Origin of the sequence: Pseudomonas sp. (assembly GCF_050739775.1) — a bacterium.
Taxonomy (GTDB): Bacteria; Pseudomonadota; Gammaproteobacteria; order Pseudomonadales; family Pseudomonadaceae; genus Aquipseudomonas.
Genome location: NZ_JBOICA010000002.1, coordinates 1 through 57,671, shown reverse-complemented (window position 1 = coordinate 57,671; position 57,671 = coordinate 1). Strand labels below are relative to the sequence as shown.

The following is a 57,671-nucleotide window of genomic DNA, read 5'->3' as shown; positions in this document are numbered from 1 at the left end:
GCTTCATCGACAACGCGATGCAACTGGAGAAAAAGGGAATTCCCACGCTGAAGGTTCTGAAGTACTACAAGCTGGATGCACCTGGAATGACGGCAGTGCTGTATCAACCTCTGCCCGGGGAAACCCTGAGCCAACTGTCCCGCAAGGCAGGTTTCAGCTGGCAAGAGCGCCTGCCGGAGCTCGTGGCGCTGGTACGCAGGCTGCACAAGTCGGGGATTTACTTTCGCTCGTTACACCTGGGCAACATCGTCGTGACACCAGAACAGGAATTGGGCCTGATTGATGTGGCCGATATGCGCTTCATGCGGGCGCCGCTGTCCAACCGCATGGTAAGGCGAAACGTACAACATTTCGCTCGTTACATCGCCCGCGAACGCCTCGAAGACAAATTCCCTCTCGCCGAGCTGGAACGCGCCTTGCTGGGCTGAACGCCTCAGGGCTTGCCCAGCAAGTTACTGGAGAGCTGACTGAAGCGCTGCCAGGCCCGTTCAGGTGCCAGGGCCTGATACTGCGCCTTGGCTACTTGCTTGCCATCAAGCGTCACACAGTCGGCAATTTCCTGCCCCCAGGCCGCAACATTGCCAACGGCGACGTAGCGACCAGCATCACCCAGCTGTTCACGAAACACCAACAGGTCACTGCACAGCACCGGCACATCGGCCAACACCGCCTCCTGCAGAACCAACCCCAGGCCTTCAGACCGAGAAGGGACCAGCACCCAGTCGAATGCCCGGTAGAGCTTGGACAGCTCATTGCAGTGACCTTGAAGCGATACAACCGCCTCCAAACCCAGCGCCTTGATGCGAGATTCAAGCACCGACCGCTGGTTGCCTTCGCCCAGAATCACCAGGCGCATATCGGGCTGCCGCTGACGAGCCAGAGCAAATGCATCCAGCAGGTGATCGAATCCTTTGCTGTCGACTAGACGGCCCACCGCTCCCAGGACCGGCCCACCTTCCAACGGCAATCCGAGTGATTGTCGGGCTGTCTCTCGCTCCAGCAATGCCTGGCGAAAACCTTCTGGCTCAAGCGCCGAGCGCAATACCTGCACCGGCATGCCAAGGTCCTGTTGCAAGCTGGTGGCCAAGGTTTGCGAGACAGCAACAAGTTTTACCTGTGGTGTCTGAAAACTACGCAGCAAAGCGATATCACCATGATGCAGGCGTGTTTGGCCATGAAAGACTATCGTTGCCCGCACATCAGGTAGATGCCGCAACACCGGCAGGACCAATCGCGACACACCTAGACCGTCAAGCAATACCACCTGAGTATTGGCCTTCTTAAACGCTTCGCGAAAACGCCTGCGCATCCAGGGTTGCAGTAACTTCCAGATATGTCGTCCCTTGAGCACACGCTGAGGCAACTGCCACTCACGCGTCTGCTGGTCATTGCAGCAGGAACCCTGCCCTTGCAATAACCAGCTACTGACCGAAGCACCCGGCGCTGCATGGGAAAGAATCTGCTGATGCACCTTGTGCACCGAGACGTACGGCGCCCCACCTGCCCACATGATATTGACGATATTCACGGGGTATCACCCCTTGCTTCGGACCGGATGATGAGCAAGCAGACCAAGTCAATGTGCAAAGAAGCCAACCCCCGCCCCCAAGACCACCCCGACCACCAACATCACCAGCAATTTGACCCGATCACGTTTACGGCGCCGTGTTTTACGCTGGCGCTCCTCGGGCAGGCCTACGTGCGCGCCAAAGCCGGTGTGCAGTACCGCATCACCCTCAAGGCTAACCGCCGTGAGATTCAGCTCTGCGTAGCCTTTTGACAGCGCCTTTTCACCAGCATAGGCGGCAAATGGAGCACAGCGCTGATAATCGCTCAGTCGACGCAAACCCGGGTTCAACGAGAAGCTCTGCCACTCAGGTTTATCCGAAAGCAACGGGTAACACGCAACACCAGCAATGACCTGACGCTCGCCCAAATGGATATAGGGACTGTGTACTTTCAGGTCGTGGGCATAGCTGCGCAGCCAGACCTGGAGCAAATGCGGGCTGACCTCGAGAATGCTCCGAGAGTCCTCGACAAAACCTGGCCGATAGAACTCCCAGTCATCTTCGCAGTGAAAGATGTAGGCGGTTTTCACTTGGCTATAGGCAAGGTCGATCGATGCCAGCTGCCCCAGTTTGGGCCGATTGACGAATACTTTGCAGTGCGGTTTCCAGTGTTCCGGAACCGCCTGATGGACAGCGTCATCTCCCGAGTCCTCGGTAATGAACACTTCGCGAATCGGTGCAGTATTGAAACGATCGAAACTCTCGAGTGTAAGCTTGAGCAGGTCGAAGCGCCCGCAACTGGTAACCACCAGGGTTACATCACTGTCATCACTGAATCGCACCGGATTCCCTCCCCATCTTCTGTATTCGGTTGTTCGAGACTACGCCCCGTGCGAGACAGCCGGCTCATATTCCCAGTCTCAAACGCAAGCGCTGCCAACCGGTCAAGGCTGGACGGGAACGCAGAGGTGGCTGCATTTTTTCTACGATGCTACGGCCCACTTGAGCGAAGCCGAACTGCGAAACAGCAAGGTCACGACCGTTGCTGCCAATGCGTTCGACCAGAGCAGGGTCGGCACGCAACACTTTCAGTTTTTCTTGCAACTGGGCAATGCTGTTATACAGCACCACGTTGTGCAAATCTCGCAGGCCCAGGGCGCGATTCTCTGCCTCGCCCTGGTCAAAAGCCAGCAAAACGCAGCCACAAGCCATTGCCTCGAAATTCTTGATCATGTATTCGCCCATACCGACATCGGCACTGACGAAGAAACGAATGCGGTTAAGCGTGTCACAGTACTCTTCACCGGACTTGGTCCGGGTCACCAGCAGGTTCTCGACCTGAGCAAGCTCATCGAGCAGCGCCTTGCGCCCACTGTAGGCAACGCTGTTGGTACTGCCGACAAAGGCCAGCTCGATATCCCGTTCGCGCCCCTGGTCGGCCAGCAACTGCTGGTCGTAGCCCTTGGCCACGAACTCGGCGTCGAAGCCCTCCTGACGTAGGCGCTCGCTGACCATGAAGCCGGAGCTGATCACCCGCGCCCAAGGCAACTGACGGTAATGGGCACTGAATTTACCGGTGTACTTGCACGGAATGTAGTTCTGATAGGCATCGTGTTCGAGGATGACCAGATTGGGCACCGTACGAATGAAACCGACCTGACGAATCTCTTGCTTGAAACGCAGGAAGAATACGATCCGATCATACTTTTCGACGTCGACTTCACGACGGAAATAGCTGCGCAGGTTGCGCTGACCGGCACTGCTGAGCCAGCGCAGATCGCATTCGCAATGGGCAGCGACACCGTCGTAGAGACGATCCAGGATTGCCCGTTGTTCTTTCTGCACCAGAAATAGAACTTTCATTGTCTTCCTTGCGGCCTTTACTCAGCCGCTAACAGTCATGCGCCAGGATCAGAGATCACGACGCCAGAACAATTCATGCCGGCGCACGGCCTTGCGGAAAAACTCGTTCTCGCCATAGGGCGAGACCCGTCGACCCGCCAGCCAACGCTGAAGCAGGCGGCGAACTCGACGCTTGAACGGCACCGGCGGTTGCAGGTCATGCATCATGCCCAGCGCCATGGCCTTGTCGCGCTGGGTCGCCAGGTCCAGCGCCAGGCTGTAGGGCGCCCAAACCTGCCCGCCCTCCAGCTGTGGCGGCAAAGCAACTCCAGCACCGCTGTCGCCCATGGGCCAGCGGTCGTTGTCATGCAAGTGGTTGGCGTAACCCAGTAAGGTTTCCGGTTGCCACTCCAGGCCCTGCAAGGCTTCGAGCACGGCAGCCTGGGTACAGATATGGTCAGGGTGCGGATCGAGGGTCGGATGCGGCATCACCAGCACCTGGGGACGGGCCTGGAGCAACAACTCGCGCAAGTCGGCCAGCAGGTTGTTCCAGGTCGGCGCGCCATCCTGATCACCCGGCAAGGCCATCGCATTGAACTGCCTGAACAGACGGGTATCGGCGAGCTCCGCCTCTCGGGAGACGACTGCTTGATCCGGTGCCGCCTGCATGGCCGGCAACTGCAGACAAAAATAACCTAGCTGCACACAGTGCGACTCGGGAACACCTGCCCAGCGTGGAACGGCAATACTATCCCAGGCGCGCAGCCGGCCCTTCAAGCGGGCAGACTCAGCCTTGGAAATGCCCATTTGTTGATAGTGCTCAGCCTCGATTTCGCCGGCGGTCAGGGTCACTACCCAAGTTTCTTGAGCCTGGCTGTAGAGGCCGTAAGCGGCAAGTTCGGCATCGTCGGCATGGGGTGCGATGACCATGACCCGTTTCTGACACAAATCGTTGCCCGGGACAATCCACAGCTGTCCTTCGCCCGGCAAACGACAATAGCGCCCGCGCAATCGCAGCTGCCCTGCAGCGAGCGACTCGGCAAGACCGGTCAGGTTCAGGTAACGCAGGCCCGCAACGCCTCGCTCAAAGGCTTGGCAATCCTCATCATTGAGCGCTACTGCCGGATCGAGGAAACGTCCCAGCCAGCGGCTTTTCAGGCGCAGCTCGAGAATCAGGGTTTCGTCACCGGTAAGCCGCAGAGGCGAATGCAACTGCACAACACCATCGACCAGCTCGACCGGATGCGCCACGCACTCCGGTGGAAACTGGTACTGATAGTCCTCGGTAGGCGAATAGAACAGGTGGTCGGCAAACCAGGCCTCATGGGCGACCCAGAGCAGTGGCGCAAGCAACAGCGGCAACCACCATAGGACGAAAATGCCCAGGCCCAGCAGCACCATCAGGCCAACCAGCAACCCCAGTCGCTTGTTGCGCCGGTGCTGCTTGAGCAACTGCTGTTTGCGGCTCACACCTGAAACACCGGCACGGAGTTGCACCAGCGATCCTTGTAGTCGCGATCAGCGCGACCGAAGGAGAAACGCAGCGGCTTGTTGCGCGCCCGGGCATCCTCCCAGGCCGCCTGGGTATTGAGGAAGCTCAATACGCTCCCGGGGCTGAAGGCCTTGGTTTGCGGATCAACGCCACCATTGATGTACTCGACGCTGATCCACTCAGGCGCTTCCACCCGGTAGACCAGCTGGATGGCAATTGGCGCATCATCGAGAAACAGCACCGAACCGATCAGCAGCTCACGCAGCCGCTCGATCACCTCGGCCATACGCTCGGCACCGGTAGCCGGGAATTCCCAGCGGCGCTGAAACAGATCGCAGTAGATCGCTGCCAGTTCGCTACTGGTAAAAGCAGAGACCGGACGCACCTGGCCACCCGCTTCTTCCAGCAGGCGCAACTCGCGGCGCTGGTTGTAGCGAAATTTCTTCGACAGTTCTTCAGGCGTACGCGCCATCGCCAGCGATTCGGTCTGGGGCTTGAGGTTGGCAAAACGCTCTTGATTGAACTCCGACAGATAACGCCCGGCATGACGTAGCGGTGCCCGAGCATCAGCTGCCGCAGGCAGGATCAGTTCGGCATTACCCAGGTCATACAACCCTTTCTTGCCATGACGCTTGAGCACGTCCTTGGACAACGCCAGGTAACGCCCCCAGGTCGGTATCGCGGCCTTGAGCTCGCCATTACACTCCCAGCCGAGGTAGCGCACCGGAATCTGCGCCAGGTCCGCCAACTGCTCGACCACCAGTGGGTGTGTGGCGACACTACCGCCAAAGCGCTGCCAGGCCTGGACGTAGGCAGGCGCATCAATCACGCTCCAGCCGCGTTCGCGCCAGCTTTGAATACGATTGAGCATCAAGCCTCCGCTGTCAGCGTGCGCACAGGCAGCAGCTGCCAGAAGGTGTCGCGCACAGCGTTATCGGAAAAACGCTCACGCAGACGCGCAAGCATGCGCTCGGCACACTCCTGGCGTTGCCCTTCATCGAGCGCGGCCAGATGCTGCAGCCCTTGGGCCAGACGCCCGGCATCAGCCAGCGGGAACAAAATACCGACACCCTCGACCACTTCCACGGCGCCGCCGCACGCAGTGGCCAGCACCGGCAACCCGGCGACCATGGCCTCGAGCAAGACCATGCCGAACGGCTCGTGATCGGAACTCAGGGCAAAGGCATTGAACGCCTTGAAGTAGCGCCGTGCATCGGGCACTTGCCCGAGAAAATCCACCTGTCCGGCGATACCCAACTCGGCAGCCAAGGTCTTGAGCGACTGCTCCAGCCGCCCCTGACCAAGAATGGCCAGGCGTGCACCGCTCGGCAAGCCCGGAAAAGCCTGGGCGAACCCACGCAGCAGGGTTGCCTGGTCCTTGTCCGGATGCAGGCGGCCGACATTGCCGACAATCCAGGCTTGCGGGTCCAGCCCCAGCGCGTGACGCGCATCTTCGGCAGGCACCAGCGCGGCCTGCAGCGCCTCGATGTCTATACGGTTGTAGAGCGTCTGGATGCGCTCAGCCGGCCATTTGGGCAAGCATTTGCGCATGTCGTCGCGCACCGCGTCGGAGACACCGAGCAAACTCAGGCGCTGACGGAACAGGTTGGCAAACAGTTGGCGACTGCCGCGCAAATAGTCACCAAAGGCATGGTGTACACCGATCACTGGCAGTCGGCTGGCAAGCAAAGCGATGTAGATCGGTTTGAAACGGTGAGCGATACAGAAACTGAAATCGCGCGTGGCGACGATCCGCCGCAATGCGCGGATCGCCCCCAGCTTGAGGCCGCGGATGGCCTTGGAGCTGAACTCCAGGAAGATCACTTCATCGGAGGCGCAACCGCCTGCCACCTGAGGGTCGGCAGCGCCGGTCAGGAACACCGTAGTGACCTTGTAGCCACTGCCGCTGAACAGGCTGGCGTACTGCCGCGCGCAATCCAGGAACGGACCGTCATAGCCGTGGCAGAACTGCAGGACGCGTTTTTCAGCCCTGGACGTCATAACTGTTCGCGCCGTCCTTGACTACCAGGATGTCTTCCATGATCAGGTACTGCAAATCCGAGCCGAAGAACATGTTCAGGGCGTCGGTCGGCGAGCAGATCATCGGCTCGCCACGACGGTTGAGCGAGGTGTTGAGCGAAACGCCGTTACCGGTCAGGTCTTCCAGCGCCTTCATCATGTCGTAGTAGCGCGGGTTGTATTCGCGCTTGAGCACCTGGGCCCGCGAGGTGCCGTCTTCGTGGACGACTTCCGGCACGCGGGTCTTCCACTCTTCAGCCACTTCGAAGGTGAAGGTCATGAACGGTGCAGGGTGATCGATCTTGATCATCTGCGCAGCGACAGTGTCGAGCATCGACGGGCAGAAAGGCCTCCAGCGCTCGCGGAACTTGATCTGGTGGTTGATGCGGTCGGCGACGCCGGCAACGCTTGGGCAACCAATGATCGAACGACCGCCTAGCGCGCGCGGCCCGAACTCCATGCGACCCTGGAACCAGGCCACCGGGTTGCCATCGACCATGATCTTGGCGATCTGCTCTGGCATGTTCTCGAGCTTGCGCCATTTCGGCAGGCTCGGGTGACGGGCACAGGCGGCAATCACGTCTTCGTTGGAGTAAGCAGGGCCGAGGTAGACATGCTCCATCTTCTCGACCGGCACACCACGGGCGTGGGACACGTATGCTGCCGCACCGACCGCAGTACCAGCGTCGCCGGAGGCCGGCTGGACGAACAGCTCCTTGAGGTCAGGACGGGCAATGATCTTCTGGTTGAGCTTGACGTTCAGCGCGCAACCGCCAGCGAAGGCCAGCTTGCCGGTTTCCTTGAGGATGTCGCCCAGATAGTGGTCGATCATCTGCAGGGCCAGTTTCTCGAACAGCGCCTGCATGCTGGCGGCATAGTGGATGTAAGGCTCGTCAGCAATGTCGCCTTCGCGCTTGGGACCCAGCCACTCGATCAGTTTCGGCGAAAAGTAGAAACCCTTGCCCTTCTCTTTGTAGCGGCGCAGGCCGATAACGTTGGCGTAATCAGTGTTGATCACCAGCTCGCCGTTTTCAAACGAAGCCAGGCGCGAGAAATCATACTTGCTGGCATCACCATACGGCGCCATACCCATAACCTTGAACTCGCCATCGAGCATCTCGAAACCGAGGAATTCGGTGATAGCGCCATACAGGCCACCCAACGAATCCGGGTCGAAGAATTCCTTGATCTTGTGGATCTTGCCGTTTTCGCCATAGCCAAAGAAGGTCGTGGCGTACTCGCCCTTGCCGTCGATGCCAAGGATCGCGGTTTTTTCCTTGAAGCCTGAGCAGTGGTAGGCGCTGGAGGCGTGGGCCAAGTGGTGCTCGACCGGCTCGATCTTGACTTTCTTCGGATCGAAACCCAGTTGCTCCAGGCACCAGACGATCTTCTTGCGATAGCGCTTGTAGCGACGGTTACCCATCAGGATCGCGTCCAGCGCACGATCCGGGGCGTACCAGTAACGCTTGGCGTAGTGCCAGCGAGCCTCGCCGAACAGGCTGATCGGAGCGAACGGAATGGCCACCACGTCTACGTCGGACGGCTTGATGCCAGCCTGCTCCAGGCAGAACTTCGCCGATTCGTAGGGCATGCGGTTCTTTGCATGTTTGTCGCGCACGAAGCGCTCTTCTTCAGCGGCGGCAATCAGCTTACCGTCGATGTACAGGGCCGCGGAAGGATCATGGCTAAGGGCGCCGGACAGGCCAAGAATCGTCAATGCCAAGGGTCTAGCCTCTTCAATCTGTAAAAATGCGCCCTGGCCCCATGGGGCGAGCGGCAACGAAAGAGCGGGATTATAACGTAAAGCGCGTGCGCTTGTAGGAGCGTCCCACCTACTCGGCGATCAGCCAGTCCATCCGCCAGCTACCTTGGGTCTGCGCCAGCACCTGGGACAACCATGGCAGCAGTTCACGCAGTTCCTCCTCCAGCCCCCATGGCGGATTGGCAATGGCCAGGCCTGAGCCATTGAGGCCCTGCGGGCTGTCCTGGGGATGCACGTACAGCTCCACACGCAGCAATTTCGGCGCGCCAGTGCTGGTCAGGTCCTGATAGAAGCGCACCAGTTGGCGCTGATCCTTGATCGGGTACCAGATCGCCGCAACGGTCTGGCGCATGCGAGCAATGGTCTCTTTCATCGCCTGGGTGCAGCGCTTGAGCTCGTCGGCCTGTTCGAACGGCGGATCGATCAGCATTACTGCGCGTTTTTCCTGCACCGGCAGCAGCGCGCGCGGCACGTGCCAGCCCTCACCCAGGTGCACGGCGACGCGCGGGTCTTTCTTCATGTTGTCCTTGAGCAGGCGCCCGTCTTCGGGGTGCTTCTCGTTGAGCAACACGCGATCCTGCTGACGCGCCAGGCGCCGGGCAAGCTCGGGCGAGCCGGGGTAGTAGCGCAGCTCGCCATCGGGATTCATCTTGCGCAGGATACGCAGGTAGTCAGCGGTAACTTCTGGCAGATCCTCACGCCCCCAAAGCCGTCCGACACCTTCGACCCACTCGCCGGTACGCGTCGCCTGGTCGCCTTGCAGGTCATACAGACCGAGGCCAGCATGGGTATCGAGGTAAGCGAACGGCTGCTCCTTGCGCGACATCAGCGCAATAAGGCGGGTCAATACGAGGTGTTTGAAGACGTCGGCGTGGTTGCCGGCGTGGAAGGCGTGACGATAGTTCATGGCAACTCCTGCAAGACCGCGCAGTTTACCTTGTCGCGCGCACGGCGTCAGGCACAGGACGCCAAAACGACAACGGCCCGGACTCTTGCGAGGCCGGGCCGTTGTCAGGCGGGGTTCAGCAGTCGATCAATGACCGGCTTTGAACGCCTCATCTGCAGCTTCGAAGCGCGAAACCATCGCGGTCGATGGGCTGCCGGCCCTACTGACGAAGTAAATGGCCAGGGCGCCGAAGAGGAAGCCCGGGATAATTTCGTACAGACCCCAGATGGAGAAGTGCTTCCACACTACCACGGTGATCGCACCCACCAGGATGCCGGCCAGCGCGCCGTTACGGGTCATGCCTTTCCACAGCACCGAGATCAGTACAACCGGACCGAAGGCAGCACCGAAGCCAGCCCAGGCATAGCTGACCAGGCCCAGAACTCGGTTCTCGGGGTTGGAGGCAATCACGATGGCCACGACTGCGACCAGCAGCACCATGGCGCGACCGACCCAGACCAGCTCGAGCTGCGAAGCACCCTTGCGCAGGAAGGTCTTGTAGAAGTCCTCGGTAAGGGCACTGGAGCACACCAGCAGCTGGCAGCTCAGGGTACTCATGACGGCTGCCAGAATAGCGGACAGCAGCACTCCGGCGATCCATGGGTTGAACAGGATCTTGGCCAGCTCGATGAACACACGCTCGTGGTTCTCGGCCACAGGACCTGCAACCTCGGGATGCGCCGAGAAGTAGGCAATGCCGAAGAAACCAACAGCGCAAGTACCCACCAGGCACAGGATCATCCAGGTCATGGAGATGCGACGAGCATTAGCGATCGACTTGACCGAATCGGCAGCCATGAAACGCGCCAGGATGTGCGGCTGACCAAAGTAGCCCAGACCCCAGCCCATCAGCGAGATGATGCCGATGAAGGTGGTGCCCTTGAGCATATCGAAGTTCGCCGCATCCTTCAGCTCGATGGCGGCAAAGGTCGTATCAAAGCCGCCAGTGGCGATCAGCACGATCACCGGAGTCAGGATCAGGGCAAAGATCATCAGCGTGGCCTGGACGGTATCGGTCCAGCTCACGGCCAGGAAACCACCGACAAAGGTGTAGGCAATGGTCGCGGCTGCACCCGCCCACAGGGCAGTTTCATAGGACATGCCGAAGGTGCTTTCAAACAGACGAGCACCGGCGACGATGCCGGAAGCGCAATAAATGGTGAAAAACACCAGGATCACCACAGCGGAGATGATCCGCAGCAGCCCGCTCTTGTCTTCGAAGCGGCTGGAGAAGTAGTCCGGCAGGGTCAAGGCATCGCCGTTGTGCTCGGTCTGCACGCGCAGACGACCGGCAACGAACAGCCAGTTCAGGTAGGCACCGACGATCAGGCCGATAGCGATCCAGCTCTCCGACAGACCCGACATATAGATGGCGCCTGGCAGGCCCATCAACAGCCAGCCACTCATGTCCGAGGCACCGGCCGAGAGCGCGGTCACGACACTGCCGAGGCTGCGCCCGCCAAGAATGTAGTCGGATAGGTTGTTGGTGGAGCGATAGGCCATGAAGCCGATCAGCACCATTGCCGCGATGTAGATCACGAACGTGATCAAGGTTGGATTGCTTACACTCATTGTTGCGCCCTGGCGTTTGTTTTTATGTAGTGACAGCCTCAGAGGAGGTTGCACCCAGGCCGCGAATCCTATGCAACAACGCAAAGCAGGTGCAACCTGTTTTTGCATTCAAGTTGCACCTCGTCGGATTTTTTGCGTAACAGCGGTTTTTTGCTCCCTTTCGGAGCAAGAACCCTCGTTTACAGAAGAAAACGCACCATAAACAGCCATTTTTGCTGTGGGGTTTTACCCAACGGACGAGCTGCACTTTTTTCCTGCATATTTTGGGTTGCACTAGGTTGCACCCAAATTCACGCACGGCTAATCTTGGCGCCAGCTTAAGCCACAGCCCTGTGGCAATAATGAGGATAAGAAATGGCGACGACCACCCTTGGGGTCAAACTTGACGACCCGACCCGTGAGCGACTCAAAGCAGCAGCGCAGTCCATTGACCGCACGCCGCACTGGTTGATCAAGCAAGCGATCTTCAATTATCTGGAGAAGCTCGAGGGTGGCGCCACCCTGACCGAACTCAACGGTCAGTCCATCATCAATGGCGATGAAGCCGGTGAAGTCGCGGGCGACCACGCCCACCAGTGCTTCCTCGAATTTGCCGAAAGCATCCTGCCGCAGTCGGTCCTGCGTTCGGCGATTACCGCCGCCTACCGCCGCCCAGAGCCGGAAGTGGTGCCGATGCTGCTGGAGCAGGCACGTCTGCCTGCCGCCATGGCCGAGGCCACCAACAAACTGGCCGCCGGCATCGCCGAAAAACTGCGTAACCAGAAGAGCGCTGGCGGTCGTGCCGGTATCGTTCAGGGCCTGCTGCAGGAATTCTCCCTGTCGTCCCAGGAAGGCGTGGCGCTGATGTGCCTGGCCGAAGCCCTGCTGCGTATTCCGGACAAAGGCACCCGCGACGCCCTGATCCGCGACAAGATCAGCACCGGCAACTGGCAACCGCACCTGGGCAACAGCCCGTCGCTGTTCGTCAACGCCGCAACCTGGGGCTTGCTACTGACCGGCAAGCTGGTCTCGACCCACAATGAATCCGGCCTGACCTCCTCGCTCAGCCGCATCATCGGTAAGAGCGGCGAGCCGATGATCCGCAAGGGCGTCGACATGGCCATGCGCCTGATGGGCGAGCAGTTCGTCACCGGCGAAACCATCGCCGAAGCCCTGGCCAATGCCAGCAAGTTCGAAGCCAAGGGCTTCCGCTACTCCTACGACATGCTCGGCGAAGCTGCCCTGACCGAGCACGACGCGCAGAAATACCTGGCCTCCTACGAGCAGGCGATCCACTCGATCGGTAAAGCCTCCCACGGCCGTGGCATCTATGAAGGCCCGGGCATCTCGATCAAGCTCTCGGCCTTGCACCCGCGCTACAGCCGTGCCCAGTACGAGCGCGTGATGGAAGAACTGTACCCGCGCCTGCTGTCGCTGACTCTGCTGGCCAAGCAATACGACATCGGCCTGAACATCGACGCCGAGGAAGCTGACCGCCTGGAGCTGTCGCTGGATCTGCTCGAGCGCCTGTGCTTCGAACCGCAGCTGACCGGCTGGAACGGCATCGGCTTCGTGATCCAGGCCTACCAGAAGCGTTGCCCGTATGTGATCGACTACGTCATCGACCTGGCCCGCCGCAGCCGTCATCGCCTGATGATCCGCCTGGTCAAGGGCGCCTACTGGGACAGCGAGATCAAGCGCGCCCAGGTCGAAGGCCTGGAAGGCTACCCGGTGTACACCCGTAAGGTGTACACCGACGTGTCCTACATTGCCTGCGCCCGCAAGCTGCTATCGGTACCGGAAGTCATCTACCCACAGTTCGCCACGCACAACGCCCACACTTTGTCGGCCATCTACCATATCGCCGGTCAGAACTACTACCCGGGCCAGTACGAGTTCCAGTGCCTGCACGGCATGGGCGAGCCGCTGTATGAGCAGGTTGTCGGCAAGGTCGCCGATGGCAAGCTGAACCGTCCGTGCCGCGTGTACGCACCGGTTGGCACCCACGAAACCCTGCTGGCCTACCTGGTTCGCCGCCTCTTGGAAAACGGCGCCAACACCTCGTTCGTCAACCGCATTGCCGACCAGTCGATCTCGATCCAGGAACTAGTTGCCGACCCGGTTGCCACCATCGAGCAGATGGCCACCCAGGAAGGCAACTTCGGCCTGGCGCATCCACGCATTCCGTTGCCGCGTGACCTATACGGCGCCGAGCGGGCCAACTCCGCCGGTATCGACATGGCCAACGAACACCGTCTGGCGTCGCTGTCCTGCGCCCTGCTGGCCACTGCACACAACGATTGGAAAGCCGCACCGATGCTCGGCTGCGCCTCCAGCACTGAAGCCGCAGCGCCGGTCCTTAACCCGTCCGATCACCGTGACGTGGTCGGTCATGTGCAGGAAGCCACCGTTACCGACGTCGACAACGCCATCCAGTGCGCCCTTAAGGCCGCGCCGATCTGGCAGGCCACGCCGCCAGCCGAGCGTGCTGCGATCCTGGAGCGCGCCGCCGACCTGATGGAAGCCGAGATCCAGCCACTGATGGGGCTGCTCGCCCGTGAAGCCGGCAAGACCTTCGCCAACGCCATCGCCGAAGTCCGTGAAGCGGTCGACTTCCTGCGTTATTACGCGGTACAGGCCCGTAACGACTTCAGCAACGATGCCCACCGCCCACTGGGCCCGGTGGTCTGCATCAGCCCATGGAACTTCCCGCTGGCGATCTTCAGCGGCCAGGTCGCTGCCGCCTTGGCAGCCGGCAACCCGGTGCTGGCCAAGCCTGCCGAGCAAACCCCGCTGGTAGCCGCCCAGGCCGTGCGACTGCTGCTGGAAGCCGGTATCCCTGAAGGCGTGGTGCAGTTGCTGCCAGGCCGCGGCGAGACCGTCGGTGCCCGCCTTGTGGGTGACGATCGGGTCAAAGGCGTGATGTTCACCGGTTCCACTGAAGTCGCCCGCCTGCTGCAACGCAACATCTCCGGGCGTCTGGATGCCCAGGGCCGTCCGATTCCGCTGATCGCCGAAACCGGTGGCCAGAACGCGATGATCGTCGACTCCTCGGCACTCACCGAACAAGTGGTCATCGACGTGGTCTCCTCGGCTTTTGACAGTGCCGGTCAGCGCTGCTCGGCACTGCGCGTGCTGTGCCTGCAAGAAGACTCGGCCGACCGCGTGATCGAGATGCTCAAGGGTGCCATGGCCGAAAGCCGCCTGGGCAACCCGGAGCGCCTGGCCGTGGACATTGGCCCGGTGATCGACGCCGAAGCCAAGGCTGGTATCGAGAAACACATCCAGGGCATGCGCGACAAAGGCCGCTCGGTGTACCAGGTTGCTATCGCCAATGGCGAAGAGATCAAACGCGGCACCTTCGTCATGCCGACGCTGATCGAGCTGGAAAGCTTCGACGAGCTGCAACGCGAGATCTTCGGCCCGGTCCTGCACGTGGTGCGCTACAACCGCAAGAACCTCGACCAGCTGATCGAGCAGGTCAATGCCTCCGGTTACGGTCTGACCCTGGGTGTTCACACCCGGATCGACGAAACCATCGCCAAGGTCATCGACAACGTCAACGCCGGTAACGTCTACGTCAACCGTAACATCGTCGGTGCCGTGGTCGGCGTCCAGCCGTTCGGTGGCGAAGGCCTGTCCGGCACCGGCCCGAAGGCTGGTGGTCCACTGTACCTGTACCGCCTGCTGTCGACCCGTCCAACCGATGCAATCGAGAAATCGTTCCAGCGTACCGACGGCGGCAACACCCCGGACACCCGTCTGCGCGACGAGTTGAGCAAGCCACTGCAAGCGCTCAAAGCCTGGGCCGCAAGCAACCAACTGAACGAACTGGGCAGCCTCTGCGAGCAGTTCGCCAAGCAATCGCAAAGCGGTATCAGCCGCCTGCTGGCGGGCCCGACCGGTGAACGCAACAGCTACACCATCCTGCCGCGTGAACACGTGCTGTGCCTGGCCGAAGTCGAGGCCGACCTGCTGACCCAACTGGCTGCGGTTCTGGCCGTAGGCAGCTCGGCGGTGTGGCCGGAAGGCGAGCTGACCAAGACCCTGCGCAACCGTCTGCCGAAAGACGTACAGGCACGCATCAAGCTGGTGGGTGACTGGACCAAGGACGAAGTGGTGTTCGATGCCGCCCTGCACCACGGTCACTCTGATCAGTTGCGTGCAGTCTGCGAGCAAGTGGCCAAGCGTGCCGGTGCGATTGTCGGCGTGCATGGCCTGTCGTCGGGCGAAACCTCGGTTGCCCTGGAGCGTCTGGTGATCGAGCGGGCGTTGAGCGTCAACACCGCTGCTGCGGGTGGTAACGCGAGCTTGATGACTATCGGCTAAACACCGGGCGTCATCTCGAATGCAGGAGCCGGCGTTGCCGGCTCCTGCATTCGCCCCAGACAGCGCCACACGTTCTACCCCATCATCACCCCCACCTATTTCTCTGTCCGCGCTCTTCCCTCCCCCCTAGACTCGACGCATCCCCAGACAGGAATGCCGTCATGCCCGAGACCCTGCTCAGCGCCCGCAACCTGGCCTTCGAACTCTACGAAGTGCTCGACGCCGAGGCCCTCACCCAGCGCCCACGCTTTGCCGAGCACAACCGCGAAACCTTTGACGCTGCACTGAACACAGCCCGGACCATTGCCGAGAAATATTTCGCGCCACACAACCGCAAGGGCGACGAACACGAGCCGCGTTACGAGAATGGCGAAGCGCTGCTGATCCCCGAGGTCAAGCCGGCGGTTGATGCCTTCCTCGAAGCCGGTTTCCTCAATGCCACCCGCGACTTCGAAGCTGGCGGCATGCAGCTGCCGACGCTGCTTTCACAAGCTTGTTTTGCCCACTTCCAGGCGGCCAACGCGGGCACCACCGCTTACCCGTTCCTGACCATGGGCGCGGCCAACCTGATCGAGAGCTTTGGCAGTGATGAGCAAAAACGCCTGTTCCTGCAGCCAATGATCGAAGGCCGCTTCTTCGGCACCATGGCCCTGACCGAACCTCACGCCGGCTCGTCCCTGGCCGATATCCGCACCCGCGCAGAACCGGCCAGCGATGGCAGTTACCGGCTGCGCGGCAACAAGATCTTTATCTCTGGCGGCGACCACCCACTGTCGGAAAACATCGTGCACATGGTCCTGGCCAAATTGCCGGACGCACCGCCCGGGGTGAAAGGCATTTCGCTGTTCATCGTGCCGAAGTTCCTGGTCAATACCGACGGCAGCCTGGGCCCGCGCAACGATGTGCTGCTGGCCGGCTTGTTCCACAAAATGGGTTGGCGCGGCACCACCTCGACAGCGTTGAATTTCGGCGACAACGGACAATGTGTTGGTTACCTGGTAGGCCAGCCGCACCAGGGCCTGGCCTGCATGTTCCAGATGATGAACGAAGCGCGCATCGGGGTCGGCATGGGCGCGGTGATGCTCGGCTATGCCGGCTACCTGTACTCGCTCGACTATGCCCGCCAGCGTCCGCAAGGACGCCTGCCGGACAACAAGGACCCGGCCACCGCTGCGATACCGATCATCGGCCATAGCGATGTAAAGCGCATGTTGCTGACCCAGAAAGCCTACGTCGAAGGCGCCTTTGACCTGGGCCTGTACGCAGCGCGATTGTTTGATGAAACCCAGAGCGGCGAAACCGAGGCCCAGCGTAAACAGGCCCAAGAACTGCTCGACCTGCTGACCCCGATCGTCAAATCCTGGCCCTCGGAGTTCTGCCTCAAGGCCAACGAACTGGCGATCCAGATCCTCGGTGGCCACGGTTATACCCGCGAATACCCGGTCGAACAGTATTACCGTGACAACCGTCTGAACCCGATTCACGAAGGCACCCATGGCATCCAGTCGCTCGACCTGCTCGGCCGCAAGCTGGCACAGAACGGCGGCGCCGGGCTCAAACAACTGGTGCGCCTGATCGCCGGAACCTGCGAGCGGGCACGCGAATTTGCCAGCTTGGATCACCTGCGCACGCCATTGGAGCAACTACAGATTCGCCTGCAGAGCGTGACGCTGGACCTGCTCGGCGACCTGGCCCAATGTCAGGTCAACAGCGCCCTGGCCAACTCTGCGCTGTACCTCAAGGCCTTTGGTCACTGCGTGATCGGCTGGCGCTGGCTGGAGCAGGCGATCCGTGCCGAACAAGGGTTGGCCCAAGGCAACCCGGCCGACCACGACTTCTACCTGGGCAAATTGCAGGCCGCGCGTTATTTCCTGACCTGGGAAGTGCCGGGCTGCCATAATGAGCTGGCATTGCTCGAGGCCCGCGACGATACCTGCCTGAGCATGCGCGACGAGTGGTTCTGAGGGGGAACCACCGTACACACGGAGGTTTCTTGCATGTTCGAGATGACTGCATTGCTGCGCCAGCGCTTTGCCGCCCTGCGCAGCGGTGCCGAGTTTTTTTCCCTGCGCTATGTGCAGCAGTCCCAGCAGCAACTTTCAGTGCGCAAGAACGTTGCCGAGCCGCCGTTTTTCTTCCGCGATGAAGGGGCGATGCTGACGGTCCGGCTCAAGGGTGTGGAAGCCTACGCCGCCACTGCCGACCTGTCCCAGTCGGGCCTGCAACGCGCCCTGGAACAGGCAGAAAAACTGGCCGCGCAGATTGCCGCACGCGCCCTGCTTGACCTCAGCGAGCAGCCAGTGGCCACCGAGCGCAGCGACTATCGCTCGCCAAACCTCGAACAGCCCTTGCCGTCCCTGGCCGACTGCTATGACTTGCTCAGCCGTGAGTCGAACAGCGTGCCCGCCGACAGCCGCCTGGTGAACTGGCAGGCCAGCCTTGGCATCAACAACGTCGAACAGATTTACCTGAGCACCGCCGGTGCCGAACTGCGCCAGGCCCAGCGTTTTATCTATCCAGGTTTCACGGTCACCGCTTTCGATGGTCAGGACAGCCAGAGCCGCACCCTGGGCCGGGAGAACTTCGGCCAGCAGGGCGGCCTGGATGTCATCGAACGCTGCGGCCTGGTTGGCGCCGGCGTCAAGGTCGCCGACCAGGCGCTGCAACTGCTGTTGGCGCCCAATACCCCGAGCGGCGTGCGCGACCTGTTGCTGATGCCGGACCAGATGATGCTGCAGATCCATGAGTCAATCGGCCACCCGCTGGAAATGGACCGTATCCTCGGCGACGAGCGCAACTATGCTGGTACCAGCTTCGTCAAAGCCAGTGACTTCGGCACCCTGCAATACGGCTCGAAACTGCTCAACGTGACGTTCGACCCGACCATCGGAGAAGAACTGGCCAGCTACAGCCATGACGACGACGGTAGCGCCGCCAGCAAGCAGTTCCTGATCCGCGATGGCTTGCTGCTGCGTCCGCTGGGCGGGGCCCTGTCGCAGTTCCGTTCGGGCCTGGACGGCGTCGCCAACAGCCGCGCCTGTGGCTGGAACCGGGCGCCGATCGATCGCATGGCCAACCTCAATATCGAACCAGGTGACCAGAGTCTGGAACAAATGATCGGCAATATCGAACACGGCATCCTGATGCGCACCAATCGCTCCTGGTCCATCGATGACGCGCGCAACAAGTTCCAGTTCGGCTGCGAATGGGGCCAGTTGATCGAAAACGGCGAACTCAAAGGCGTGGTCAAAAACCCCAACTACCGGGGTATTTCCGCGCAGTTCTGGGGCAACCTCAGCGCGATTGGCGATGCCAGCACCTTGCAGGTTCTCGGCACGCCGAACTGCGGCAAGGGCGAGCCTAACCAGGTGGTGCGGGTCGGGCACGCCTCACCTGCCTGCGTATTCAGCCAGATCGACGTATTCGGAGGAGACGCCTGATGGCTGCCACCCCACTGCACAGTTTCCAAGCACTTGTTGCCAGCCTGCAAGAACAGGTCCGCGCCCCCGAACATTTCACCCTGAGTTACAGCGCCGAACACTCGCAGTTCATTCGCTTCAACCATGCCAAGGTGCGCCAGGCCGGCGAGGTCCAGCAAGCCAGCTGCATCATCAAGCTGGTCAAGGATGGGCGCCAGGGCGATCTGCAGTTCACCCTGGGCAATGATGCTGACGTCGATCAGCAGCGCCTGGCCCAGGCTGTCGAACAACTGCGCCAGACCTTGCCGCTGCTGGAGGCCGACCCCTACCTGCAACTCAACGACAACGCCTGGCAAAGCCATAGCGTGCAGGACCAGGCGCTGCCCGAGATTGACCAGGTGCTGGCACAGATCGAACAGGGTGCCAGGGAGCTGGATCTGGTCGGCATCTACGCCGCAGGCCCGATCTGCCGGGGTTTTGCCAGCTCGTTTGGGGCCTTCGGCTGGCACCAGGCCAACAGCTTCAACTTCGACTGGAGCCTGTTCCATAGCAATGGCCAGGCGGTCAAGGCCAACTATGCCGGGCAGCACTGGGACGGCGAAGCCTTTGCCCTGCGCCTGCGCCAGGCACGCGAACAGCTGGAGTACCTCGGGCGCCCGCTGAAAAACCTGGCGCCCGGCGAGTACCGCGCCTACCTGGCCCCGGCAGCCATGGATGAAATCATGGGCATGCTCTGCTGGGGCGGCTTTTCCGCCCAGTCACTGGCGACCAAGAACAGCCCTCTGCAACGCTTGTACGCCAGTGATGCGCGCTTGAATCCGCACGTCAGTATTGCCGAGCAAGTCAGTGGCTCGCTGAGCCCGGCGTTTTCCGACGAAGGCACGCCTCGCAGCGACTTGCGCCTGATCGAGCAGGGAAAAGCTCTGGACCGCCTGATCTGCGCCCGTAGCGCCGCCGAGTTCGAACTAGCCGCCAACGGTGCCGATGGCCATGAATCACCTTGCGCCCTGAGTATGGCTGCTGGCGAACTCGAACAACGCGACATCCTGACCCGCCTGGGCACTGGCCTGTACATCAGCAACCTCTGGTACCTGAACTTCTCCGACCTGCCAGCCGCGCGCATGACCGGCCTGACCCGCTTCGCCACCTTCTGGGTCGAAGACGGGCAGATCCAGGCGCCGGTCAGCACCATGCGCTTTGATGACAGCGTCTACAGTTTGTTGGGTTCGCAGTTGGAGGCTTTAACGACAGAGCGCGAGCTGATTCTGTCGACCAGCACCTACGGACAGCGGCAGACCAGTTCGAGTCATTTGCCTGGAGCCTTGGTCAAGCGCCTGACGCTGACATTGTGATGACCCGATCGCCGGCAAAGCCGGCCCCCACAAGTCCAGGCAGTGCATCACCCTCCGTAGGAGCCGGCCTTGCCGGCGATGAGGCCCTAAAGGACACCTGAGCAAATCATGCCCAACCGCGCTCCGCTGGACCCTGTCACCGCCCGCTGGATCCCCTGGGTGGTGGCCATCGCCTTCTTCATGCAGTCGCTGGACGGCACCATCCTCAACACCGCCCTGCCGGCCATGGCCCGCGACCTGGCCGAAAACCCGCTGCGCATGCAGTCGGTAATCGTCGCCTACATGCTCACCGTGGCCCTGCTGATCCCGGCTTCGGGCTGGATCGCCGACCGTTTCGGCACCAAGCGGATCTTCTTCGGCGCCATCCTGCTGTTCAGCCTCGGCTCGCTGCTCTGTGCCCTGGCCGACAACCTGAGCATGTTGGTGGCAGCCCGGGTGATCCAAGGGCTGGGGGGCGCCTTGATGCTGCCGGTCGGGCGGCTGGTGGTGCTGCGCGCCTACCCGCGCTCGGAGCTGGTGCGGATCATGAGCTTCATCACCATTCCCGGTCTGCTCGGCCCGTTGCTTGGCCCGACCATGGGCGGCTGGTTGGTGGAAATCCTCAGTTGGCACTGGATCTTTCTGCTCAACCTGCCGGTCGGCGTCATCGGCTGTTACGCCGTGTGGCGCTTCATTCCCGACCTGCGCGGCAGTGAGCGCACACGTTTCGACGGCGTGGGCTTTGTGCTGTTTGGCGCGGCCATGGTGCTGATCACCATTGCCATGGAAGGCCTGGGCGAACTGCACCTGCCGCACCTGCGAGTGATGTTGCTGCTGTTCGCCGGCATGGCTTGCCTGGCAGCCTACTGGCTGCGCGCCGGCAGCGTCGACAACCCGCTGTTTTCGCCCAAGCTGTTTCGCACCCGGACCTTTTCCGTCGGCATCCTCGGTAACCTGTTCGCCCGCCTGGGCAGCGGCGCCCTGCCATTCCTGGTGCCGTTGCTGTTGCAGGTGGCCCTGGGCTACTCGCCGGCACAAGCCGGTATGAGCATGATTCCCCTGGCGGCGGCAGCAATGCTGGCTAAGTCGATCGCCCGCCCGCTGATCGAGCGCTTCGGCTACCGCACCCTCCTCACCGGCAACACCCTGTTGCTCGGTTTGTTGTTGGCCAGCCTGGGCCTGGTGGACGAACAGACGCCCTACGCCCTGCTGCTGTTCCAGCTGGGCCTGCTCGGTGCGGTCAACTCCATGCAGTTCACGGCGATGAACACTGTCACCCTGATCGATCTGGACGATGCCAGCGCCAGCAGCGGCAACAGCCTGTTGTCGGTGGTGGCGCAACTATCCCTGAGCCTTGGCGTGGCGTGTGCCGGTGCACTGCTCGGCGGCTTCACGGCATCGGGCAGTGCCAAAGGCGTTGAGAGCACCCTGGAGGCGTTCCAGTTAACCTTCCTGAGCATTGGCCTGATGGCCATGCTGGCGGCGGCGATCTTCATGCAGCTGTCGAGGATGGACGGAAGGCGTGCCCCTCGTCCGGAACCGGAGATCGAGCCTTAGGGCTAATGGCGTCGAGGCTGGTACACTGCGCGACATTTTGTTTTGCAGGCCCGCCTCGTGACCACCATTGCCACCGCCTTCGCCACCTTGCCGCTGTCCGCCGCCATGCTGGCCAACCTGAACGCCCTCGGCTACGCCCAGATGACCCCGATCCAGGCCCAGAGCCTGCCGGTAATCCTCAAGGGCATGGACCTGATCGCCCAGGCCAAGACCGGTAGCGGCAAGACCGCCGCGTTCGGCATCGGCCTGCTCAACCCGATCAATCCGCGTTACTTCGGTTGCCAGGCCCTGGTCTTGTGCCCGACCCGCGAGTTGGCCGATCAGGTGGCCAAAGAGCTGCGCCGCCTGGCCCGTGCTGAAGACAACATCAAGATCCTGACCCTGTGCGGCGGCGTGTCCCTAGGCCCGCAGATCGCCTCGCTGGAGCATGGCGCGCATATCATCGTCGGCACCCCCGGCCGCGTTCAGCAACATCTGAGCAAAGGCACCCTGGTGCTCGACGGGCTCAACACGCTGATTCTCGATGAAGCCGACCGCATGCTCGACATGGGCTTCTACGATGCCATCGCCGACATCATCGGGCAAACGCCGGAGCGCCGTCAGACCCTGCTGTTCTCCGCCACCTACCCGGCCGGGATCAAGCAACTGTCGTCTGCATTCATGCGCAACCCGCAGCAGGTCAAGGTCGAGGCGCTGCACGCCGACAGCCAGATCGAGCAGCATTTCTACGAGATCGATCCGGGCCAGCGCATGGACGCCGTCACCAAGCTGCTCGGGCATTTCCGCCCGCAGTCGTGCGTGGCCTTCTGCTTCACCAAGCAGCAGTGCCAGGAGCTGGTCGAGCACCTGCAGGCCAAGGGCATTGCCGCCGAAACGCTGCATGGCGACCTGGAGCAGCGTGATCGTGACCAGGTTCTGACCCTGTTCGCCAACCGCAGCCTGTCGGTGCTGGTTGCCACTGATGTCGCCGCGCGAGGGCTGGATATCGATGCGCTGGACATGGTGATCAACGTCGAGCTGGCCCGTGATGCCGAGATTCACGTGCACCGGGTCGGTCGTACTGGCCGTGCGGGTGAGAAGGGCCTGGCGGCGAGCCTGGTGGCACCGTCCGAAGGACATCGCGCCCAGGCCATCGAAGACCTGCAGAAAGCGCCGCTGCGCTGGGAGCAGCTGGACAGCCTGAAGAATCAGGGTGGCGCACCGCTGGTGCCGACCATGAGCACTCTGTGCATCGCTGCCGGGCGCAAGGACAAACTGCGCCCAGGCGATATCCTCGGCGCCCTGACCGGTGAAGCCGGGTTGCCGGGCACTCAGGTGGGCAAGATCGCCATTTTCGACTTCCAGGCGTTTGTTGCCGTGGAGCGGGCGGTAGCCAAGCAGGCGCTGCAGCGGCTCAACAGCGGCAAGATCAAGGGCCGGTCGTTGCGGGTACGCATCGTCTGAGTTGTTTGTTGAATTTGCTGGCCCGCGATAGCTTCACCAGCGATCTTTGAGGATTTTGCAGTGCGTTCCACCGAAGTAATCATCATTGGCGCAGGCGCCGCCGGCCTGATGTGTGCCCTGACCGCCGCTGGTCGCGGCCGTCAGGTACTGCTGCTCGACCACGCCAACAAACCGGGCAAGAAGATCCTGATGTCCGGTGGTGGCCGCTGCAACTTCACCAATATGTACACCGAACCCGCCAACTTTCTTTCCCAGAACCCGCATTTCTGCAAGTCGGCCCTGGCCCGCTACACCCAGTGGGACTTCATCGAGATGGTCGGCAAACACGCCGTGCCCTATCACGAGAAGAAACTCGGCCAACTGTTCTGCGATAACAAGTCCAGCGACATCCTCGGCATGCTCCTGAGCGAGTGCGACAATGCCGGCGCCGAGCTGCGCATGGACACCCGCATCGATCAGATCGAGAAAATCGACGGTGGTTACTTGCTGGAAACCAGCGCCGGACAATTCCAGTGCCAATCGCTGGTGATCGCCACAGGCGGCCTGTCGATCCCGACCCTGGGCGCAACCGGCTTCGGCTATCAGGTCGCCCGCCAGTTCGGCCACACCCTGCTGCCGACGCGTGCAGCACTGGTACCGTTCACCATCACCGAGCCGGTGTTCAAGGGCATCTGCACCGAGCTGTCCGGCAGCTCCGTAGACTGTATCGCCAGCTGCAACGGCAGCAGTTTTCGCGAGAACCTGCTGTTCACCCACCGCGGCCTGAGCGGCCCTGCGATCCTGCAGATCTCTTCGTTCTGGGAGGCCGGCGACACGGTCGAGATCAACCTACTGCCAGACCACGACGCCTTGACCTGGCTGCAACAGCAACAAATCGAGCGTCCCAACAGCGAGCTGAAAACCCTGCTCGGCGAGGTCTTCACCAAGAAGATGGCAAACCTGCTGAGCGAGCACTGGTTCGTCTCCAAGCCGATGAAGCAGTACACCCCGGCAGAACTGGCCCAGGTCAGCAACAAGCTTGCAACCTGGCAGGTGGTTCCGGCCGGAACCGAAGGCTATCGCACCGCCGAGGTAACCCTCGGTGGCGTCGATACCCGAGAGGTGTCCTCCAAGACTATGGAGTCGCTGAAAAGCCCGGGGCTGTACTTCATTGGCGAAGTACTCGACGTCAGCGGCCACTTGGGCGGTTTCAACTTCCAGTGGGCCTGGGCATCGGCGTACGCGGCCGCGCAGTTCGTCTAACCTTCGCGGTAGAATCAGCGCATCAAGGAACAAATTTTGCCCGTCAGATGGCAGCCGTAACACGGCTGCCATCTGACGGGCTCAATTTCGATCATCGCCCAAGGCCTGCCTACCCGATATGTCATCCTCCTCGTTCAGCCAATCATTGCGCCGCCTCTGGGCCCTGGACAAATTCAGCTATGCCATCCGCGTACTCATCGCCCTGACCGGCAGCATGTTGCTGTGCTGGTATCTGGATGAGATGAGCCTGCTGATCCCGCTGTTCCTTGGCATTATCGCCAGTGCCCTGGCCGAGACCGACGACAGCTGGCAAGGGCGTCTGAACGCCCTGGCCGTCACCCTGGTGTGCTTTACCGTTGCCGCGCTGTCAGTGGAGTTGCTATTCCCCTATCCGCTCATTTTTGTCTGTGCCCTGGCCCTGGCCAGCTTTGCCCTGACCATGCTTGGCGCCTTGGGTGAGCGCTACGGCGCCATCGCCTCGGCTACGCTGATTCTCTCGGTCTATACCATGATCGGCGTGGACCAGCGCGGCGGTGAAGTCAGCGACTTCTGGCACGAACCCCTGCTGCTGGTGGCCGGAGCAACCTGGTACGGGCTGCTCTCGGTGTTGTGGCAGGCGTTGTTCTCCAACCAGCCGGTGCAGCAAAGCCTGGCGCGACTGTTCCGTGAACTGGGCCGCTATCTGAAACTCAAGGCGATCCTGTTCGAACCGATCCGTCAGCTGGATGTGGAAGCCCGGCGCCTGGAACTGGCACAACAGAATGGCCGAGTGGTGGCTGCGCTCAATGCCGCCAAGGAAATCATCCTGCACCGGGTCGGCAATGGCCGGCCCGGCTCAAAGGTCAGCCGTTACCTGAAGCTGTATTTTCTCGCCCAGGACATCCACGAGCGTGCCAGCTCTTCGCACTACCCCTATAACGCCCTGACCGAAGCCTTCTTCCACAGCGACGTGCTGTTCCGCTGCCAGCGCCTGCTGCGCCAGCAAGGTGTGGCCTGCCAGCAATTGTCCGAGTCGATCCAGCTGCGCCAGCCGTTCATCTACGACAGCGGTTTTGCCCAGGCCCTGGAAGACCTGAATGCCTCCCTGGAGCACCTGCGCCTCCAGAGCAACCCGGCCTGGCTAGGGCTGCTGCGCTCGCTGCGCGCCCTGGCCGCCAACCTGGCAACCCTTGACCGCCTGCTCAGCGATGCGAGCAATCCCGATAATCTGGCCGATGCCAGCGACAGCAGTCTGCTCGACCGCTCACCGCGCAATCTGGCCGATGTCTGGAGCCGTCTGCGCCAGCACCTGACACCGACCTCACTGCTGTTCCGCCACGCCCTGCGCCTGCCCCTGGCGCTGTCAATCGGCTATGGCATGGTGCACCTGATCCACCCGACCCAGGGTTACTGGATCATCCTGACAACCCTGTTCGTCTGCCAGCCCAACTATGGTGCGACGCGGCGCAAGCTGGTGCAGCGGATCATCGGTACCGGCATCGGCCTGACAGTGGGCTGGGCGCTGTTCGACCTGTTTCCGAGCCCGATCATCCAGTCGCTGTTCGCCGTCGCGGCCGGGGTGGTGTTCTTCGTCAACCGCACCACCCGCTACACCCTGGCCACTGCGGCGATCACCCTGATGGTGCTGTTCTGCTTCAACCAGGTCGGCGACGGCTACGGGCTGTTCCTGCCACGCCTGTTCGATACCCTGATCGGTAGCCTGATCGCCATTCTCGCGGTGTTCCTGTTCCTCCCGGACTGGCAGGGTCGGCGTTTGAACAAAGTGCTGGCCAATACCCTGAGCTGCAACAGCACCTACCTGCGCCAGATCATGCAACAGTACGCCCAAGGCAAGCGCGACGACCTGGCCTATCGCCTGGCCCGGCGCAACGCCCATAACGCTGACGCAGCGCTGTCGACCACCCTGGCCAACATGCTCATGGAGCCTGGGCACTTTCGCAAGGAAGCGGATGTCGGCTTTCGCTTCCTGGTGCTCTCGCACACCTTGCTCAGTTACCTGTCAGGCCTGGGCGCGCACCGTGAAACCACCCTGCCCGCCGATGTTCACGAGCAGTTGATCGACGGCGCCGGGGCCAGCTTGGCCAACAGCCTGGACGAAATTGCCGAAGGCCTGGCCAGCAAGCTGCCAGTGGCCATCCACAGCGATGCCGAGGAAGCCTTGGCCAATGCGCTTGAACAGATGCCCGAAGAGCTGGAGGAAAACCAGCGCCTGGTACAAACCCAGCTAGCGCTAATCTGTCGTCAGCTGGGACCATTGCGCACCCTGGCCGCACACCTGATCAAGGACGCGCCGGCCTGATCAAAAGCCATAGTGCTTGAGCAACCGCTCATAGCTGCCATCGGCCTTCATCTCGGCGATGGCGCGGTCGAAGCCGGCAACAATCTGCCGGTGCCGGGGGTTTTTCAGGCTCACCAGAATATGCAGACTGTTCTCGCTGAGCGGCTTGTCGATGAGCTCGACAGCGTCGCGCACTGAGCGCGACTCGCGCTGCAGAAAGTAACGCGCGACGTACTCGTCATCCAGCGTCAGGCCCACTCTGCCCGCGGCAAGCATACGCACCGCACCCGAAAAGCTGCGCACCGGGACTTTTTGCAACTGCTGGTCAGCATCGAACGCGGGCGAGTAGGTATAGTCCCGCACAATAGCGATGGAATAAGGGTACAGATCACTCAGGGTATTGAACCTGAGCGCATCCCCCTTGCGCTTGAGCAGACGAATGCGGTTGGTCAGGTAGCTGGTGGAAAACTGCCCGATCCGAGTACGGCTCTCATTGAACCAGGCATTGATCAGCACATCGTAGCGCCCTTCTTCCACACCCAGCATCGCCCGTGCCCAAGGCACCTGCTCGAACTCGCTGGCAAAACCGGCACGCTGCAAGGCGGTGGTGACAATCACAGTCGCCAGGCCACCACCGGGCATACCGCTGTCAGCAAAGGGCGGCCAACTGTCGGCAACCAGGCGCAGCTTTTCAGCTTGCGCGGTGCTGAACGCCAACAGCAATCCAAGCAAAGCCAAGACTCGAAGCAGTGCAGCCATGCTCAAATCCTTTAGTAGACGCGCCATTGCACGTCATTGATATCAACTGCTTGAGAGTTACCGCTGTCAGCACGTTTGCGCAGGTTACACAAAGATGAAGCCTTGAGGCAGAGGCAATGATATCAAATGGCCTCTATTTTGAATTCCATCACGTTCCGTGTTGACTTGTGGCAATTTCGCCCTCGTCCTCGCCCCTGGCATCTGCCATGATCGAGCTAATCAACTGCTTGAGAACCACCATGAGCATCGACTGGATCTGTAAACATCACAGCGATCTTGGCAAGGAACAACTCTATGCCATTCTGCGGCTGCGCACCGAAGTCTTCGTGGTCGAGCACAAGAGCGCCCACCAGGAAATCGATGGCCAGGACCTGGAGGGCGATACCTTTCACCTGATGGCCTGGCAGGATAACGAACTACAAGCCTACTTGCGTCTGCTCGATCCGGAGTCCCAGGGTGGCGATGTGGTGATTGACCACGTGGTCACTGCGCCGTCGGCACGGCGTCAGGAATTGGGCCATAAACTGATGGAAACGGCGCTTGAGCAGGCCGAGAAGCACTGGCCCGGTGTGCCGGTTTATCTGTCGGCACAGACGCACTTGCAGGGCTACTACGAGCGTTATGGCTTTGTTGTGGCGGGTAAGGAATATCTTGAAAACGATACTCCGCATCTTGGGATGCGTCGCGGCTAGAAGCATCGCGGGCCAAGCCCGCGAGAAGGCCCTCAGGGATACCCGAGAACCTCACGAATACGGCGCAAATGCTGGATGATCCACTCCTTGTCGATCGCCCCCCAAGCGTGAATCCGATAATGCCCGGCATGATTGCGCGCCCCCGCCTGCTGCTCGAACTCACAGACGATATCCAGGTCAGCCAATGCGGCGATGGTGTCCTGGGCCGTGCGCCGGGGCATACCGGTCGCCTCCATCAGCGCCGGCACAGTAGTGGCGGTCTGGCTGTCGATCAGCCAGGCGACGTACAGTCGACGGTAGAAGCTGGTCTTGGTCTTGCTCACATCCATTGGCAGGTCCTCACGGCTCACCCTTTGCCAGGCAGCTCGCGGTAAGTCAGGTAGACACGCAGGTCGAACTCCAGTTGATGGTAGCCCGGTTGCATGTGTTCGCAGAGCTGGTAAAAGGCCTTGTTGTGATCGCTTTCCCTCAAGTGGGCCAACTCATGCACCACGATCATTTTCAAGAACTGCGGCGCCGCTTCCTTGAATAGCGAGGCGATGCGAATTTCCTTCTTCGCCTTCAACTTGCCACCCTGCACCCGTGATACTGCAGTGTGCAGGCCCAGGGCGCGATGGGTCAGGTCCAGGCGGTTATCGAACAACACTTTGTCCAGGTTCGGCGCATTTCGCAGGTACTCCTGCTTGAGGCCCTGGGCATAGCTGTACAACGCCTTGTCACTCTGCACGCCATGACGCTCCGGATAACGCTGCTGCAGGTAGTCGCCCAGGCGATTGCTGGCGATCAACTGGCGGACCTGGTCTTGCAGGGCGGGCGGATAGGCTTGCAGGTACTTGAGCGCGGTCATGGTCGGGAAGCAGGCGAGTAATAACGCAGTGTACCCAACTACACCTGTTGCCAGTCAAAAAAGCGTGGAAACTCACTGGCGTCCCCTGCGGTCATCGGATGCGCCAGCAGAAAACCTTGCACGTACTCACAGCCATTGGCCTGCAACCAGCGCGCCTGCTCAGGTGTTTCGACCCCTTCGGCGATCACGCTGATCCCATACTCCCGGCACAACTCAATCACACAGCGGACCATGGCGGCGTCAGCAATCGAGCCCGGTAATCGTGCCACCAGTTGCCGATCGAGCTTCAGGGTATCGATGGGCAAATCGCGGACCATACGCAACGAACAATCACCGGCGCCAAAATCATCCAGGGCGACACGCACACCCAGCTCATGCAGTCTGTGCAGCTGTTTCATGGCATCGTCGAGGTTGTAGCGCAAAGAGCTCTCGGCAATTTCCACCTCCAGCTGGGCAGGCTCCAGATCCTGGCTGAGAATCACCCGCGCCAGCTCTTCAACCAGGTTGGGCATGCTGAACTGCACCTGACTCAAGCTGATGCCCAACACCAGACCGGCGTCGTAGCGTTCGTACCAGGCCCGGCGCTGTACTGCACCTTTCTGGTAAATCCAGCTGGCCAGACGGGTGATCAGGTGAGCCTCCTCCAGCAGGGGAATGAACAAACCTGGCGGCACGTCACCGACGCTGGGATGACGCCAACGCAACAGCGCCTCGAAGCCCCGCAGGCGGCCATCAGCCAACGTCACCTGAGGTTGGTAGACCAGGCTGAATTCCTCATGCTCGATGGCGCCACGTACACTGTCTTCCAGCATCAGCCGTGAACGCGCGCGACCGTTCAGGTCCTGATCGTAATACCGGTACTGCTGGCGTCCCGACTGTTTAGCCGCATACATCGCGGCATCCGCAGCCCGCAGCAGCCCATCGATACTGGCCCCGCATTCAGGATAGGTGGCAATACCGATGCTGACCCCAAGCGTGACTTCCAGCCCGTCGATCTCCTGGTAGATCGACATTCGCTCGATCAGCTTTTCGGCACAACGCGCAGCCTGCTCGGGGTACTCGAGCGAATCGAGCAGCGCGGTGAATTCATCGCCGCCCATGCGCGCGAGAATCGCACAGGTACCCAGGCAATCCTTGAGCTGCTCGGCCACCCAGTTGAGCACCCGGTCACCGGCCTCATGCCCCAGTGAGTCGTTGATGCGCTTGAATCCGTCCAGATCCAGGAACAACAACGCCTGGGGCCGGTCCGAGCGCTCGTTGCGCAATAGCGCACTTTCCGCGGCCTGGTAGAAACCACGCCGGTTGAGCAGGCCGGTCAACGGATCGGTGATGGCCTGGTACTCAAGTTGCTGATGCAGATTGCGCACCACAGACATATCCAGCACCGTAACTACCAACGCGCGCTGCTCACTTGGCAACGGCGCGCACGACAGCGCTACCGGTATCGGATGCCCTCCCACCGTACGCAAGACTGCATCGTGAATACGCAGGGTGCCTCGCTCCAGATAAGCCTGGTAAAACGCCGAGTCCCGCCACGAGGCTGATCCAGGTGACTGCACGAAATCCAGCAAACCCATGCCCTGCAAGTGTTCGAACGGCGCATCGAGCAAACGGGAGATCGCTGGGTTGGCAAAACGGATCAAGCCGTCTTCGGCCACCACCAGGATGCCCTCGGCCGCATTTTCCAGCACTGACGCATTGAACGCCCGCGCGGCCTCCAGGTCATGACTCAGGCGCTGCAACGAACGACGGTTGCGTTGCTGCTCCAGCAAGGCCTGAACCTTGGGCTTGAGGATCTGAGGGTCAAAGGGTTTGAACAGGTAATCCACCGCGCCACTGGCATAACCCTTGAGCACGGCAGCCTGGGACTGCTCGTTGGCGGTCAGAAAAATGATCGGTGTAAGCCGCGTGCGTTGGCTTCCGCGCATCAGGCGTGCTACTTCGAAGCCATCCATGCCTGGCATCTGCACATCCAACAGGACCAGGTCGACTTCATGTTCAAGCAACGCGCTCAGTGCTTCCGTTCCTGAGCTTGCGGTGAGTACTTGCCAGTCCTGACGGGCCAGCAGGGCACGCATGCTGATCAGATTTTCAGGGTAATCATCGACGACCAGTAGTACCGAGCCGCCATCGTTTGTGTGAGGTTGCGCGCAATCCATGCTGCTTCTCTTGTGAAACCGACATCGAATTTCGGTTGAAATCCGAGACTAACTCTAGACCTGGCTGCCACAAATCTGAAGTCATCAGATTGACATCATCGCAGGAAAGCTCCGTAAGCCGACTAACGGTCTGTCCACTCAGGCCACTACAACCCTGTACTTGGCGCGAAGGGCATAAAAAAACCCGCATCGCTGCGGGTTTTCTTAATGCCCCGGACTTAGTTGACCTTGGCGGCCAGCTCACCCTTGAGGTAACGCTGGAACATGCCTTCCAGGGAGATCGGCTTGATCTTGGAGGCATTGCCGGCAGTACCGAAAGCTTCATAACGGGCGATGCACACATCACGCATGGCCGTTACGGTAGCACCGAAGAACTTGCGCGGATCGAACTCGCTCGGGTTCTGCGCCATCAGGCGACGCATGGCACCGGTGGAGGCCAGGCGCAGGTCGGTGTCGATGTTGACCTTGCGCACGCCATACTTGATGCCTTCGACGATCTCTTCAACCGGTACGCCGTAGGTCTCTTTGATGTCGCCGCCATACTGGTTGATGATCGCCAGCCACTCTTGCGGCACCGAAGAAGAACCGTGCATCACCAGGTGGGTGTTAGGAATGCGCTTGTGGATTTCCTTGATACGGTCGATCGCCAGGACGTCACCGGTAGGTGGCTTGGTGAACTTGTAGGCGCCGTGGCTGGTGCCGATGGCGATGGCCAGGGCATCGACCTGGGTCTTCTTGACGAAGTCGGCGGCTTCTTCCGGGTCGGTCAGCATCTGGCTGTGATCCAGAATGCCTTCGGCACCGATGCCGTCTTCTTCGCCGGCCATGCCGGTTTCCAGCGAGCCCAGGCAGCCCAGCTCACCTTCAACCGAAACGCCGCAGGCGTGAGCCATGGCCACGGTCTGCTGGGTCACACGGACGTTGTACTCATAGTCGGTCGGGGTCTTGCCGTCTTCACCCAGGGAGCCATCCATCATCACCGAACTGAAGCCCAGCTGGATCGAGCGTTGGCACACGTCAGGGCTGGTGCCGTGATCCTGGTGCATGCACACCGGAATGTGCGGGAATTCTTCGATGGCAGCCAGGATAAGGTGGCGCAGGAACGGGGCGCCAGCGTATTTGCGGGCACCGGCCGAGGCCTGGACAATCACCGGAGAGTCGGTCTTGTCGGCAGCTTCCATGATGGCGCGCATCTGCTCGAGGTTGTTGACGTTGAAAGCTGGTACGCCGTAGCCAAACTCGGCGGCGTGGTCCAGCATCTGGCGCATGCTAATGAGTGCCATTGTGTATCTCTCTCCCGACAAGCGTCGTTTTTCGTGCAAGCCTGCCGCAGTGGCGGTTGCTATTCAAGTAGTGTGGGCCGCCATCACGCGGCCCGGCCAGTCACGGCGCCTTGCAGCCCCGCCCTATCAAATCGTTGGTGGCGACCCAGTAAACCAGGCCTTCGTCACCTTTGCTGTGAAACGCCAGCACACCATCGCTGTACAACGAACCCGAGGCGCCCGGTTCGGCCTTGAGCCGATAGACCTGGTCACCGCCACCCAGACGAACGTCCACGTTCTGCTGGCTGCTGTCGGCAAAGCGCCAGAGCAGTTCGGCCTGGCTATCACACACCCAGCGGGTCCAGCTGTCCGACGGCGCCGGTGAAGACGTGAAGCTTGCGCATCCGCCCAGTACTGCCAGGGCCATCAGGGCCACGACACCTTTCATCCAATATCCTCTAGCAGACCACAAACTGGCCGGTAGGTTGCCATCAACCGATCAAGGGCAACCCTGAGCCCGGCGCTGGTGTTCGTCATCGTATTTTTCCAGGCCATCCGGGCCGAGCCGCTTGTTGATCACCGGGACGGTTTCCGCCTGCCATTGCGACTGATAGCAGCCGCCTTTCGGCGCGCCCGGCTTATCGGCCGTAACCTCCGGGGTGCTGGAACAGGCGCCCAGCATCCCGACCAGGATAAACACGGGCAATCGCTTGACCATCAGGTCGCTCCCTTTGCCAGGCGTTGAGCGAATCAGGCCTTGGCCCGTTGTTCCAGTACTTCCACCGCTGGCAGGACCTTGCCCTCGACGAACTCGAGGAATGCACCGCCACCGGTAGAAATGTAGGAGATTTGCTCGGCAATGCCATATTTGTCGATGGCGGCCAAAGTATCGCCACCACCGGCGATGGAGAACGCAGCGCTTTCAGCGATGGCCTTGGCCAGCACCTTGGTGCCGTTACCGAACTGATCGAACTCGAACACGCCAACCGGGCCGTTCCACAGGATGGTCTTGGACGACTTCAGCAGCTCGGCGAAGTTGGCCGCGGTTTGCGGGCCGATGTCCAGGATCATGTCGTCTTCGGCAACATCAGCCACCAGCTTCACGGTGGCTGCTGCGCTTTCAGCGAACTCCTTGGCAACCACTACGTCCACTGGCAGCGGTACGTTGACCTTAGCGGCGATGGCCTTGGCGGTGTCGATCAGGTCAGGCTCGTACAGCGATTTGCCGACCGGGTGACCGGCAGCTGCCAGGAAAGTGTTGGCAATACCACCGCCGACGATCAGCAGGTCGCAGATCTGGCTCAGGCTGTTCAGTACGTCGAGCTTGGTCGAGACCTTGGAGCCAGCAACGATGGCGGCCATCGGCTTGGCCGGGGCTTTCAGGGCCTTGCCCAAGGCATCCAGCTCGGCAGCCAGCAGCGGGCCTGCGGCAGCGACTTTGGCGAACTTGGCGACACCGTGGGTCGAGCCTTCGGCGCGGTGAGCAGTACCAAATGCGTCCATCACAAACACGTCGCACAAGGCAGCGTACTTCTGCGCCAGTTCGTCGGCGTTCTTCTTCTCGCCTTTGTTAAAGCGCACGTTCTCGAACAGCACGATATCGCCGGCCTTGACCGGGGCGCCGTCCAGGTAATCGGCAACCAGCGGCACTTCGCGGCCCAGGGCCTTGCTCAGGTAGTCGGCAACCGGCTTGAGGCTGTTCTCGGCAGAGAACTCGCCTTCGATCGGGCGGCCCAGGTGCGAACAGACCATCACGGCCGCGCCCTTTTCCAGCGCCAGCTTGATGGTCGGCAGCGAAGCGAGGATACGCGCATCGCTGGCAACCACACCGTCCTTTACAGGCACGTTGAGGTCTTCGCGGATCAGTACGCGCTTACCTTGCAGATCGAGGTCGGTCATCTTCAACACGGTCATGAATGCAGTCCTTCAGGGCTGTTTACAAGTGGAGCGGGTTTGATTGACGACGTGCAGATAATGATCGGCAACGTCGAGCATACGGTTGGCAAACCCCCATTCGTTGTCGAACCAGGCCAGCAGGTTGACCAGCCGGGGGCCGGAAACGCGGGTCTGACTGGCATCGACGATCGCCGAATGTGGGTCATGGTTGAAATCACAACTGGCGTGCGGCAGTTCAGTGTAGGCCAGCAAGCCCTTGAGCGGTCCGCTCAGGGCCGCATCACGCAACACCCGGTTGACCTCAACTGCGCTGGTATCGCAGGCGGTCTGCAGGGTGATGTCCAGGCACGACACGTTGACGGTCGGCACGCGTACGGCTTTGGCCTGAATTCGCCCGGCAAGTTCCGGCAGCAGGCGCTCGATACCGCGGGCCAGCCCGGTAGACACCGGAATCACCGACTGGAACGCCGAACGGGTACGGCGCAGGTCTTCGTGGTGATAGGCGTCAATCACCGGCTGATCATTCATCGCCGAGTGGATCGTGGTGATCGACACGTACTCCAGGCCAAAGGCCTGGTCCAGCACCCGCAGCAGCGGCACGCCGCAGTTGGTGGTGCAGGAGGCGTTGGAGACCAGGCGCTCGCTGCCATCCAGGCAATTCTGGTTGATGCCGTAAACAATCGTTGCATCGACGTCTGCTTCACTGGCCATCGGCTGGGAGAACAGCACCCGCGGCGCACCGGCATCGAGAAAACGCATGCCATCGGCACGTGTGTTGTAGGCACCAGAGCACTCAAGCACCAGATCGACATCCAGCGCCGCCCAGTCGATCCCTTCCGGGGTGGCACTGCGCAAGACTTTCACGCAGTCGCCATTGATATGCAGACAATCGCCATCGACCTTCACCTCACCGGGAAAACGCCCGTGGGTGGAGTCGAAGCGTGTCAGGTATTCGAGACTGGCCTGATCGGCCAGGTCGTTCAGTGCAACGATTTCGAAGCCCGCCTTCGCCCCCCGTTCAAAGAGTGCGCGCAAGACGCAACGACCGATACGGCCGTAGCCGTTGAGTGCAACTTTGTAAGGACGCGGTTGGGGCATGGGATGCTCACGGAACAGAAGCGTTATCTGCAACCTGTGGGATTCGAGTCGCCTCATTCGCCGGCAACGCCGGCTCCTACAGGGATCGCGCGCGTAGGAGCCGGCGTTGCCGGCGAATGCAGGCAACACCGCTCAACGCAATCAGTCTTCCAGCAGCTCTTCAGCAGTCCCCAGGATGTTCTCCAGGGTGAAGCCGAACTCTTCGAACAAAGCAGCCGCCGGGGCCGACTCGCCGTAGGTGGTCATGCCGATAACACGACCTTCGAGGCCGACGTACTTGTACCAGAAGTCGGCATGGGCCGCTTCGATAGCAATACGCGCACCGACCTGCAGCGGCAGTACCGACTGCTTGTAGGCAGCGTCCTGGGCATCGAACACGCTGGTGCACGGCATCGAAACGACGCGGGCCTTGCGGCCTTGCTCGGTCAGCTTGTCGAAGGCCTGAACGGCCAGGCCCACTTCGGAACCGGTGGCGATCAGGATCAGTTCAGGCTCGCCTGCGCAGTCTTTCAACACGTAGCCACCACGGCTGATGTCGGCGATCTGGCCAGCATCACGGGTTTGGTGCTGCAGGTTCTGACGCGAGAAGATCAGCGCCGACGGGCCGTCCTTACGCTCCAGCGCGTGCTTCCAGGACACCGCCGATTCGACGGCGTCGGCTGGACGCCAGGTATCCAGGTTCGGCGTGCTGCGCAGGCAGGTCAGTTGCTCGATCGGCTGGTGCGTCGGGCCATCTTCGCCCAGACCGATGGAGTCGTGGGTGTAGACGTGGATCACTCGCTGCTTCATCAGCGCCGACATACGCACGGCGTTGCGGGCGTACTCCATGAACATCAGGAAGGTTGCGCCGTAAGGCACCAGGCCGCCGTGCAGGGCAACACCGTTCATGATCGCGGTCATGCCGAACTCGCGCACGCCGTAGTACATGTAGTTGCCGCTGGCATCTTCAGCGCTGATGCCCTTGCAACCCTTCCACAGGGTCAGGTTGGAGCCGGCAAGATCCGCCGAGCCGCCGAGGAACTCTGGCAGCAGAGGGCCGAAGGCATTCAGGGTATTCTGGCTGGCTTTACGGCTGGCGATGGTTTCGCCTTTGGCCGCGACTTCAGCGATGTAGGCAGTCGCCTTCTCGGAGAAATCGGCCGGCAACTCGCCGCTCAGACGACGTTTCAGCTCGCTGGCCAGTTCAGGGAAGGCACCAGCGTAGGCGGCAAAGCGCTTGTCCCACTCGGCTTCAACAGCCTTGCCGGCTTCTTTGGCGTCCCACTCGGCGTAGATGTCAGCCGGGATTTCGAACGGACCGTGGTTCCACTTCAGCTCTTTACGGGCCAGGGCGATTTCGTCGTTACCCAGCGGGGCACCGTGGCAGTCTTCTTTGCCCTGCTTGTTCGGCGAGCCAAAACCAATGATGGTCTTGCAGCAGATCAGGGTCGGCTGCGCGCTCTTGCGGGCGGTGTCGATGGCGGTCTTGATCTCTTGCGGATCGTGGCCGTCGACATTGCGGATCACCTGCCAGTTGTACGACTCGAAACGCTTTGGCGTGTCGTCGGTGAACCAGCCTTCGACTTCACCGTCGATGGAGATGCCGTTGTCATCGTAGAAGGCAATCAGCTTGCCCAGGCCCAGGGTACCGGCCAGCGAAGCGACTTCGTGGGAAATGCCTTCCATCATGCAACCGTCACCCAGGAACACATAGGTGTGGTGGTCGACGATGTTATGGCCTGGGCGGTTGAACTGGGCACCCATGACCTTTTCGGCAAGGGCGAAGCCAACGGCGTTGGCCAGGCCCTGGCCGAGCGGACCGGTGGTGGTCTCGACGCCTGGGGTGTAGCCGAGCTCCGGGTGGCCCGGGGTACGGCTGTGCAGCTGACGGAAGGCTTTCAGATCGTCGATCGACAGGTCATAGCCGGTCAGGTGCAGCAGCGAGTAGATCAGCATCGAGCCGTGACCGTTGGACAGCACGAAGCGGTCACGGTCTGCGAAGTTGGGGTTACTCGGGCTGTGTTTCAGATAGTCGCGCCAAAGAACCTCGGCGATATCCGCCATGCCCATAGGGGCACCGGGGTGGCCGCTGTTGGCCTTTTGCACGGCATCCATGCTGAGGGCACGAATGGCGTTGGCACGCTCACGACGGCTGGGCATCGCTTATCTCCTGGGGCTTGAATTAATTATGAAACGAAAAAAGGCGGCCATTTTCGCCCAGGCACGTGCCCGGGGGCAATGACGGATGGTCGATGCAGCATGATTTTCCTGTGTTTGAGAGAAGAATCAGGCGTTAACCCGGGCAAACAGCAGGATCGGTCGTACGCCCTGCGACGAATTGCCCCGCCCATCGAGCAATATCAAAACTTTTTGATATTGCTCTTGCGACGTTGCCACGGCCTGACTAGACTGCCGCTCCATGAACCTACCTGTGCCCGCAATCCGTTCCGAGCAAAGCGAAGACCTGGCCGCCCTGTGCAAAGCCAGCGGCGACCCGCTGCGTCTGAACGTATTACGGGCACTGGCCAGCGACTCTTTCGGCGTGCTGGAACTGGCGCAGATCTTCGCCATCGGCCAGTCGGGCATGAGCCACCACCTCAAGGTACTGGCCCAGGCCGGGCTGGTAGCGACCCGGCGCGAAGGCAATGCGATTTTCTATCGTCGCGCCCTGCCCGATGGCTTGCGCATAGGCGGCAAGCTGCATGCGGCGCTGCTCGACGAGGTCGACGGGCTGAGCCTGGCGGAAGAAGTGCAAGCGCGCATCGGCCAGGTCCAGCAACGCCGGGCTGCCACTAGCCAGGACTTCTTCCTGCGCGTCGAAGAGAAATTTCGTGCCCAGCAGGACCTGATTGCCGGGCTGCCCCAATACCGCGAAAGCCTCCTGGCGCTGCTCGACAAACTCAGCTTCGCCGCTGACGCCAGCGCCCTTGAAGTGGGCCCTGGCGATGGCGAATTTCTTCCCGAGCTGGCCCGGCGTTTTGTTCGGGTCACCGCGCTGGACAACAGCCCAACCATGCTCGAGCTGGCGCGCCAGGTCTGTCATCGCGAAGGCCTGGCTAATGTGAACCTGCAGTTGGCCGATGCACTCAGTGCAACGGATGTGGAAGCCGACTGCGTAGTGCTGAACATGGTCCTGCACCATTTCAGCGCCCCGGCCGAAGCCCTGCGGCAGCTGGCCAACCGTGTGAAAGCAGGCGGCAGCCTGTTGGTAACAGAGTTGTGCAGCCACGACCAGAGCTGGGCCAGAGAGGCCTGTGGCGATATCTGGCTGGGCTTTGAGCAGGACGACCTGGCCCGTTGGGCCAGCGCTGCGGGACTGGCTCCCGGGGACAGCCTGTATGTGGGCTTACGTAATGGTTTCCAGATTCAGGTCCGCCATTTTCAGCGGCCGGCTGGCGACACTCAACATCGGTAAATTTTAGGAACCCGTCGAGATGAGCGAATACTCCCTTTTCACCTCCGAGTCCGTGTCTGAAGGGCATCCGGACAAAATCGCCGACCAGATTTCGGACGCTGTGCTGGACGCCATCATCACCCAGGACAAATACGCACGCGTGGCCTGCGAAACCCTAGTGAAAACCGGTGTAGCGATCATCGCGGGTGAAGTCACCACCTCGGCCTGGGTAGACCTGGAAGAGATCGTCCGCAAGGTCATCGTCGACATCGGCTACAACAGCTCCGACGTCGGCTTCGACGGCGCCACCTGCGCAGTGATGAACATCATCGGCAAACAATCGGTAGACATCGCCCAGGGCGTTGACCGCAGCAAGCCGGAAGACCAGGGCGCTGGCGACCAGGGCCTGATGTTCGGCTATGCCAGCAACGAAACCGACGTGCTGATGCCAGCACCGATCTGCTTCTCCCACCGCCTGGTCGAGCGCCAGGCCGAAGCACGCAAGTCCGGCCTGCTGCCGTGGCTGCGCCCGGATGCCAAGTCGCAGGTCACCTGCCGTTACGAAGGCGGCAAGGTCGTCGGCATCGACGCCGTGGTCCTGTCGACCCAGCACAACCCTGAAGTCTCGCAGAGAGACCTGCAAGAAGCAGTGATGGAGCTGATCGTCAAGCACACCCTGCCTGCCGAGCTGCTGCACAAGGACACCCAGTTCCACATCAACCCGACTGGCCAGTTCATCATCGGCGGCCCAGTGGGTGACTGTGGCCTGACCGGCCGCAAGATCATTGTCGACAGCTACGGCGGCATGGCCCGTCACGGCGGTGGCGCGTTCTCCGGCAAGGACCCATCCAAGGTTGACCGCTCTGCCGCTTACGCCGGTCGTTACGTGGCCAAGAACATTGTCGCCGCAGGCCTCGCCGAGCGTTGCGAGATCCAAGTGTCCTACGCCATTGGCGTAGCTCAGCCGACGTCCATCTCGCTTAACACCTTCGGCACCGGCAAGATCTCCGACGACAAGATCGTCCAGCTGGTGCGTGAGTGCTTCGACCTGCGTCCGTACGCCATCACCACCATGCTCGACCTGCTGCACCCGATGTACCAGGAAACTGCAGCCTACGGTCACTTCGGCCGTATCCCGCAGCAGAAGAATGTCGGCGACGACACCTTCACCACCTTCACTTGGGAACGCACCGACCGCGTCGATGCCCTGCGCGCTGCTGCTGGTCTGTAAGCGTTAAGCTGCAAGCGACAAGAGAAACCCCTGCCGAGTGATCGGCAGGGGTTTTTTCATGACATATCGGCTGACAACTCACGGTGATGCCCTGAACGCCAATTGCCTAGGCTGAGGATTCCGAACTGCCAAGCAAGGATGCTGGCCATGTTGCTCAAGCTGCTCGTTTATCTTCTAGTTGCACTCTACTTGTCCACAACCCACGCCGAGGAATGCCCTGCCTGGCCCATCGACCGTGCTCGCAACAAGACCGGCCAATTGCGTGAGACCCTGGCCAAGTGGGATGAGCATTACCATAGTCTCGGCATATCGCTGGTGCCAGATGAGCTCTACGACCAAAGCCGACAGCGCCTGAAATACCTCCAGGATTGCTTCAACCTGAAGAATGTCGACAACCCGCTAGCCAGTGCCCGCGGCCCGATAGCCCATCCCATCACGCACACTGGCGTCGAGAAGCTGGCCGACGATCAAGCAGTGGCTCAGTGGATGCAGGGTAAACAGAACGTCTGGATTCAACCCAAGGTGGATGGCGTCGCTGTCTCGCTGGTCTTTCGACAAGGCAAGTTGCTGCAACTGCTCAGCCGTGGTGATGGCGTGCAGGGGCATGACTGGAGCCGCCACATACCTTATCTCAGCGGCGTAACCCGACAACTGCCCCAGCCACTCGACCTCACCCTGCAAGGCGAACTTTACTGGCGCCTCGACGGCCATGTGCAGTCTGCTGCTGGAGGGCTAAACGTTCGCGGCACAGTGGCGGGACTGATGGCGCGCAAGCAGCTGAGCGCCGAGCAAGGTGCAGGCATCGGGTTGTTCGTCTGGGATTGGCCCGAAGGCCCGACCACTCAGACCGAGCGCCTGGCCAGGCTGGCAGAACTGGGTTTTCCTGACAGCCAGCGTTACAGCGTTGCCATCGTTACTCATGACGAAGCCGCCCACTGGCGCCAGCACTGGTACCGCTCGCCGCTACCCTTCGCCACCGACGGCGTGATCCTACGTCAGGACAGCCGCCCACCCGCCGAGCGCTGGCGGGCTAACGCGCCCTACTGGATCGCAGCCTGGAAACACCCTTTCGCCCAGGCAATGGCCGAGGTGCGCGAGGTGCACTTCAGGGTCGGACGCACCGGTAAGGTCACGCCGGTGCTGCAGCTGCAGTCGGTCATGCTGGATGACCGGCGCATTACTCAAGTCAGCCTGGGCTCATTGGCACGTTGGCAGTCCCTGGACATCCGTCCGGGCGACCAGGTGGCGATCAGTCTGGCCGGCCTGACCATCCCGCGCCTGGAGCACGTGGTGCATCGCAGCGTTCATCGGCCGTTGGTGCATCCTCCTGCAAGCGGGCGATTTCACCCGCTGAGCTGCTGGCAGGCCAGCCCCGGCTGCGAAGAGCAGTTCACCGCACGGCTCACCTGGCTCAGCGGCAAGCAGGGGCTGGATATGCCGCGAGTAGGCGTTGCGACCTGGCGCAACCTGGTGCAGGCAGGTTTAGTCAGCACCTTGGCCGACTGGCTGGCATTGACCAGCGAACAGATACGGCAACTACCCGGCTTCAGCGCAGCCAGCGCCGAGCGGCTCTTGCAGGGGTTTGAAAGCGCTCGCGCACGCCCCTTCCAGCAGTGGCTGCACGCCCTGGGAATACCCGCGCCGCGCAGCGCTGAACTGGGCCTTGACTGGCATTCCCTGGCTGCCAGGACTGCCGATCAGTGGTCCAGCGAGGCCGGTGTCGGAACAGCACGTGCCGAGCAGCTACTAGCCTTCTTCAGCCATCCGCAGGTGCAGGCGCTGGCTGAGCAACTGCTGGACCAAGGCATCGAAGGATTCCAAAGCGACCACTGAAATAACGCCTGTAAATGTAGGTTTTTCCTGCAGTACAGCTGAAAAGCCTACTGAGGGTTCCTTAATTCAGGAAATCAGGGCAGGATTTCCCCCAACTTTTACTGCCATGCCCCGAATGGAGGCGCCCATGAAACTGTTCTCTTCGCTCGTTCTGATGACTGCATTTGGTCTGGCTGCTGATTCGTTACAGGCTGCGCCGGAGGCGAATGGCCTGACCGGTTGTGCTGCCAAGAAAGTCGACATCCAGCAACAGATTGACAAGTCCATTAACCCTTTCGAAAAAGCAGGTCTTGAGAAAGCGCTGAGTGAGGTCAATGAGCACTGCACTGATGCTGGCTTGAAAAAAGAGCGTGAACAGAAAGTGCTCGACGCTCGTCACGAAGTGACACAGCGCACCAAGGACCTGGACAAGGCCATGAAAAAAGGCGACGCCGAGAAGATCAACACGCGCAAGGACAAGCTAGCCGAGTCCAAGAAAGAACTGCAGCAAGCACTGGACGCACTCGAGAAGTAAGCCGAGGTATTGCGTTGCCCCGCGATGGCGTAGTCAATGATTACGAAACTCGGTATGACAGGCTTTGCACGCCGCTTCGACCTTGTCTGTCGGCGCGGCCAGATCCGCAGCCTGCAACGGCTGGGTGCGCGTGACCGCTACCAGCTCGCCGGTAGCGGTCTCCAGTTGGCGGGCCAGGTCCTGAAACCGCACCTGTTTCTCCCAGACCTCTGCCCGAGCACTGGTTTCGTCGTCCTCACGAACCTGCGGGAAATGCTTCCAGGGCTCACGGGACAAGTTGTCGAGCTTGATCGCGCCGTCGGCAAACTTCTGCCCGTCAAAGGCCAGCCGCCCGCGCAGCATGCCGCCCAGGTCTTCACTGGTCTTGAGCATCTGTTTGAAAATGGTCTTGCGCTGGCCCAGTGGCGAGTTGGGATCAACACCACCGCAGGCGGTCAGAGTCAGGCAGGCCAGCACTACAACAGAGAGTCGCTTGAGCATCATGTTAACTTTGGCTCACGGGAAAAAGGCGGCCAGTATCCTCGCCTCATCGCCAAAGACCAATACCCTTATTAACTCTACGGATTGCCGGGACACCTGAGCCCCAGGCAAACCGCCAAGGAAACCCTGTTCATGAAATTTTCCCTGCGCCATCTGGGATGGTCGCTCTCGGTACTGGCGCTGCTCGCCGGTTGCAACGGCGGCGGCCCGGAAAAACCCAAACCTCACGCATTGGCCACCTACGTCAGCAGCACCTGGAAAGACCTGCCACAGGTTAGCGACAGCGACCTGCTGGCAGGTTTCGAAGCCTGGCGCAGCGCCTGCGAGCGCCTCAAGCGCGACGCCATCTGGGCCAACACCTGTACAGCCGCGACCAGCGTCCCCAGTGACAGCGCCCAGGTACGCAGCTTTCTCCAGACCCAGCTGGATGTGTACAGCATGCGCTCGGGTGAAAACAGCGCCAACGGCCTGATTACCGGGTACTACGAACCGGTCTACCCCGGCAGCCTGACCAAGACCGACAACGCTCATGTACCCGTTTATGGCGTGCCTGATGACATGATCGTGGTGGCCTTGGACAGCATTTATCCGGAACTCAAGGGCAAACGCCTGCGCGGCCGCCTGGAGGGTCGCACCCTCAAACCCTACGACAGCGCTGAAGTGATCAACCAGCAAGGCGTGCCTGCGCCTGTACTGGCCTGGCTGACCGACCCCATGGACCTGCAGTTCTTGCAGATCCAGGGTTCCGGGCGGATCCAGCTCGACAACGGCCGCCAGCTGCGCGTCGGTTACGCCGACCAGAACGGCCACCCCTATCGCCCGGTGGGGCGCTGGTTGGTCGAACAGGGCCAGCTGAAAAAAGAAGACGTCACCATGGGCAGCATTCATGCCTGGGCCCAGACTAACCCGACGCGGGTGCCCGAACTGCTGGCAAGCAACCCCAGCTACGTGTTCTTCAGTACCCGCCCGGACAGCAACGAAGGCCCACGCGGCTCACTCAACGTGCCACTCACCGCAGGCTACAGCGTGGCCATTGACCGCAAAGTGATTCCGCTGGGCAGCCTGCTGTGGCTATCCACCACCCGTCCCGACGGTGCTCCCGTGGTGCGCCCGGTTGCAGCCCAGGACACCGGCGGTGCAATCACCGGTGAAGTGCGTGCCGACTTGTTCTGGGGTACCGGCAGCGAAGCGGGCAAGCTGGCCGGAGATATGAAGCAGCAGGGCCAGATCTGGTTGCTCTGGCCCAAAGGTGCGACGCTGCCCGAAGTGCCCAAGGTGCCCTGAATCAGACCGAGACGACAAAGAACGAGACAATCAGCCCCAGGCCGACGAACCAGACCAGCGAACGCAGGGCGGCCCAGTCGGCCAGGTAGCAAATGATGTAGAGCAGGCGGCTGGTGATGAACAGCACCGCCAGCACATCCTGGGTCACCTGCTCGGCATTGCCGACGATGTCGGCGATGATCACCGCCGCGGCAAAAGCTGGAAAGGCTTCGAAACTGTTCAACTGGGCGGCATGGGCACGACGCGGCAGACCTTCGAGCTTGTCGAGAAAAGCCCGCGGATCGTGGTTCTGCTTCAGGTTGAAACGTCCGCTGCCGAACTTGGCGATGCTGGTACACAGGATCGGCAGAAACAACGCAATCAATACACACCAGAAAGCAACGGTCATGGCTAAGTCCTTGTCGGTTGGAACATCAAAGTTTCATGATCAGCATGCCGATCAGCACCAGGGCACAGGCTAAGAGCCTGGGTCGGCCAAAAGGTTCTTTGAGGTAGCGCATGCCGAACAGCACCACCAGTATCACGCTGACCTCACGCAACGCCGCAGCTTCGGCCACCGAACCCAGCTGCATGGCCCAGAGCACCAGGGCATAGCTGAGCAGCACGCATAAACCTACCGCCAAGCCGAGCCGCCATTGCAAGCGCCAGAACAGTAGGAAAGGCGCGCGTCGGGCGACACTGGCCAGCAACGGAAACGGCCAGGCACTGAGCAGCGTCAACCAGACAAGATAGTCCAACGGCTGCGACCAGAGCCGGATCGCCTGGCCATCGAACCAGGTGTAGCAACCGATGCACAGCCCGATCAAGGCCACCACTGGCAGCATCGACCACGGCAGGCGGTCGCCGCCACCGCCTTGCCAGAGCAGACAGGCCATGCCACAGGGTATCAGCAGAATGCCGATGATCTGCTGGCTGCTTAATGTTTCGCCGGCAAAAGTCAGCGTCAGTGCCAGTACCACCAACGGTGAGAGGCCGCGCATCAGCGGATAGACCAGCCCCAGGTCGCCCACGCGGTAGGCCTGGATCAGCAGGAACCGGTACAGCTGTTCAAACAGTGCCGAAGCCAGCAACCACGGCCAGACCTCGGCGGGCGGGAACTGCACGAAGGCGACCATCACCAGTGCAAACAGCAACGCCACCACGTCCATGCTGGCAATTACCAGCAGGCGCTCGCCGCTGAACTTGATCAGGGTGTTCCAGGTTGCATGCAGCAGTGCGGCAACCAGAACCAGGGAAGTGGCTAACACGCGAAGGTCCTTGGCAGTGCAGGTCGGGTCATCAATGGCCAGCCACTATCTAAGCATTTCCCTCGGCGCCACGTCGCGCACAATCGAGCGCCGTGGAAACGATGTCTCCGGTGTAAAACATAAAGGAAGTCCCCGGCTTGCCCCGCGATGTTTTCTTACTCCACCGCGGTATCCGGAAACTGATCCTGGACATACTTGATCTCGGTCCGCCCATGCGCCGCCGGCAATCCATCCTCGCCAAGGTTGACGAAGACCATCTTGTCCACGGTCAGGATGCTCTTGCGGGTAATCTTGTTGCGCACTTCGCACTTGAGGGTGATCGAGGTGCGGCCGAACTCGGTGGCAGTGATACCCAGTTCGATAATGTCGCCCTGGCGCGAGGCGCTGACAAAGTTGATCTCCGAGATGTACTTGGTCACCACACGCTGGTTGCCCAACTGGACGATCGCATAGATCGCCGCCTCTTCATCGATCCAGCGCAGCAGGCTGCCGCCGAACAGGGTGCCATTGGGGTTGAGGTCTTCGGGCTTGACCCATTTGCGGGTGTGAAAATTCATATCGACTCCTGAGCGTCTTGCCATTCGATGAAGGTAATGATGGCAGAGCCTGTCGCCCTCCTCCATTTAACATCGACTATGGTCTCGATTAATCGACAGAAAGCCTTGGGCAGATGCGCAGGCGCGGCTATAATCGCCATCGCTTGAAAAACGGTCATCTGCACTTGATACCGTTCCCGCCACCTGTCCGAGGGGCGCTGCAGCAGGTTCAACCTGTCAGGCTCGGATGGGGCGTTGTCTGGCCAGGCTTGCCTGGCGACACTAAACGCACAACGGCGCCCATTCGCACACTACGAATGGAGGCTCTTCATGAGCGCTGTAAACACGCCTGCCGGTTTTACCGATTACAAAGTCGCTGACATCTCCCTGGCTGCATGGGGCCGTCGCGAAACCATCATCGCCGAATCGGAAATGCCTGCACTGATGGGCCTGCGCCGCAAGTACCTGCAAGAGCAACCGCTCAAGGGTGCCAAGATCCTCGGCTGCATCCACATGACCATCCAGACTGCCGTGCTGATCGAAACCCTGGTTGCCCTGGGTGCCGAAGTACGCTGGTCGTCCTGCAACATATTCTCCACCCAGGACCAGGCCGCGGCCTCCATCGCCGCCGCCGGCATCCCTGTGTTCGCCTGGAAAGGCGAGACCGAAGAAGAGTACGAGTGGTGCCTGGAGCAAACCATCCTCAAGGATGGCGCCCCATGGGACGCCAACATGATCCTCGACGACGGCGGTGACCTGACCGAGCTGCTGCACAAAAAATACCCAGCTGTGCTGGACCGCGTTCACGGCGTGACCGAAGAAACCACCACTGGCGTTCACCGCCTGCTGGACATGCTGGCCAAGGGCGAGCTGAAAATCCCGGCCATCAACGTCAACGACTCGGTCACCAAGAGCAAGAACGACAACAAATACGGCTGCCGTCACAGCCTCAACGATGCCATCAAGCGCGGTACCGACCATCTGCTGTCGGGCAAGCAAGCCCTGGTCATCGGCTACGGTGACGTGGGCAAGGGCTCGGCCCAGTCGCTGCGTCAGGAAGGCATGATCGTCAAGGTCACCGAAGTCGACCCGATCTGCGCCATGCAAGCCTGCATGGACGGCTTCGAGCTGGTTTCGCCGTTCATCGACGGTATCAACAACGGTACCGAAGCGAGCATCGACAAAGCACTGCTGGGCAAGATCGACCTGATCGTGACCACCACCGGCAACGTCAATGTCTGCGATGCCAACATGCTCAAAGCCCTGAAGAAGCGCGCCGTAGTCTGCAACATCGGCCACTTCGACAATGAAATCGACACCGCTTTCATGCGCAAGAACTGGGCATGGGAAGAGGTCAAGCCACAGGTACACAAGATCCACCGTACCGGCGCTGGCGATTTCGACGCGCAAAACGACGACTACCTGATCCTGCTGGCCGAAGGCCGCCTGGTGAACCTGGGTAACGCCACTGGCCACCCAAGCCGCATCATGGACGGCTCCTTCGCCAACCAGGTGCTGGCGCAGATCTTCCTGTTCGGCCAGAAGTACGCCGACCTGCCAGCCGCTCAGCAAGCCGAGCGCCTGACCGTTGAAGTACTGCCGAAGAAGCTCGACGAAGAAGTGGCCCTGGAAATGGTCCGCGGCTTCGGCGGCGTGGTGACCCAGCTGACTCCACAGCAGGCCGAATACATCGGCGTGACTGTCGAGGGGCCATTCAAGCCACACGCCTACCGCTACTGATGGGCCAAAGCTGGTGACGCTTCCAGCGTCACCGGCTTTTTTCTGTAAGCCAGCCACAGGTCTGGCCTGCTTGATCGGTTTACCAGGATTTCGCCATGTCTCAGGAACGTCGTTACAGCTTCGAGTTCTTCCCGACCAAGACCGATGCTGGACATGAAAAACTGCTCGCCACTGCCCGTCAGTTGGCCAGCTACAACCCGGATTTCTTCTCCTGCACCTACGGTGCCGGTGGCTCGACCCGTGACCGCACGTTGAACACCGTGCTGCAGCTGGAAAGCGAAGTGAAGATCCCTGCCGCGCCGCACCTGTCCTGCGTCGGTGACAGCAAGGAAGACTTGCGCAGCCTTTTGACCCAGTACAAGGCCGCCGGCATCCAGCGCATCGTCGCCCTGCGCGGTGACCTGCCGTCGGGCATGGGCATCGCCAGCGGCGAATTGCGTTATGCCAACGAGCTGGTCGAGTTCATCCGCCAGGAAAGCGGTGACCACTTCCATATCGAAATCGCCGCCTACCCGGAGATGCACCCCCAGGCGCGCAACTTCGAGGATGACCTGAACAACTTCGTGCGCAAGGCCAACGCCGGCGCCGACAGCGCCATCACCCAGTACTTCTTCAACGCCGACAGCTACTTCTACTTCGTCGAGCGCGTGCAGCAGATGGGTGTGGATATTCCTGTGGTTCCGGGGATCATGCCGATCACCAACTACAGCAAGCTGGCGCGATTCTCCGACGCTTGCGGTGCCGAGATCCCACGCTGGATCCGCAAGCAGCTGGAAGCCTATGGCGATGACGTCAAGAGCATCCAGGCGTTTGGCGAAGAAGTCATCACCCGCATGTGCGAACAACTGCTGCAAGGCGGTGCGCCAGGGTTGCACTTCTATACCCTGAACCAGGCCGATCCGAGCCTGGCGATCTGGAACAACCTCAAGTTGCCCCGTTGATCGACGTGCTACACCGTTGGTAACAATTACTATGGGATACTGAAAAGGCCTTAGCTTACGCTAAGGCCTTTTCTGCACTCTCCACCTGACGGACTATCGTGCTTCATGCCTCAAGGACATACTACGTCTCGCCCGCAACTGGTTTACCTGGTCTTCGGTCCCCAGACCTATCATCAGGAAGCCCAGTTCAGCATCGTCAGCGCCCTGGCCAACCTGCACAAGACGCCAGGCGAAGCCCTGGACATCCAGGTCTATAGCGACAACCCAGAGCCCTACCAGCATCTTCCAGTTACCGTCCACCCATTGGACGCCGCCACCCGCGAAGCCTGGAACCAGCCTTATGGTTATCACTTTCGCAGCAAGCACGTGGTCTTGCGTCAAGTACTGGCCAACGCGCCGGTGGCGGCACTGATCGATACCGATACTTTCTTCCACCAGTCGCCCATGGAGCTGTTCCGGCGCATCAAACCGGGCACCCTGCTGTGCAATGCCATCGGCGCTACCTTTGGTGCCGACAAGCAGTGCCGGCTGTACCAGAGCCTGGCAGCCATGCTTGAAGCGCGCGGGCTGGCCGACCGGCACATGCACCTGCTCAACTCTGGTGTCATAGGCCTGATGCAAGAAGATGCGCCATTGCTCGATCACTCCATCGCCTTGATGGATGAGTACTATCCCCATGCGAACGGCGCTTACACCCTGGAAGAGTTCTGCCTGGCCGTGGCGGCCTATCGCCGGATGCAGGTCAACCAGTGCACGGACCTGCTCCATCACTACTGGAGTCGCAAACAGCTGTTCAGGGCCAAGGTCCAGGCCTGGCTGGCCAAGCACCAGCACGCGCCGCTGAGCTGCCAGGCGCTGCAGGATGTGCCCCTGGTCAACGCCCAGTTGCCAAAACCGCCTGTCCTGCATCGCCTGGGCTACAAGGCGCTGAGCCTGACCCTGCCGAGCGAGCAGCGGCAGTTCCTGCGTGAATTGATGTACGGCTGCTATGAGTATGCCAACGAGTTCGATCGTGCCTGCGCCCCCGCCTGGTGGGACAAGGCCCTGGAAAACGCCAATGCCCGTCACCCACGCCCGCTGTGCCACGACAAACTGCAGCAGTGGTTCAAACGTCCCGGCATGCGCCTGAGCCTGGGCAGCAAGCACGGTACTGTTCGTGATTCACTGATAAACCGATCACAACGCTGAATACCCGGCAAGCGCAATGCGCACGTCTACTAGCCATAGCCGTGCGCACGTCGTAATCTCCAGCCATGCCTGATTTCACTCGCCTGCTGACCGCCCTGCTGCTCGCTTGCCTGAGTGCTTTTGCCCATGGCGAGAAACTGCGTATCGTTACCGAACCCTGGGCACCCTATGTGTACTTGGAGAACGGGCAGGCCAAAGGCATCGACTACGAAGTCACCGTCGAAGTGTTCAAGCGCCTGGGCGTGGAGGTGGACTGGCAGTTCCTGCCCTGGAAGCGCTGCCTGGCCATGATCGACCAAGGTCTGGCGGATGGCATCCTGGATATCTTCCTGACCGAACAACGCGCCAATCAGCTCGTCTACCCCAACGAGCCGCTGTCGGAGGTGGAATTCGTCCTGTTCTACGCCAATGCCCGGCCCCATTCGGTAAACAGCCTGCAAGACCTGCGCGGCCTGACCGTTGGCACCTCGCCTGGCTATGCCTACGCACCGGCGTTCAGCGAGTCGCCACTGTTCACCCGCGAACCGGCCCCGACCCATGAAGCCAACTTCGGCAAACTGCAGCGTGGACGCATCGACTTGCTGATCACCGACCGCCGCGTCGGTCGCTACCTCAGTAAAAACCTGGGCCTGGAGCAGGAAATCAGCGAACTGCCGTTGGTGGTCAGCCGCCAGAGCCAATACCTGGCGGTACGTCGTAATGCGGGCAGGGACTTGCTGATGCAACGCTTCGCTGCCGAACTGCGGCGTTTCAAACAAGAACCCGCTTATGCGGCCTTGAACGCTCGCTATGCTGGCATCGGCGAAAACTTTCGAACCACCGTTGAGCAGCAGGAACGCAGCACACCCTGATTGCTCTGTTATACTCGGGCCTTCCCGCCAGGCTTACGCCCGGACGCTCGACCTTGCAAAAGGCATCCCGACCGGCAGGACAGCGCGGCCAAGAGCCCGCCCGCCATACTCCGGATGCGCATTGAAGGCCCTGCTGGACCGGACGCGATAGCATCACCCGATGCCCATCGCGCCAGGCAAGATTATCCCATCGGGCTTAGCCCCCACTAAGAACAGGATTACTCATGTCCTTTGCTTCCCTCGGTCTCTCCGAGGCTCTAGTCAGCGCCATCGAGGCTGCTGGCTATACCCAGCCCACTCCGGTGCAACAGCGGGCCATTCCCGCCGTGTTGCAAGGTCGCGACCTGATGGTTGCCGCCCAGACAGGTACTGGTAAAACCGGTGGTTTCGCCCTGCCGATCCTTGAGCGCCTGTTTCCAGGTGGTCACCCAGACAAATCGCAGCGTCATGGCCCTCGCCAGCCGCGGGTCCTGGTGTTGACCCCGACACGTGAACTGGCCGCCCAGGTGCATGACAGCTTCAAGGTCTATGCCCGCGACCTCAAGTTCGTCAGCGCCTGCATCTTCGGTGGCGTCGGCATGAACCCGCAGGTTCAAGCCATGTCCCGTGGTGTTGATGTGCTGGTGGCCTGCCCGGGCCGCCTGCTCGACCTCGCTGGCCAAGGCAGCGTCGACCTCTCCCACGTCGAAACCCTGGTGTTGGACGAAGCCGACCGCATGCTCGACATGGGCTTCATCCACGACGTGAAGAAGGTCCTCGCACGGCTGCCAGCCAAGCGTCAGAACCTGCTGTTCTCGGCAACCTTCTCCAAGGACATCACCGACCTTGCCGACAAGTTGCTGCACAACCCCGAGCGCATCGAGGTTACCCCGCCGAACACCACGGTCGAGCGGATCGAGCAGCGTGTCTACCGCCTGCAGGCCAGCCATAAGCGCGCCCTGCTGGCCCACCTGATCACCACCGGCGCCTGGGAACAAGTGCTGGTCTTCACCCGCACCAAGCACGGCGCCAACCGCCTGGCCGAGTACCTGGAAAAGCACGGCCTGAGCGCCGCCGCAATCCATGGCAACAAGAGCCAGAATGCCCGCACCAAAGCCCTGGCCGACTTCAAGGCCGGCACCGTGCGCATCATGGTTGCCACCGATATCGCCGCCCGCGGCCTGGACATCGACCAACTGCCCCACGTGGTCAACTTCGAGCTGCCCAACGTCGAAGAAGATTATGTGCACCGTATCGGCCGTACTGGCCGCGCCGGTCGCTCGGGTGAGGCGATCTCGCTGGTCGCCCCGGATGAAGAAAAGCTGCTCAAGAGCATCGAGCGTGTCACCCGCCAGAAGATCCCGGATGGCGACCTGATGGGCTTTGATGCCTCCAAGGTTGAAGCCGAAAAGCCTGAAGTCCGCGAACGTCCGCAAAACAACCCACGTGGTGGCCGTGGCCAACGTGCTGACGGCAGCAACACTGGCAACGGCGGACGCAAGGACAAAGGCAAGGATCAAGGCAAGGAAAAAGGTCGCGAGAAAGACAAGGAAAAAACCGCAGAGAAATCTGCCGGTGGCCGTCAGGAACGCAAACCACGCGACAACCAAAAGCCACGCCAGCCCCAGTCCACTCAAGCAGGCACCCCAGCGGGACAAGCCAAACGTGATCCGGAAGAGTTCCTGGATGACGACGTGGACAACTTCGGCAACCGCGCCGACTACGTCAGCCCTTACCAGAACAAGGGCAACCAGGGCCGCAACCGTCGCCCTGGCGCACCAGCCCAGAGCGGTGCCGGCACTACTGGCCAGCAACGTAGCGGTGGCGGCCAAGGCCGCAACAATGGCCCACGTACGGGTACAGGCGGCTCGGCCAGCGGCGAAAAACGCGGTGGTTCGCGCAGTGGTGGCGGCGGTCAGCAACGCCGTGATGGTGGTGCCCGCAATCGCCGTCCAAACAGTGACAATCAATCGAGCGAACCGGCCGTGCGCAACCCACGTGAAAGCCAGCCGCAACCGAAGATCATGCACAAAGAGTCGAAGATCGACCGTTTCCCGACTGCCGAACAGCTTGAGCAACTGCCAAGCCGTCCGCGTGGCGAAAAGCCTGCACTGCTGACGCGTAATCGCTGATTCAGTCATGCAGACACAAAAACGCCGCCCCTAGGGGCGGCGTTTTTGTTGCCGTGGCAACAATTACTTCTGCTTGATGCCTTCGATCGAGATGTTCAGAACCAGGGTCTGCGAGGTTGGGCCCGGCCCCTTGATACCGAAGTCATTCAGGTTCAGGGTAGTGTTGGCGTCGAAACCGGCACGCTCACCGCCCCATGGATCCTGGCCTTCGCCGTTGAAGGTGGCCTTGAACGTTACCGGCTTGGTCACGCCGTGCATGGTCAGGTCGCCGGTCACGTCAGCGGTTTTCTCGCCGGTCGGCTTGACGCTGGTAGAGACGAACTTGGCCTCTGGGTACTTTTTCACATCGAGGAAGTCTTTGCTGGCGATGTGCTTGTCACGCTCGGCGTGGTTGGACCACAGGCTGGCGGTTTTCAGGTCGACAGCGATCTTGCTGGCTTCAGGCTTTGCTGCATCCCAGCTGAAAGAACCGTCGAAGTCCTTGAAGGTGCCGTGGATGAAGCTGTAGCCCAGGTGGCTGATCTTCCAGTCAACGAAGGCATGCTGGCCTTCCTTGTCGATCTTGTAGTCTGCAGCCATGGCCTGACCGGCCGAGAGCAGTGCGGTACCGAGCGCCAGAGCGGCAAAAGTCTTTTTCAACATGCGTCTATATCCCTTTGGAGTGGAGGTTGAACATCAAGCTTTGCGGCCCAGCATGCGAGTGAGGGTCGCGTCACGGTCGATAAAGTGGTGTTTCAGGGCTGCCAGGCCATGCAGGCCAGAAAAAATCACCAGGCCCCAGGCCAGGTAGAAATGGATCTCACCGGCGACGTCTGCCTGGTCGGGCAAGTTGCTGACCAGCGCAGGTACCTCGAAAAGTCCGAACACCGGGATGCCCACGCCATCGGCGGTGGATATCAGGTAACCGGCGATCATCACCGCGAACAGACCGAAGTAAAGCAGGCCGTGCCCGGCCTTGGAGGCTGCGCGTGTCAGTTTGCCGTGGTTAGGCAGCGCAGGTGGTGGTGGGCTGATGAAGCGCCAGGCCACGCGTGCCAGCATGACTGCCAACAACACCAGGCCGATACTCTTGTGCAGGTCAGGGGCGTCCTTGCGCCACGGGCTGTAGTAGTCCAGGCCCATCATCCACAGGCCAAGCGCGAACAGTCCGAAAACTGCCAGTGCCACACCCCAGTGCATGACGATGCTGACCAGGCCATAGCGAGAAGATGAATTGCGCAGTTGCATTGCCGTGTTTCCCTGTAAGAACTGTGCTCAAGACTAACGAGTTATCTATCGAATAAAAGCGAAAAATTTCGCTTCGAAATATCGAGAAAAACGATTGATAGTGTCTAGCACCGCTATTAAGGAAACATTAACTGAGGGGGAAGGTGTACCGATTTTGCGGAGCATCGCGGGGCAAGCCCGCTCTCTCAGGCTGTGAGAGCTGGCGTGCCCCGCGATGAGTTCAGCGCATTTACTGCGCCTTAGCCTGTACGTTGGCTACTGGCTTCTTGGCCGGTACAGGTTGCGCTGCGGTCTTCTTCGCCTGATCAGCCTTGGCTACGGGCTTTTTCACCGGTGCTTGCTTGACCGCTGCCTTGGCGGGTACCGCCTTGACCGGTGCTGGCTTGACTGGCTCTTCCTTGGCAACTGGAGCCACTGCTGGCGCAGGTGCTGCAGCCGGGGCCGGGGCGGCTTCTGCAGGTTTGGCCGCTGGTTGTTCGGCAGGCTTGTCGCCACCACCGAACATCCGCGAGAAGAAACCTGGTTTACTTTCTTCCTTCTTCACAGGCTCTGCCGCCTTGGCCGGCTTGTCGGACGAGCCTCCAAACAGATTGGAGAAGAAATTGCCCTTGCTGGCCGCCGCTGCAGTGGCGGCTGCGGCAGCTACCGGCACAGCCTTGACGGGGTCAAAGGACTTGCCCGCCGCCAAGTCCTGGACCTGGCTGGCCGCACGCTGACCGCTGCGCAGGGCGCCTTCCAGGGTGCCCGGGTAGAGGACGTCGGTGTGCTCGCCGGCAAAGGCGATACGCTGCACCGGGCGCTCCCAAAGACGCCAGAATTTACTGATCTGTCCCGGGCCATAGGCCAGGTAGGCACCGCCCATGTTGGCGTCGGTGCTGTAACGGCGTACTTCGTAACCGGTGAAGGCACCGCGAGCCTGTGGATAGAACGCATGCATGCGGATCAACACCTGGTCGACCATCTGCTTGTCGCCGAAGGCCTGCAGCAGGCGTGCATTGTCACCCGACAGGTTGATCACCACGTTGGCCCCACCTTTGAGCGCCGGCTCGATCCACAGCATGCCAAGGCCAGTGTTGCTGAAGATTTCGCCGGACATCCGCGCGCGGCTCTCCCACACCGGGTGCTTGAACTTGAGCAACAGCTGGTCGCGCCAGCCATAGTTGGTGCCCTTGAGCGCCGCCAGGTGCTTGGTGTCCAGGCCCGGGGTCATCTGGATCTTCGCCAGCGCGCGTAGCGGCACGGCCAGGACCACGTAATCAGCCTGATATGCGACGCTGCCGACTTTGACGGTGACGCCGTCCTTGTCCTGGGTAATGGCACTGACCGGCGAGCTGGTCTTGATAGTCTTCAGCTGTTTGACGAACGCCTGGGCCAACACCGGGCTACCGCCTGGCAGGCGTGCGGCGCGCAAGTCGCGGTCGCTGACACCACGGTAAACACGGGTTTGCTGGGCGAAATAGAGCAGCGACAGGCGCGATGGCTCGTCGTAGCGCGTACGGATCTGTTGGTTGATCAACTGACGCGCGGTGGTTGGCAGCTGCAGTTTGTCCAGCCAGCTGGACACGTTCAGTTGGTCGAGCGCGAACAAAGTGCTGTTGGCCGCCGGGTTCTGCGGATCGTCAATCGAGCGCGCCAGGTCGTCGAGGGTCTTTTCATAGCGCTTGAGCGCCTCGGCGGTGGCCGGTTGCTTGGTCGCCAGATCCGACGAGCTGAAATACTCGCCGTCGATAAGGTAACCCGGCATTCGGACGAACTCCGGTGCCGGCAGGGTACTGATCTTGAAGGTGTCGAGGTACTGGTTGAGGATCGGCTGGGCCTTGCTGTTGCCGATCCATTCGCTGGTGGCCAGGCCCGATCGTCCACCCATACCCGACTTGGCTTCGAGCAGGGTCACCTGCCAGCCCTTGCCCTGCAATTCATAAGCGGCGGTCAGGCCAGCCAGACCGCCCCCGACGACGATCGCCGTCGGGGTTTTGTCCTTGGCCAGCGCGGCACCGCTGAACAGTCCTATCATTACCAGCGCACAGGCGCGCAGCCACCCAGCAGACATGTTGGCGAACTCCGGATCAAAGCAGAAAGATGGGGGGATTCCCCCTGGAAAGAGTAGCCGAAGAATACGCGAGGCCAAGTCCCCCCGCCAGCCGCCTGCAGGCTGATTGCATGCCACGGGTTGTCCTCGACCGGCGCTTTGCATAGGCTTGCGCCGCATGTCCGCGCTGTCGTCGCCAGGAGAATAGAAATGGGCCTTAACCAACAGTGGATGCAACGTGACCTGAAGGTCCTGTGGCACCCCTGCACCCAAATGAAAGACCATGAACAACTGCCGCTGATTCCAATCAAGCGTGGTGAAGGGGTGTGGCTGGAAGACTTCGAAGGCAAGCGTTATCTCGATGCGGTCAGCTCCTGGTGGGTCAACGTCTTCGGCCATGCCAACCCGCGGATCAACCAGCGCATCAAGGATCAGGTCGACCAGCTTGAGCATGTGATCCTCGCAGGCTTCAGCCACCAACCGGTGATCGAGCTGTCCGAGCGCCTGGTGCAGATCACGCCCGACGGGCTAACCCGGTGCTTCTACGCCGATAATGGGTCGTCCTGCATCGAAGTGGCGTTAAAAATGAGCTTCCATTACTGGCTCAACAAAGGCCTGCCAGAGAAGAAGCGCTTCGTCACCCTGAGCAACAGCTACCACGGCGAGACCATCGCGGCGATGTCGGTGGGCGATGTGCCGCTGTTTACCGAAACCTACAAGGCGCTGCTGCTGGACACCATCAAAGTGCCAAGCCCGGACTGCTACCTGCGCCCGGAGGGCGTGAGCTGGGAAGACCATTCGCGCACGATGTTCGCGGCCATGGAGCAGACCCTGGCCGAACACCATGGAACCCTCGCGGCGGTGATCGTCGAGCCGCTGATCCAGGGTGCCGGCGGCATGCGCATGTACCACCCGGTATACCTCAAGCTCTTGCGCGAGGCTTGCGACCGCTATGGTGTGCACCTGATCCATGACGAGATCGCCGTCGGCTTCGGCCGCACCGGGACGATGTTCGCCTGTGAACAGGCCGCTATCCGCCCCGACTTCCTGTGCCTGTCCAAAGCCCTCACCGGCGGCTACCTGCCACTGGCGGCGTGCCTGACCACTGACGAGGTGTACAACGCCTTCTACGACGACTACTCGACCCTGCGCGCCTTTCTCCACTCGCACAGTTACACCGGCAACCCGCTGGCCTGTGCGGCGGCGCTAGCGACCCTGGACATCTTCGAGCAGGACAACGTCATCGACAACAACAAGGCCCTGGCTCAGCGCATGGCCAGCGCCACCGCGCACCTGGCCGACCACCCGCATGTAGCGGAAGTACGCCAGACCGGCATGGCCCTGGCGATCGAAATGGTCCAGGACAAAGCCAGCAAGAGCGCCTACCCCTGGCAGGAGCGTCGTGGCCTGAAAGTCTTCGAGCACGCCCTGACGCGCGGCGCCCTGCTACGCCCGCTGGGTAGCGTGGTGTACTTCCTGCCGCCCTATGTGATTACCCCGGAACAGATCGACTTCCTCGCGGAAGTGGCCAGTGAAGGCATTGATATCGCTACGCGCGACAGTATCAGCGTGGCGGTTCCGGCTGATTTCCATCCAGACTTCCGCGATCCAGGCTAGAAAGCATCGCGGGGCAAGCCCGCTCCCACGGTGGGGG

47 protein-coding genes and 1 riboswitch (1 of these 48 running past the window's edge) are annotated in these 57,671 nt (G+C 61.1%); of the genes, 21 read left to right on the top strand and 26 right to left on the bottom strand.

What is annotated here, in order from left to right; genetic code table 11:
• Positions 1–428, top strand: partial view of a toluene tolerance protein gene (locus ACRESH_RS01795; protein WP_431740322.1) — the 3' portion only. Its footprint begins 175 nt before the window's first position; only the last 428 of its 603 coding nucleotides appear in the window; its start codon lies beyond the left edge, outside the window; it ends in the stop codon at positions 426–428.
• A 5-nt stretch (positions 429–433) separates the two neighbouring features.
• Here the strand turns inward: ACRESH_RS01795 and ACRESH_RS01790 are convergent, their stop codons facing one another.
• The 9 genes from ACRESH_RS01790 to putP all read right to left on the bottom strand — a co-directional run bounded on the left by ACRESH_RS01790 (position 434) and on the right by putP (position 11,141).
• Positions 434–1,528, bottom strand: a complete 1,095-nt coding sequence (locus ACRESH_RS01790; RefSeq protein WP_431740321.1) for a glycosyltransferase — start codon at positions 1,526–1,528, stop codon at positions 434–436.
• A gap of 48 nt (positions 1,529–1,576) precedes the next feature.
• Positions 1,577–2,350 (bottom strand): glycosyltransferase family 2 protein, encoded by a 774-nt coding sequence (locus ACRESH_RS01785; protein WP_431740320.1) that lies wholly within the window; start codon positions 2,348–2,350, stop codon positions 1,577–1,579.
• A gap of 64 nt (positions 2,351–2,414) precedes the next feature.
• Complete coding sequence (locus tag ACRESH_RS01780; RefSeq protein WP_431740319.1) at positions 2,415–3,371, bottom strand: glycosyltransferase family protein; 957 nt, start codon at positions 3,369–3,371, stop codon at positions 2,415–2,417.
• A 48-nt stretch (positions 3,372–3,419) separates the two neighbouring features.
• Positions 3,420–4,820: a PIG-L deacetylase family protein gene (locus tag ACRESH_RS01775; protein WP_431740318.1), complete on the bottom strand. Its 1,401-nt coding sequence runs from the start codon at positions 4,818–4,820 to the stop codon at positions 3,420–3,422.
• Positions 4,817–5,713, bottom strand: coding sequence for an antimicrobial resistance protein Mig-14 (locus tag ACRESH_RS01770; RefSeq protein WP_431740317.1), 897 nt, complete (start codon positions 5,711–5,713; stop codon positions 4,817–4,819). The genes ACRESH_RS01775 and ACRESH_RS01770 overlap by 4 nt, the downstream gene beginning before the upstream one ends.
• Positions 5,713–6,843, bottom strand: a complete 1,131-nt coding sequence (locus tag ACRESH_RS01765) for a glycosyltransferase (RefSeq protein ID WP_431740316.1) — start codon at positions 6,841–6,843, stop codon at positions 5,713–5,715. The genes ACRESH_RS01770 and ACRESH_RS01765 overlap by 1 nt, the downstream gene beginning before the upstream one ends.
• Positions 6,827–8,584 carry a carbamoyltransferase family protein gene (locus tag ACRESH_RS01760; protein ID WP_431740315.1) on the bottom strand — a complete coding sequence of 586 codons (1,758 nt, stop codon included), beginning with the start codon at positions 8,582–8,584 and terminating at the stop codon, positions 6,827–6,829. The genes ACRESH_RS01765 and ACRESH_RS01760 overlap by 17 nt, the downstream gene beginning before the upstream one ends.
• 109 nt (positions 8,585–8,693) lie before the next feature.
• Positions 8,694–9,530, bottom strand: coding sequence for a 23S rRNA (adenine(2030)-N(6))-methyltransferase RlmJ (locus ACRESH_RS01755; protein ID WP_431740314.1), 837 nt, complete (start codon positions 9,528–9,530; stop codon positions 8,694–8,696).
• A gap of 126 nt (positions 9,531–9,656) precedes the next feature.
• Positions 9,657–11,141 carry a sodium/proline symporter PutP gene (gene putP / locus ACRESH_RS01750; RefSeq protein ID WP_431740313.1) on the bottom strand — a complete coding sequence of 495 codons (1,485 nt, stop codon included), beginning with the start codon at positions 11,139–11,141 and terminating at the stop codon, positions 9,657–9,659.
• A gap of 354 nt (positions 11,142–11,495) precedes the next feature.
• Between putP and putA the strand changes: the two genes are divergently transcribed.
• The 8 genes from putA to yccS all read left to right on the top strand — a co-directional run bounded on the left by putA (position 11,496) and on the right by yccS (position 26,740).
• The gene (putA, locus tag ACRESH_RS01745) at positions 11,496–15,449 is read left to right on the top strand and encodes a trifunctional transcriptional regulator/proline dehydrogenase/L-glutamate gamma-semialdehyde dehydrogenase (RefSeq protein WP_431740312.1); all 3,954 of its coding nucleotides are present in this window, start codon (positions 11,496–11,498) and stop codon (positions 15,447–15,449) included.
• Positions 15,450–15,610: 161 nt separating this feature from the next.
• Positions 15,611–17,413: an acyl-CoA dehydrogenase gene (locus ACRESH_RS01740; protein ID WP_431740311.1), complete on the top strand. Its 1,803-nt coding sequence runs from the start codon at positions 15,611–15,613 to the stop codon at positions 17,411–17,413.
• Positions 17,414–17,446: 33 nt separating this feature from the next.
• Positions 17,447–18,889, top strand: a complete 1,443-nt coding sequence (locus ACRESH_RS01735; RefSeq protein WP_431740310.1) for a TldD/PmbA family protein — start codon at positions 17,447–17,449, stop codon at positions 18,887–18,889.
• A complete protein-coding gene (locus ACRESH_RS01730; protein WP_431740309.1) occupies positions 18,889–20,220 on the top strand; it encodes a TldD/PmbA family protein in 1,332 nt (443 codons plus the stop codon). The genes ACRESH_RS01735 and ACRESH_RS01730 overlap by 1 nt, the downstream gene beginning before the upstream one ends.
• Before the next feature lie 108 nt (positions 20,221–20,328).
• A complete protein-coding gene (gene mdtD / locus ACRESH_RS01725; RefSeq protein ID WP_431740308.1) occupies positions 20,329–21,756 on the top strand; it encodes a multidrug transporter subunit MdtD in 1,428 nt (475 codons plus the stop codon).
• Between the two features lie 105 nt (positions 21,757–21,861).
• Complete coding sequence (gene dbpA / locus ACRESH_RS01720; RefSeq protein WP_431740478.1) at positions 21,862–23,199, top strand: ATP-dependent RNA helicase DbpA; 1,338 nt, start codon at positions 21,862–21,864, stop codon at positions 23,197–23,199.
• Positions 23,200–23,259: 60 nt separating this feature from the next.
• Positions 23,260–24,441: an NAD(P)/FAD-dependent oxidoreductase gene (locus tag ACRESH_RS01715; protein WP_431740307.1), complete on the top strand. Its 1,182-nt coding sequence runs from the start codon at positions 23,260–23,262 to the stop codon at positions 24,439–24,441.
• A 118-nt stretch (positions 24,442–24,559) separates the two neighbouring features.
• Positions 24,560–26,740, top strand: a complete 2,181-nt coding sequence (gene yccS, locus ACRESH_RS01710) for a YccS family putative transporter (protein WP_431740306.1) — start codon at positions 24,560–24,562, stop codon at positions 26,738–26,740.
• On the opposite strand, the gene ACRESH_RS01705 is transcribed toward yccS, so the two are convergent.
• Positions 26,741–27,478: a substrate-binding periplasmic protein gene (locus tag ACRESH_RS01705; protein ID WP_431740305.1), complete on the bottom strand. Its 738-nt coding sequence runs from the start codon at positions 27,476–27,478 to the stop codon at positions 26,741–26,743.
• Positions 27,479–27,717: 239 nt separating this feature from the next.
• On the opposite strand from ACRESH_RS01705, the gene ACRESH_RS01700 reads away from it, so the two are divergent.
• Positions 27,718–28,170: a GNAT family N-acetyltransferase gene (locus ACRESH_RS01700; protein WP_431740304.1), complete on the top strand. Its 453-nt coding sequence runs from the start codon at positions 27,718–27,720 to the stop codon at positions 28,168–28,170.
• Between the two features lie 32 nt (positions 28,171–28,202).
• Here ACRESH_RS01700 and ACRESH_RS01695 read toward each other — a convergent pair whose 3' ends face one another.
• From ACRESH_RS01695 to tkt, 9 genes are all read right to left on the bottom strand, one after another.
• Positions 28,203–28,499, bottom strand: coding sequence for a winged helix-turn-helix domain-containing protein (locus tag ACRESH_RS01695; RefSeq protein WP_431740303.1), 297 nt, complete (start codon positions 28,497–28,499; stop codon positions 28,203–28,205).
• A 17-nt stretch (positions 28,500–28,516) separates the two neighbouring features.
• Positions 28,517–29,017: a M48 metallopeptidase family protein gene (locus ACRESH_RS01690; RefSeq protein WP_431740302.1), complete on the bottom strand. Its 501-nt coding sequence runs from the start codon at positions 29,015–29,017 to the stop codon at positions 28,517–28,519.
• 38 nt (positions 29,018–29,055) lie between these two features.
• The gene (locus ACRESH_RS01685) at positions 29,056–31,176 is read right to left on the bottom strand and encodes a putative bifunctional diguanylate cyclase/phosphodiesterase (protein WP_431740301.1); all 2,121 of its coding nucleotides are present in this window, start codon (positions 31,174–31,176) and stop codon (positions 29,056–29,058) included.
• Between the two features lie 218 nt (positions 31,177–31,394).
• Positions 31,395–32,459, bottom strand: coding sequence for a class II fructose-bisphosphate aldolase (fba, locus tag ACRESH_RS01680; RefSeq protein ID WP_045182031.1), 1,065 nt, complete (start codon positions 32,457–32,459; stop codon positions 31,395–31,397).
• Between the two features lie 100 nt (positions 32,460–32,559).
• Positions 32,560–32,886 (bottom strand): MliC family protein, encoded by a 327-nt coding sequence (locus tag ACRESH_RS01675; RefSeq protein ID WP_431740300.1) that lies wholly within the window; start codon positions 32,884–32,886, stop codon positions 32,560–32,562.
• A gap of 51 nt (positions 32,887–32,937) precedes the next feature.
• Positions 32,938–33,156, bottom strand: coding sequence for a hypothetical protein (locus tag ACRESH_RS01670; RefSeq protein ID WP_431740299.1), 219 nt, complete (start codon positions 33,154–33,156; stop codon positions 32,938–32,940).
• Between the two features lie 32 nt (positions 33,157–33,188).
• Complete coding sequence (locus ACRESH_RS01665) at positions 33,189–34,352, bottom strand: phosphoglycerate kinase (protein WP_431740298.1); 1,164 nt, start codon at positions 34,350–34,352, stop codon at positions 33,189–33,191.
• A gap of 12 nt (positions 34,353–34,364) precedes the next feature.
• Complete coding sequence (gene epd / locus ACRESH_RS01660; RefSeq protein WP_431740297.1) at positions 34,365–35,432, bottom strand: erythrose-4-phosphate dehydrogenase; 1,068 nt, start codon at positions 35,430–35,432, stop codon at positions 34,365–34,367.
• A 141-nt stretch (positions 35,433–35,573) separates the two neighbouring features.
• Positions 35,574–37,571 (bottom strand): transketolase, encoded by a 1,998-nt coding sequence (tkt, locus tag ACRESH_RS01655; protein ID WP_431740296.1) that lies wholly within the window; start codon positions 37,569–37,571, stop codon positions 35,574–35,576.
• Between the two features lie 259 nt (positions 37,572–37,830).
• On the opposite strand from tkt, the gene ACRESH_RS01650 reads away from it, so the two are divergent.
• The 4 genes from ACRESH_RS01650 (at position 37,831) to ACRESH_RS01635 (ending at position 42,383) form a co-directional block, all read left to right on the top strand.
• Positions 37,831–38,826 (top strand): ArsR/SmtB family transcription factor, encoded by a 996-nt coding sequence (locus ACRESH_RS01650; protein ID WP_431740295.1) that lies wholly within the window; start codon positions 37,831–37,833, stop codon positions 38,824–38,826.
• Positions 38,827–38,845: 19 nt separating this feature from the next.
• The gene (gene metK / locus ACRESH_RS01645) at positions 38,846–40,036 is read left to right on the top strand and encodes a methionine adenosyltransferase (protein ID WP_431740294.1); all 1,191 of its coding nucleotides are present in this window, start codon (positions 38,846–38,848) and stop codon (positions 40,034–40,036) included.
• A 147-nt stretch (positions 40,037–40,183) separates the two neighbouring features.
• Positions 40,184–41,869 (top strand): NAD-dependent DNA ligase LigB, encoded by a 1,686-nt coding sequence (ligB, locus tag ACRESH_RS01640; protein WP_431740293.1) that lies wholly within the window; start codon positions 40,184–40,186, stop codon positions 41,867–41,869.
• Positions 41,870–41,996: 127 nt separating this feature from the next.
• Positions 41,997–42,383: a DUF1090 domain-containing protein gene (locus ACRESH_RS01635; protein ID WP_431740292.1), complete on the top strand. Its 387-nt coding sequence runs from the start codon at positions 41,997–41,999 to the stop codon at positions 42,381–42,383.
• A gap of 33 nt (positions 42,384–42,416) precedes the next feature.
• Here the strand turns inward: ACRESH_RS01635 and ACRESH_RS01630 are convergent, their stop codons facing one another.
• Positions 42,417–42,866 (bottom strand): c-type cytochrome, encoded by a 450-nt coding sequence (locus tag ACRESH_RS01630; protein ID WP_431740291.1) that lies wholly within the window; start codon positions 42,864–42,866, stop codon positions 42,417–42,419.
• A 129-nt stretch (positions 42,867–42,995) separates the two neighbouring features.
• On the opposite strand from ACRESH_RS01630, the gene mltA reads away from it, so the two are divergent.
• On the top strand, positions 42,996–44,147 hold the full coding sequence (gene mltA / locus ACRESH_RS01625; protein ID WP_431740290.1) for a murein transglycosylase A: 1,152 nt from the start codon (positions 42,996–42,998) through the stop codon (positions 44,145–44,147).
• Position 44,148: 1 nt separating this feature from the next.
• On the opposite strand, the gene ACRESH_RS01620 is transcribed toward mltA, so the two are convergent.
• The 3 genes from ACRESH_RS01620 to ACRESH_RS01610 form a co-directional block, all read right to left on the bottom strand.
• Positions 44,149–44,535, bottom strand: coding sequence for an MAPEG family protein (locus tag ACRESH_RS01620; RefSeq protein ID WP_431740289.1), 387 nt, complete (start codon positions 44,533–44,535; stop codon positions 44,149–44,151).
• A gap of 25 nt (positions 44,536–44,560) precedes the next feature.
• Positions 44,561–45,394 carry an EamA family transporter gene (locus ACRESH_RS01615; protein ID WP_431740288.1) on the bottom strand — a complete coding sequence of 278 codons (834 nt, stop codon included), beginning with the start codon at positions 45,392–45,394 and terminating at the stop codon, positions 44,561–44,563.
• A 155-nt stretch (positions 45,395–45,549) separates the two neighbouring features.
• Positions 45,550–45,951: an acyl-CoA thioesterase gene (locus tag ACRESH_RS01610; RefSeq protein WP_136478480.1), complete on the bottom strand. Its 402-nt coding sequence runs from the start codon at positions 45,949–45,951 to the stop codon at positions 45,550–45,552.
• 183 nt (positions 45,952–46,134) lie between these two features.
• Positions 46,135–46,239, top strand: a riboswitch (S-adenosyl-L-homocysteine riboswitch).
• Between the two features lie 21 nt (positions 46,240–46,260).
• On the opposite strand from ACRESH_RS01610, the gene ahcY reads away from it, so the two are divergent.
• The 5 genes from ahcY to ACRESH_RS01585 all read left to right on the top strand — a co-directional run bounded on the left by ahcY (position 46,261) and on the right by ACRESH_RS01585 (position 52,761).
• A complete protein-coding gene (gene ahcY / locus ACRESH_RS01605; RefSeq protein ID WP_431740287.1) occupies positions 46,261–47,670 on the top strand; it encodes an adenosylhomocysteinase in 1,410 nt (469 codons plus the stop codon).
• 95 nt (positions 47,671–47,765) lie between these two features.
• Positions 47,766–48,611, top strand: a complete 846-nt coding sequence (gene metF, locus ACRESH_RS01600) for a methylenetetrahydrofolate reductase [NAD(P)H] (protein ID WP_431740286.1) — start codon at positions 47,766–47,768, stop codon at positions 48,609–48,611.
• A gap of 105 nt (positions 48,612–48,716) precedes the next feature.
• Entirely contained in the window at positions 48,717–49,799 is a 1,083-nt protein-coding gene (locus ACRESH_RS01595; protein WP_431740285.1) for a hypothetical protein, read from the top strand.
• Between the two features lie 65 nt (positions 49,800–49,864).
• A complete protein-coding gene (locus ACRESH_RS01590) occupies positions 49,865–50,650 on the top strand; it encodes a substrate-binding periplasmic protein (protein WP_431740284.1) in 786 nt (261 codons plus the stop codon).
• Between the two features lie 224 nt (positions 50,651–50,874).
• Positions 50,875–52,761 carry a DEAD/DEAH box helicase gene (locus ACRESH_RS01585; protein WP_431740283.1) on the top strand — a complete coding sequence of 629 codons (1,887 nt, stop codon included), beginning with the start codon at positions 50,875–50,877 and terminating at the stop codon, positions 52,759–52,761.
• A gap of 63 nt (positions 52,762–52,824) precedes the next feature.
• Here the strand turns inward: ACRESH_RS01585 and ACRESH_RS01580 are convergent, their stop codons facing one another.
• The 3 genes from ACRESH_RS01580 to ACRESH_RS01570 form a co-directional block, all read right to left on the bottom strand.
• Positions 52,825–53,403: a YceI family protein gene (locus ACRESH_RS01580; protein WP_431740282.1), complete on the bottom strand. Its 579-nt coding sequence runs from the start codon at positions 53,401–53,403 to the stop codon at positions 52,825–52,827.
• A 33-nt stretch (positions 53,404–53,436) separates the two neighbouring features.
• Complete coding sequence (locus ACRESH_RS01575; protein WP_431740281.1) at positions 53,437–53,988, bottom strand: cytochrome b; 552 nt, start codon at positions 53,986–53,988, stop codon at positions 53,437–53,439.
• Positions 53,989–54,217: 229 nt separating this feature from the next.
• Complete coding sequence (locus ACRESH_RS01570; protein ID WP_431740280.1) at positions 54,218–56,038, bottom strand: FAD-dependent oxidoreductase; 1,821 nt, start codon at positions 56,036–56,038, stop codon at positions 54,218–54,220.
• Between the two features lie 189 nt (positions 56,039–56,227).
• On the opposite strand from ACRESH_RS01570, the gene ACRESH_RS01565 reads away from it, so the two are divergent.
• The gene (locus ACRESH_RS01565; RefSeq protein ID WP_431740279.1) at positions 56,228–57,634 is read left to right on the top strand and encodes an adenosylmethionine--8-amino-7-oxononanoate transaminase; all 1,407 of its coding nucleotides are present in this window, start codon (positions 56,228–56,230) and stop codon (positions 57,632–57,634) included.
• Positions 57,635–57,671 lie beyond the last annotated feature (37 nt).

Excerpts from the sequence above, each read along its gene's own strand:
- ACRESH_RS01695 (WP_431740303.1), bottom strand. The coding sequence starts at position 28,499 with ATGGATGTGAGCAAGACCAAGACCAGCTTCTACCGTCGACTGTACGTC.
- mltA (WP_431740290.1), top strand. The coding sequence starts at position 42,996 with ATGAAATTTTCCCTGCGCCATCTGGGATGGTCGCTCTCGGTACTGGCG.
- ACRESH_RS01595 (WP_431740285.1), top strand. The coding sequence starts at position 48,717 with ATGCCTCAAGGACATACTACGTCTCGCCCGCAACTGGTTTACCTGGTC.
- ACRESH_RS01580 (WP_431740282.1), bottom strand. The coding sequence starts at position 53,403 with ATGTTGAAAAAGACTTTTGCCGCTCTGGCGCTCGGTACCGCACTGCTC.
- putP (WP_431740313.1), bottom strand. The coding sequence starts at position 11,141 with ATGAGTGTAAGCAATCCAACCTTGATCACGTTCGTGATCTACATCGCG.
- metK (WP_431740294.1), top strand. The coding sequence starts at position 38,846 with ATGAGCGAATACTCCCTTTTCACCTCCGAGTCCGTGTCTGAAGGGCAT.
- tkt (WP_431740296.1), bottom strand. The coding sequence starts at position 37,571 with ATGCCCAGCCGTCGTGAGCGTGCCAACGCCATTCGTGCCCTCAGCATG.
- ACRESH_RS01590 (WP_431740284.1), top strand. The coding sequence starts at position 49,865 with ATGCCTGATTTCACTCGCCTGCTGACCGCCCTGCTGCTCGCTTGCCTG.
- ACRESH_RS01665 (WP_431740298.1), bottom strand. The coding sequence starts at position 34,352 with ATGACCGTGTTGAAGATGACCGACCTCGATCTGCAAGGTAAGCGCGTA.
- ACRESH_RS01575 (WP_431740281.1), bottom strand. The coding sequence starts at position 53,988 with ATGCAACTGCGCAATTCATCTTCTCGCTATGGCCTGGTCAGCATCGTC.
- ahcY (WP_431740287.1), top strand. The coding sequence starts at position 46,261 with ATGAGCGCTGTAAACACGCCTGCCGGTTTTACCGATTACAAAGTCGCT.
- ACRESH_RS01690 (WP_431740302.1), bottom strand. The coding sequence starts at position 29,017 with ATGACCGCGCTCAAGTACCTGCAAGCCTATCCGCCCGCCCTGCAAGAC.
- ACRESH_RS01685 (WP_431740301.1), bottom strand. The coding sequence starts at position 31,176 with ATGGATTGCGCGCAACCTCACACAAACGATGGCGGCTCGGTACTACTG.
- fba (WP_045182031.1), bottom strand. The coding sequence starts at position 32,459 with ATGGCACTCATTAGCATGCGCCAGATGCTGGACCACGCCGCCGAGTTT.
- ACRESH_RS01765 (WP_431740316.1), bottom strand. The coding sequence starts at position 6,843 with ATGACGTCCAGGGCTGAAAAACGCGTCCTGCAGTTCTGCCACGGCTAT.
- ACRESH_RS01670 (WP_431740299.1), bottom strand. The coding sequence starts at position 33,156 with ATGGTCAAGCGATTGCCCGTGTTTATCCTGGTCGGGATGCTGGGCGCC.
- ACRESH_RS01705 (WP_431740305.1), bottom strand. The coding sequence starts at position 27,478 with ATGGCTGCACTGCTTCGAGTCTTGGCTTTGCTTGGATTGCTGTTGGCG.
- ACRESH_RS01620 (WP_431740289.1), bottom strand. The coding sequence starts at position 44,535 with ATGACCGTTGCTTTCTGGTGTGTATTGATTGCGTTGTTTCTGCCGATC.
- ACRESH_RS01630 (WP_431740291.1), bottom strand. The coding sequence starts at position 42,866 with ATGATGCTCAAGCGACTCTCTGTTGTAGTGCTGGCCTGCCTGACTCTG.
- mdtD (WP_431740308.1), top strand. The coding sequence starts at position 20,329 with ATGCCCAACCGCGCTCCGCTGGACCCTGTCACCGCCCGCTGGATCCCC.
- ACRESH_RS01770 (WP_431740317.1), bottom strand. The coding sequence starts at position 5,713 with ATGCTCAATCGTATTCAAAGCTGGCGCGAACGCGGCTGGAGCGTGATT.
- ACRESH_RS01675 (WP_431740300.1), bottom strand. The coding sequence starts at position 32,886 with ATGAAAGGTGTCGTGGCCCTGATGGCCCTGGCAGTACTGGGCGGATGC.
- ACRESH_RS01730 (WP_431740309.1), top strand. The coding sequence starts at position 18,889 with ATGGCTGCCACCCCACTGCACAGTTTCCAAGCACTTGTTGCCAGCCTG.
- ACRESH_RS01650 (WP_431740295.1), top strand. The coding sequence starts at position 37,831 with ATGAACCTACCTGTGCCCGCAATCCGTTCCGAGCAAAGCGAAGACCTG.
- yccS (WP_431740306.1), top strand. The coding sequence starts at position 24,560 with ATGTCATCCTCCTCGTTCAGCCAATCATTGCGCCGCCTCTGGGCCCTG.
- dbpA (WP_431740478.1), top strand. The coding sequence starts at position 21,862 with ATGCTGGCCAACCTGAACGCCCTCGGCTACGCCCAGATGACCCCGATC.
- ACRESH_RS01735 (WP_431740310.1), top strand. The coding sequence starts at position 17,447 with ATGTTCGAGATGACTGCATTGCTGCGCCAGCGCTTTGCCGCCCTGCGC.
- ACRESH_RS01635 (WP_431740292.1), top strand. The coding sequence starts at position 41,997 with ATGAAACTGTTCTCTTCGCTCGTTCTGATGACTGCATTTGGTCTGGCT.
- ACRESH_RS01585 (WP_431740283.1), top strand. The coding sequence starts at position 50,875 with ATGTCCTTTGCTTCCCTCGGTCTCTCCGAGGCTCTAGTCAGCGCCATC.
- metF (WP_431740286.1), top strand. The coding sequence starts at position 47,766 with ATGTCTCAGGAACGTCGTTACAGCTTCGAGTTCTTCCCGACCAAGACC.
- putA (WP_431740312.1), top strand. The coding sequence starts at position 11,496 with ATGGCGACGACCACCCTTGGGGTCAAACTTGACGACCCGACCCGTGAG.
- ACRESH_RS01565 (WP_431740279.1), top strand. The coding sequence starts at position 56,228 with ATGGGCCTTAACCAACAGTGGATGCAACGTGACCTGAAGGTCCTGTGG.
- ACRESH_RS01570 (WP_431740280.1), bottom strand. The coding sequence starts at position 56,038 with ATGTCTGCTGGGTGGCTGCGCGCCTGTGCGCTGGTAATGATAGGACTG.
- epd (WP_431740297.1), bottom strand. The coding sequence starts at position 35,432 with ATGCCCCAACCGCGTCCTTACAAAGTTGCACTCAACGGCTACGGCCGT.
- ACRESH_RS01740 (WP_431740311.1), top strand. The coding sequence starts at position 15,611 with ATGCCCGAGACCCTGCTCAGCGCCCGCAACCTGGCCTTCGAACTCTAC.
- ACRESH_RS01700 (WP_431740304.1), top strand. The coding sequence starts at position 27,718 with ATGAGCATCGACTGGATCTGTAAACATCACAGCGATCTTGGCAAGGAA.
- ACRESH_RS01755 (WP_431740314.1), bottom strand. The coding sequence starts at position 9,530 with ATGAACTATCGTCACGCCTTCCACGCCGGCAACCACGCCGACGTCTTC.
- ligB (WP_431740293.1), top strand. The coding sequence starts at position 40,184 with ATGTTGCTCAAGCTGCTCGTTTATCTTCTAGTTGCACTCTACTTGTCC.
- ACRESH_RS01610 (WP_136478480.1), bottom strand. The coding sequence starts at position 45,951 with ATGAATTTTCACACCCGCAAATGGGTCAAGCCCGAAGACCTCAACCCC.
- ACRESH_RS01780 (WP_431740319.1), bottom strand. The coding sequence starts at position 3,371 with ATGAAAGTTCTATTTCTGGTGCAGAAAGAACAACGGGCAATCCTGGAT.